Below are 57,671 nucleotides of genomic sequence, written 5' to 3'. Positions count from 1 at the left end.
GCCATCCTTTAAAAGAAATGGTTTTATATTTAGAAAAATCCGTGTTTTTGTCGTAATCGCTTTTAACTTGTGCATGAGCATTTGCAGTAAACATAAGGGTAGCAAATAGAATGCTAAGGGTTTTAAATAGTGTTTTCATAATTTCTTTTTTAATTATAATATAATTCGTTTTTAGTAAACGTTACATTAAAAGTACGAAATAATGAATTTTAAATTAGTAATTATTTTGCGTTTTTTATGTAGTTAAGTAATACGCACATATTTTAAGACTTAGGTATTAATATAGTTAAAACAAATTCTGACCATTTTGAGCTTTTATAATTAGAAGGGTTTTTTAAATTATATTTCATTTTAGATTAAAATAAATTTAGGAAACAAAAAGAACTGTTTTGAGAGTAATAGTTCTTTGAATACATACAATTTTACTTCATAAACAGTAAATTAATGCCATTCAGAACTTGAAAAACAGGTTGCACACCTTCTACATAGATAGAATATTGTGGTTCGCTGTTTATAATAAAATCGACATTAGATTTTGTGCTTATTTAAAAATTAATATGTCTCCTAACAATTTTTGTGCTGTGCTGCATATCTCTAAAGATGGACTTAAAAAGAAACGCTATAGACTAAGAAAAAAACTGGCTATTAAGAAAGGGGTTGGTTTAGAGGCGTATATTACTTCTTTATAAAACCTTATTAAAGATTTGGGTAATTTACCACTCATTGATTCTATTAGAATCCAGTTTTATAAAGATAAAGAGCAGAATAGTAAAACCCCATAGTCCAGAGCCACCATAACTAAAGAAGGGTAGTGGAATGCCTATAGTAGGAATTAAGCCCATAACCATGCCTATATTAATTAAAAAATGAAAGAATAGAATGGAGGCCACACTATAGCCATAAACCCTACTAAATTGTGATTTTTGTAACTCGGCTAGATGTAAGATCCGTAATAATAATAATACAAAAAGTATGACTACAAAGGTCGTTCCGGCAAATCCCCATTCTTCTCCAACTGTACTAAAAATATAATCTGTATGTTGTTCTGGAACGAATTTACCTGTTGTTCTTGTACCTTGTAAGAAGCCTTTTCCTGTTAAACCTCCAGAGCTAATAGCTTTTTCAGACTCGTAGAGATTGTATAAAATATCCCGGCGCATTTCAGCAATTTTAGCAGGGTCTTTTTCTATGCGTAACCAAAGACTAATTCTATCTTTTTGATGGGCTTGAAGAATATTATCATACAGAAATTCTACACCTGAGCTTAAAATTACACAAGCTAATATGGCAAATACAGTTTTTATAATAGCTGGTTTTTTACGCCGTGTGAAGTGATAGGTTAGAATAACAAGGCTTATAACAATACTTGTTGAAATATCATCAAATTTCAAAGAACTTATAGATATTGAAGCTAGTAAAACCCCTATAATTAAATATATTTTAGGTAAGCCCTCTCTGTAGAACACAAAGAAGAATGCTGCGTAAACCAATGCACTTCCAGTATCGTTTTGAAGTACGACCAAAACGGCAGGAATAGCAATAATTATTAAAGCTTTAACCTGATCTTTAAAGTATTTTAAATCGGTATTTAAATCGCTTAAAAACTTAGCTAGAGCTAATGCAGTAGCTGCTTTTGCAAATTCACTGGGCTGTAAAGTCATTCCTCCAATTCCGTACCAGGCTGTTGCTCCATTTACATTTTTTCCAAAAAAGAATAATCCCACCATGGATAGCATGGAGACTATGTAGATAACGCTAGAAAAGCGTTCGTAAAATTTAGATTCAATAGATAAAATAAGGATAATTAAACCAAAGGTTAAGAGAATAAATACAGACTGTTTACCGTAGGGCTGATTTAAATTAAAGTAATCAAAACTCTCACCAACATGAGAAGCCGATAATATATTTAGCCAGCCAAAACCTACCAAAAGTAAAAAGAGGATGATGGTAAGCCAGTCGAATTGAAAATATTTATTAGTATCTCTATACATTATCTATTTATGGTAAATGGTTTGCCAGAATATGGTTTAGCATACTCATCTTCTAAGCTTTTTTCTAATACAAGTTTTTCCATTTGTTTTAACGTAACTTCTCCTTTGATATACTTTTCTATCATTAAACTTGCTATTCTTCCAGCCCAACGCGAACCGTAATATCCATTTTCTACAAACACGGCTATAGCAATTGTAGGATTATCTTTTGGAGCAAAAGCAACAAAAATGGAATGATCTGTTAATTGGGTTCTTTTACCATCAATTATTGTAAAGTTTTCTGACGTTCCTGTTTTACCACAAATTTCAATATCTGGAACTTGTAAAAATCTTGCGGTTCCATGTTCGTATACATCATATAGTCCTTCAATAATAGGCTCGAAATGTCTAGGTTCTATAGTTGTATGGTTTTTGGTGGTATATTTTTTACTTATAGTATCTCCTTTTATGTCTTTTATAATATGAGGCGTGTAGTAGTAACCTCTATTGGCAATTGCAGCTGTTACATTTGCTAATTGAATAGGTGTAACTAAAACTTCACCTTGACCAATAGAATTAGAAATAATGGTTGTAGAGCCCCATTTAAAATCTGGATACCATTTATCATAATAGTCCGCATCTGGAATATTTCCTTTTTTCCCGATGGGTAAATCGTAGCCAAGGAAATTTCCTAAGCCAAAGCTTTTCATATGATCACTCCATACATTTACACCCTTGCGAGCGTCTGGATATTTATCGATACTTTTTCTAAAAGCATTTGCAAAATAAGAGTTACAAGACTTTGCTATTCCTAACACTAAATCGCGTCTTCCACCACCACAATGACAACCCATAGTTCCTCTTCTTCCATAGTGATAAACACCACTACAGGTAATGGTTGTTTCTGGCGATATGGCATTTTCTTGAAGCGCTTCTAAAGCTACAAGTACCTTAAATGGCGAGCCTGGTTCGTGCATGCGTAGCAAACCTCTATCTATTAACGGGCGACTTAAAGTATCGTTGTATAATTTCGTAAAATTTCTAGATCGTTTTCTTCCTACCAATAAATTGGGGTTATAGGTAGGAGCGGAGATTAAACTTAAAATTTCTCCTGTGGCAGGTTCTATGGCAACAATACCTCCACGTTTATTTTGCATCAGTTTTTCGCCGTATTCCTGAAGTTTAGAGTCAATAGAAATGGTAATATCTTTTCCCTGCTGTGGAATTGTATCGTAGATACCGTCTTTATAAGGACCCAGGTCTCTGTTAAAGCGGTCTTTCTGAATAAATTTAATTCCTTTTACACCTCTTAATTCTTCTTCGTAAGAGAGTTCAACTCCTTGCTTTCCCACTAAATCACCCATATTGTAGTATGGGTTGTTTTCTATTTGGTAGGGTGTAGCTTCGGCAATATACCCCAAAACATTGGCGCCAACTCCAGTTTGATAATCACGTAAGGAACGTTTTTGAATATAAAAACCTTCGTATTTTCTCATTTTTTCTTGAAGTACAGCGTAATCTTCCTTGGAAAGTTGAGCTACAAATACTGATGGTAATCTAGGGGAATAATGATAGGCCCTTTTGTAAATTTTTTTAAATTGTTCCTTATCTATTTTTAAAAGCGTACAAAACTCTAAAGTATCTAATGGTTTTACTTCACGAGGAATAACCATCACATCGTAAGAAGGCTGATTGGAAACCAAAAGCGTTCCATTTCTATCGTAAACAAACCCACGTTTAGGGTAGTCGTAAACCTTTCTAATGGCATTATCGTCGTACAAACTATGCTCTTCAGAATTATAAACCTGTAGATAGAAGAGTCTGCCTATAAAACTAAGGCCAACAAGAATAATTATTATAAAAAGTAAAAATTGTCGCATTACTTTCTCCTGTTAAAGATAATGGTTGTTAGAATACAAAGTATAATAGTAAATATACTAGAGAATAACGTGTTTTTAAGGATTAAAATTATCTCGTAGAAGTTAAATATTTCTAATGAAAACAGCACAAAATGATGAACCACCGTTAATATGGTAATATAGGTGAGTTTTGACCCAAATTCTACATTGCTAAACTTCATAGTTTGATGATCGTAAACTGCACCAAAAGAGAATTTTAGGATAAAGGGTCTTATATATGCAATGGTAACAGAAGCTGCAGCATGAACTCCTCCGGAATCTAAAAACATATCTATAGTTAAGCCTAATAAAAAACTTAAGAATAGAAATATTATTCGATTATTTTTTAAAGGAAATAATAGAATAAATAAAATGTATAGATATGGATTGATATAGCCTAAAAAATTAATATGGCTCAACACCAGCACTTGAAGTAAGGCAAGGATAATAAATCTAAAGCTATGTGTTAAAACTATACTATTCATGCGGATTGTTTAATAGAGCGTTGATTTCTTCCACATCTTTATTCTCAATTATATACACATGTTCTAAACTTGTCATATCTGTAAATAAACGCACTTGCATGGTATAATAGTTTTCTGAAGCATCTAGATGATAGCTTTCTACAGTACCAACAGGAATATTTTTAGGAAAAATAGCCGAACGTCCAGAAGTAATAATGGTATCTCCTTTTTGTATAGGTGCAATTTTTTGAATTTCGGTTAATTGTACAATATGTGGCGATTTTCCATTCCATATTAAAGAACCAAAATGATTAGATTTTTTTAATTGAGCACTAATTCTACTTGTAGTATTTAAAATAGAAATTACAGTTGCGTATTTTTTACTGGTATTATCTACTATGCCTACAATTCCTTTTGAAGAAATTACACCAAAATCTTGTTGAATACTGTCTCTTTTTCCCTTGTTAAGTAAAAGCATATTATTACTTAACGAATAGCTGTTTTTTATAACTATAGCAGGTGAGAATTTATATGAAATTCCCGAATACGTACTATCCGTAAAAGTTGTTTGAAGAGAATCTTTCTGATTAAACAAAACAGATCTTAATTGATTGTTTTCTTCTTGAAGCAATTCGTTTTGAGCTCTTAGATGAATATACTCATTAACGTTATTTACAGAACTATAAATACCTCCTGATAAAGAATTGGCCGAATTTATAAATTTACTTTTATGATACGAATGCGATTGAATAGTAAAAACAAAAGCAATTGAAAACAACAATAAGTAAAACAAAAAACTTTTGTTTCTTATGATGAAGTTTATTATTTGCTGCATGTGTTAGGCTATTTTATCAAGATGCTTTTGTATTTAGGTAAGTTTTTTAGAGTAATTCCTGTACCACGAACAACAGCACGTAATGGATCTTCTGCAATATATACAGGCAAATCTGTTTTTTGAGATAAACGCTTGTCTAAACCTCTTAACATAGAACCACCACCAGCTAAATAAATACCAGTATTATAAATGTCTGCTGCTAATTCAGGAGGAGTTTGTGATAAGGTTTCCATAACAGCATCTTCAATACGTAGAATAGATTTATCTAAAGCTTTTGCTATTTCTCGATAAGAGATGTTTACTTGTTTAGGTTTTCCAGTTAATAGATCACGACCTTGAACACTCATGTCTTCTGGTGGAAGTTCTAAATCTTCAGTAGCTGCTCCAATTTGAATTTTTATTTTTTCGGCAGTACGTTCTCCAACATATAAGTTATGTTGTGTACGCATATAATAGATAATATCGTTTGTAAAAACATCGCCGGCAATTTTAACAGATTTATCGCAAACAATACCACCTAAAGCTAAAACTGCAATTTCGGTAGTACCACCACCAATATCTACAATCATGTTACCTTTTGGTTGCATAATATCAACGCCAATACCAATAGCAGCAGCCATTGGTTCATGAATTAAATAAACCTCTTTTCCATTAACACGTTCGGCACTTTCCTTTACGGCACGCATTTCTACCTCTGTAATTCCAGATGGAATACAAATAACCATACGTAAAGCCGGAGTAAAGAATTTCTTTTTTAATGCAGGAATGTTTTTAATAAACATACTTATCATTTGCTCACTGGCATCAAAGTCTGCAATTACCCCATCCTTTAATGGTCTAATAGTTTTTATGTTTTCGTGGGTTTTTCCTTGCATCATGCTGGCTTCTTTACCAACAGCAATTATTTTACCAGAAACTCTATCTCGTGCTACTATAGAAGGGTTGTCTACTACCACTTTATCGTTATGTATAATAAGCGTGTTTGCAGTTCCTAAATCTATGGCAATTTCTTCCGTTAGGAAATCAAAAAATCCCATGTGCTTTAATCGTTTATTTGAGGGTTGTTAATCAAATCTTGTAAATGTAATAAAAGTTATGCAATAATTAACTTCGGTTTTCTTTTTGAAACTTGTTTTTTCGATGAGATGCTTATATTTAAATAAGTTGACCTCAGTTTATGGATAAAATATTAAGTTTCCTAAGGTATTTACTTTATAAGACTTTCACTTGAAATCCTCACTTAGGTGAGAAATTTAGTGTTTAAAATGTCTTGTTCCAGTAAATACCATAGCCAGGTTGTTTTCGTTACAATAATCAATACTCAATTGGTCTTTAATAGAACCACCTGGTTGAATAATTGCCGAAATACCCGCTTTATCTGCAATCTCTACACAGTCTGGAAAAGGAAAAAACGCATCGCTCGCCATTACAGCTCCTTTTAAATTGAAATTAAAAGACAAGGCTTTGTGTATGGATTGGTTTAAAGCGTCTACACGACTGGTTTGTCCGGTTCCACTGGCACATAATTGCTTGTTTTTTACTAAAACAATTGTGTTCGATTTTGTATGCTTACAAATTTTTGAAGCAAATATTAAGTCATCTAACTCGTTTTCTGTTGGTTTATTGTTAGTAGCATAAGATAAATCTGAAAGCTTATCTGTGATATTATCTTTGTCTTGAACTAAAATTCCGTTTAAGCATGTTCTAACAGAAGTTTTGGCTACTTCAACATCTTTTAAAACTAATAGAATACGATTCTTTTTACCTTTTAGTAATTCTTCTGCTTCTTTTGAAAATGCGGGTGCAATTACTACTTCACAAAATAAATTATGAATCTCTTGAGCCGTTGCTAAATCTATTTCGGTATTACTTATTAAAACTCCTCCAAAAGCAGAAACAGGGTCTCCAGCTAAAGCATCTAAATACGCTTGATGTATGGTGTCTCTTTGAGCAAAACCACAGGCGTTATTATGTTTTAAAATAGCAAAAGTTGGTGCTTCTCCTTTAAATTCGTTCATTAAATTAACGGCAGCATCTACATCCAATAGATTGTTATAGCTTAATTCCTTTCCGTGAAGTTTAGTGAAAATTTCATCGAAGTCTCCAAAGAAAAATCCTTTTTGATGTGGGTTTTCTCCATAACGTAACACTTGACCTTGAGTTTCGCTAATTTTTAAAGTGGTTAGTTTTTGATTTTTATTGAAGTAATTAAAAATAGCAGAATCGTAATGTGAAGATATATTAAACGCTTTCGCTGCAAAGGTTTTTCTATCGTTTTCAGAAGTTTCTCCGTTCTTAGTTTTAAGTAATTCTAAAAATTCGCTATAATCATCCACTGAAGATACACAAATAACATCGGCATAATTTTTAGCTGCTGCACGAATTAATGAAATGCCACCAATATCAATTTTTTCAATTATATCTTGATTGTCAGCTCCGGAAGCAACGGTTTTTTCAAAAGGATATAAATCTACAATCACGACATCAATTTGCGGAATTTCAAAATCTATAAGTTCTTTTGCATCACTTTCGTTGTTTTGTCTGTTTAAAATTCCACCAAATACTTTTGGGTGTAAAGTTTTTACACGTCCGCCAAGAATAGATGGGTAAGACGTAACATCTTCTACAGGAACTACCGGAATGCCTAAATCTTTAATAAATTTCTCTGTTCCTCCTGTTGAGTAGATTGTTACGTTTTGTTCGTGTAATTGTTTTACAATAGGTTCTAATCCGTCTTTACTGAAAACAGAAATTAAAGCCGATTTAATGGTTTTGTTGTTGCTCATTTTAGTTGTGTTGTGTGCATGGACATTCTTTGGAAAATTGATTTTTCTAAATCTGAGAATGCAAGTTGTTTTTAATGCGTACAAAAGTAGGGATTTCAATCAAAAAAAACCTAGATATAAGAGCTAAAAACAACAGTTTTTTCAACTTAAATAAAAAGTTATCAACAACTATAGAATGGTTGCAACTTTCTCACATACAAATTCTAATAGTCGTTCGTCTTCTTCGCTAAATGGATCTGGGGTATTCGAGTCTATATCTATCTGTCCAATATTTTCTCCATGAACAAAAATAGGAACTACAATCTCCGCTTTTACTGTTATACTACATGCAATATAATTATCTTGTGCGGCCACATCAGGAACTACAAAATTCTTGTTGCTTAGCGCTACTTGTCCGCAAATACCTTTCCCAAATGGGATAATGGTATGGTCTGTAGGTTCTCCAACATACGGTCCTAATTTTAATTCGTTTTTATCCCCATTTTTAAAATAAAAGCCCACCCAATTGTAATGTGGAATGTTCTTTTCTAGAAGTTCGCAAATGTTTTTTAAACGTTCATCAACCGATTTTTCTGTTAGAGAAATTATGGTTTCTATTTGTGGTTTTAAAGATGTAAAATTCATTGTTTAAAAATTTTTAGCAAAAGTATTTAAAAAGGCAGCAAAATCCTTTCTAATTTGTATAAGTTTAACGCTGGAATCAAACTCGTTTTTTTTGAAGGAACTCATTTTAAAATATAGAACAGTTATCAAATTTATTTTGACCTTTATTTTGGTTTATACTGTTTTGACTTTTTCGTATAAATTGTATTTGCAATTTGGTTCTAGCGGGACTTATTATCCAGATTATATGACAAATTTGGTGGGCAAACAAAGTAAAGAATTGTTAGAAGCTTTGGGGTATAATGCGCAGGTATTACCGCACCCAAAAGAAGATTCTATGAAGCTAATAATTAATAATAAATATGTTGCTCGGGTTATTGAAGGCTGTAACTCGGTAAGCGTTATTATTCTATTTACGTCTTTTATTATTGCCTTTGCTGGTAAGTTTAAAACTACGTTTTTCTATATTTTGGCAGGAAGTGTTTTAATATATATTGCTAATTTAGTTCGAGTAGTTATTCTAGCGGTAGGCTTGTATCATTATCCATGGAGAAAAGATATTTTACATACGGTTATTTTTCCCGCCATTATTTACGGAATGGTTTGTTTGCTTTGGCTGTTTTGGGTGAATAGGTTTTCTAATAGCGCGAAAAAGAATGAATAAGTTATTTAAGTACATATCATTTTTTGTTTTAGTTTGTTTATTAGTGCTAATCAGGGTTTTTGAAGAACAACTTTTCTACGATCCATATTTGACATTCTTTAAAAACGATTATTTATATATAGATTCCCCAAGACGGGAAGTGTTTAAATTAGCAGCCTATACAACGCTGCGTTATGTGTTAAATACCGTAATTTCTTTAGCCATCTTATTCGTACTGTTTAAAGATAAGAGTATTATTAAATTTTCAGTCCTTATTTATACCGTGGCTTATGTCGTGTTTATGTCCTTATTTCTCTATTTTGTAATAAACCCGAAACAAGAAGATTACTACCTGTTTTTTAATTCACGTAGATTTTTAATTCAGCCATTAATTGCTTTGCTGCTTATTCCTGCTTTTTATTACCACAAACAGCGTTTGTAGTGTTAATTAAATAGGCTCGTAATTTTTAAGTTTATTTTGAACAAGTGTTAAACCTGGTTTAAACTTCATATTTTCAATTGCTTTTTTTGTAGATTTGTCACTTATAAATAAAATGATAAAAGCCATTTTACATAAAATTCTATCATCAGCTTTAGCTTGCTTGGTGTTGTTTTCAACCATGTCTTTTACGGTTGAAAAACACTATTGTGGCGAAAATTTAATTGATGTTGCCATCTTTAGCAATGCCAGTAATTGTGGGATGGATATGGAAGCTATAACAGATAATTATAAAGAAAAAATATCTTGTTGTAAAGACGAAGTTGAGGTTCTAAAAGGACAAGACCAACTTAAAAAGGCTTCTTTTGAAGACTTGCAATTCGAGCAACAATTATTTCTTAGTACTTTTGTCTATTCTTATTTAAATCTTTTTGAAGGGTTAGCAGAACAGATTATCCCTTTTAAACATTATACTCCCCCTAAACTGATTGCCAATATACATCTGCGCGATCAGGTATTTATAATTTGATACATAGATTGTTTTTATTCTCTCGAGCTTTTCTGACTACAGATGGCAAGAGAATTTCTGACGATTTTCGTGACGGTTTTCGTCCTTGCGGAAATGTAAAATAATTTTTCATCAAATATAAATTTAATAATGACAAGTAAATATCACGTTGCAGGTGTTACCTGTAATAATTATAAAGAAGCAGTTATAGACAATTTCCTGAAGTTAAATAAACATTTTAAGACCGAATTAGGTTCATATACTATTCCAAAAACTAGGCTTATTGCAAACATCATCATGTTAACGGTAGCGATTAATACTGTTCAGTTATGAGAAAAATAGCCATATTATTAGCTTTTCTTCCTGTTTTATCTTTTTCTCAAGATAAAATTAAAGGAATGATTATGGAAGTAAACGAAGCAAATAAACATATTCCTGTAACAGGAGCTAACGTATATTGGTTAGATACAACTGTTGGAACCGTAACCGATTTTGATGGAAAATTCACCATTCCATATAAACCCGATTATAAAAAACTGGTTATTAGTTTTGTTGGATATAAAACGGATACAATAACTGTAAAAAACACCGATCATATTCATCATTTACTAGAACCTACCAGCAGTTTGGACGAGGTAGTTGTAAAATCCAGAAAGCAAACAACAGCTAAATCTTATTTATCGTCTCAGAACGTGATGAATATAAGTAGTGATGAGCTTTTAAAAGCAGCCTGCTGTAATCTTTCAGAGAGTTTTGAAACCAATCCATCTATAGACGTCAATTTTGCAGATGCTGTTTCTGGTACCAAACAAATTAAAATGTTAGGTTTAACAAGTCCGTATATTTTAATAACTACAGAAAACATTCCATCCATCCGTGGAGCTTCTCAGGCTTATGGGTTGAGTTTTATTCCTGGGACCTGGGTAGAAAGTATCCAAATTACTAAAGGTGGTGGGAGTGTTGTAAATGGTTACGAAAGTATTGCCGGACAAATTAATGCTGAATTGGTAAAGCCAAAAACGGATAGTCCGCTGTTTGTAAATGTCTATGCAGGCAGCAATGAAAGACTGGAACTAAATACACATTTAAATACCAAAGTTTCGGATAAATGGGATACAGGTTTGTACATTCATGGAAATACCCACAATAAAAAACACGATGTAAATAAGGATGGTTTTATGGATATGCCTATCTATAATCAGATTAATTTAATGAATCGTTGGCAATACACCAACCCAGAAAAAGGCCTGGTAAGTTTTATTAATGTGAAATACCTCAATGATGGGAAACAAACTGGACAACTAGATTTCGATCCAGACACCGATAAACTTACTACCAATGCATGGGGAAGTGAAATAGATACTCAGCGTTTTGAAGCAGCAGCTAAATTGGGCTACGTAAATACAAATATTCCTTATCAAAGTATGGGTTTACAGGCTGCTTTTAGTTGGCATGAGCAAGAATCCTATTTTGGATTAAATGTTTATGATATTGTCCACAATAGTTTGTATGCAAATGCTGTGTATAATACAATTATTAGCGATTCTAGACATAAGGTTAAAACCGGATTGAGTTATTCCTACGATCATTATAACGAATTGGTAAACACCACGGAATACGGGCGAACTGAGTCTTCACTTGGTGGTTTTTTTGAATATAATTACGATAATTTAGATAAACTAAATGTTACAGCAGGCGTGAGAGTAGATTATCACAATTTATTCGGTGTTTTTGTAACGCCAAGAGTACATGCCCGTTATACTCCTTGGGAGAAATCGGCTTTAAAAGCATCTGTTGGAAGAGGAAAACGCAGTGCTAATATTTTTACAGAAAACCAAAATATGTTTGCAACGTCCAGAGTTATAAATATTTTGAATTCTGGAGGAGATATTTATGGACTTGATCCAGAAATAGCATGGAATTATGGAATCTCTTTCTTACAAGGCTTTAATCTGTTTGGTAAAAAAGCAGATGTGGCTGTAGATTTTTATAGAACCGATTTTCAAAATCAAGTGGTGGTAGATTATGAAAATCCGCAAGCTGTTAATTTTTATAATTTAGAAGGAGATAGTTATGCAAATAGCTTTCAATTTGAATTTAATTATAATGTATTTACGCATTTCGATGTACGAATGGCTTATAAATTCTACGATGTAAAAACCGAATATATGTCTGGAAAATTAGAAAACCCGTTAACCCCTCAACATCGTTTGTTTGCAAATGCTTCTTACCAAACGCATGTTAAATCCAATGGAGCTAACTGGAAGTTTGATGCCACTTATAATTGGTTGAGCAAACAACGTTATTCCTCAACTTTAACGAATCCTATAGAATACCAGGTGGCAGAATATTCGCCAACAGTTGGAACACTAAATGCTCAAATAACAAAAGTGTTTTCTCCTAAATTTGAAATATATTTTGGAGGAGAAAATATTACAGATGTTAGACAAGAAAACCCTATTTTAGCAGCAGATGATCCTTTTGGTTCATATTTTGATACTACTTTTGTGTACGGACCAGTATTTGGAAGTACGTATTATGCAGGATTAAGATTTAAAATTCAATAATTAAACAAGAACAACCTAAATTAAATATTATGAAAAAACTAGGAATATTATTAGTCATGCTTATTGGCATGACAGCTTTTTCGCAAGACAAAAACGCAAGAGCCACCATGGAAGTAGATGGAGTTTGCAACATGTGTAAAGAGCGAATTGAAAAAGCTTGTATTAAAACTAAAGGTGTGAAATCGGCTGTGTGGAATGTTAGTACGCACGAGTTAAGTTTAATTTATGACGAACGTAAAACCGATTTAAAAACTATTGAAAACAATATTGCAGCTGTAGGACACGATACTAAAAATGTAGTAGCAACAGAAGAGGCATATAACAGTGTGCACGACTGCTGTAAGTATCGTGATGAAACAGTGGTAGATGATCATAAAGACGACTAGGCTTTTTAATAGGACTTATTATCCTATATTAACTCAATTAGATTGCTGATTAATAAAGGATTAAATTGTAAAAAAAGTTGAACAATATTAATATTGTTCAACTTTTTTTATTAGTATTAGTTTTAAAAGGCATGCGTTATAGATTAAAAATAAATTTAGCCCTGGTGTATTTAATATGATTATAAATATAATATGAAGCCATCCAGACACTCAATGTTTTCTTTCTCTAGGATTATTTTTGTTATAAAAAGATTAGATTTGTGGGAAACTAAAACCAAATCTAAATGAAAAACGTAAAAATACTTCTACTATTTTTAGTACTTCTTGTAGTTAGTTGTCAAAATGATGATATAAAAGGAGAGGTAGAAACTAGAGAGTTTGTCCCTACCGATGTACTAGTTGGAATTAGGAGCGGAGCAGGTATTAATCAAATATTCAACTTTATCAATGAGTTTGAACACACTGTTGAGAATTTGAATTCTATAACATTTACTTCAGATTTGCCTGCTACTAATTTACAATACGTTTTGGATTACCTCAATGATAAACCATACACTAACGACGGAGAAGATTGGTTTGTTACTGGTTATTTACACTATCAAACAAATCAAATTTCTGTATTTCCCAGGCTCTTTGAAATTAATAATACACAATATCAGGAAGATTGGCTTTCAACAATGATATTACTAAAATTAAAAAAGAAATATGATGCTGGACTAAGCGGAGGGATAATACATTTTAATGTCCCAGAAGGAGAAGAATTAGAATGGAAGAAAACTTTTGAATCTTATGATATTGTGGACTGGGCTGAGTTAAATTATATAGGAGGCGCACAACCTGCAACAAACTAAAACAATAGTGCTATATTTTAATTCTCTAATTAACTTTTTAATCTTAACGGTATTCTATCTGCCTGTGTTAGTTAATTATGAATTAGGGTTAGACCTTGGCATTATTTCTAGCTAAAACCTTGTTAGCAGTTTTTACAGAAATTTTCGAGTTTTTAAATTGTTTTTTAGTTTTGAGAATTGACGCTAAAATGCGTAACTTAGAAACACTTAAAAAAATTAAACAATATGGATAGAAAATTAATTTATTCGGGAAATTCTCAAGTTATAGTGTCGGGAATTAAAAATGCACTAGATGAGGCAGGAATTACTTATTTTGAAATAAATAAATCAGATTCCTCTTACCCTGGAATTCTTGGGGAAATTGATGTTTTTGTGAATACAGCCGACGCGCATAAAGCAAAAGCTCTTTTAAAAGACATGTTAGAATAATTTTTCTTTTTTTAATAAGAATTAATAGATATAAAAAAACGCCTCAAGAAATTGAGGCGTTTTTGTTATTATAAAATGTGTGTCAAGCTTTCTAATTACATCATGCCTGGCATACCGCCACCACCCATTGGAGGCATGGCAGGAGCATCTTCTTTAATATCTATTAACGCGCATTCTGTAGTTAAGATCATTCCAGCAACTGATGCAGCATTTTCTAATGCAATACGAGTTACTTTCTTAGGGTCGATAATTCCAGCTTTAAGCATGTCTACATAAGTTTCTGTTTTGGCATCAAATCCATAAGCAGCTTTACCATCCATTACTTTAGCAACAACAACACTTCCTTCTCCACCTGCATTTTCAACAATGGTACGTAAAGGAGCTTCTATAGCACGAGCAACAATTTGAATTCCAGTTACCTCGTCTAAAGTTTCTGTTGTAATTTTTTCTAAAACAGCTTTAGCTCTAACTAAAGCAACACCACCACCAGCAACAATGCCTTCTTCTACAGCAGCTCTTGTTGCATGTAAAGCATCGTCTACTCGGTCTTTTTTCTCTTTCATTTCAACTTCACTTGCAGCACCAACATAAAGTACAGCAACTCCACCAGCTAATTTAGCTAAACGTTCTTGAAGTTTTTCTTTGTCGTAATCGCTTGTAGTTGTTTCAATTTGCGTTTTAATCTGGCTAACTCTAGCTTTAATATCGTTAGCTTTTCCAGAACCATTAACAATTGTAGTGTTGTCTTTATCTATAGTTACAGTTTCAGCAGTACCAAGCATGCTCAAATCTGCATTTTCAAGAGAGAATCCTCTTTCTTCCGAAATAACTACACCTCCCGTTAAGATAGCAATATCTTCTAGCATAGCTTTTCGTCTGTCTCCAAATCCTGGAGCTTTTACTGCCGCTATTTTTAATCCACCTCTTAATTTATTTACTACTAAAGTAGCTAAGGCTTGTCCTTCTACGTCTTCAGCAATAATAACTAACGGACGACCAGATTGAGCAACTGGTTCTAATATTGGAAGGATTTCTTGTAAATTAGAAATCTTTTTATCGAATAATAAGATATACGGATTTTCTAAATCGGCAATCATTTTATCAGCATCTGTTACAAAATAAGGCGATAAGTAACCTCTATCAAACTGCATTCCTTCAACCACATCAACGTATGTTTCCATACCTTTTGCTTCTTCAACTGTAATTACACCTTCTTTACCAACTTTACCAAAAGCCTTAGCAATTAATTCGCCAATAGTATCATCGTTATTTGCAGAAATTGCAGCAACCTGTTTAATCATTTCTGATGAGTTGCCTACTTTTTTAGCTTGTTTTTCAAGGTCTTTTGTAATGGCTTCAACTGCTTTGTCTATACCACGTTTTAAATCCATTGGGTTTGCACCAGCAGCAACGTTTCTTAAACCTTCTTTTACAATTGCTTGTGCTAAAACGGTAGCAGTTGTAGTTCCGTCACCAGCTAAATCGTTAGTTCTTGACGCTACTTCTTTTACCATTTGAGCTCCCATATTTTCAAGCTCATTTTCTAACTCTACTTCTTTAGCAACAGTTACACCGTCTTTAGTTACTTGTGGTGCTCCAAAGCTTTTACCAATAATAACGTTTCTACCTTTTGGTCCTAAAGTAACTTTTACTGCATTTGCCAATGCATCGACACCACGTTTTAATCCGTCGCGAGCGTCTATATCAAATTTTATATCTTTTGCCATCGTTATAATTTTTTATTCCTGGCTGTGCAGGAAACTATTTGTTTTAATATTATTTTTTGAAAGTCGATTGTTGAGGTTCCTGCAAAAGCAGGAGTTATAATTATATAATTGCAAGAATATCGCTTTCACGCATCATTATATAATCTTTTCCTTCAAGTTTAAGTTCGGTTCCAGCGTATTTTCCATAAAGAACGGTATCGCCAACTTTTACAGTCATTGGTTCGTCTTTTGTGCCTTTACCCATAGCCATAACTTTACCTTGTTGCGGTTTCTCTTTGGCGTTATCAGGAATGATAATTCCAGAAGCTGTTTTAGTTTCTGCTTCTACTGGTTCTATAAGAACGCGGTCTGCTAAAGGTTTAATGTTTAAGCCCATAGTTATATTGTTTTTTATTTAGTTAATAAATTGTTTACTGCCATTGGAGAGTGCTAAAAATGTGCCATTATAGGTTGGCTGACAAATTTTCATTCAAAAAAAAATGCCAACTAAATTAGTTGGCATGTATTGTAAATTTTTGAAACAATTTTATTGGTCTGATCCTGGTTCAGTTTCAGTATTGTTTGTTGGAGCCGGAGCTGCAGGCGTTGTAGGAACAACTGGTTGAGTAGTTGCATCCATGTCTAATGCTTTAGAATCTACTGCGCCAGAACCTCTGTTAATAGCTACATTAGATAATAGAATTAGAACTAACATTAATGTTGCTAAAGCCCAAGTACTCTTGTCTAAAAAATCGGTTGTCTTTTTTACACCACCTAATTGCTGTGTTCCACCACCACCAAATGAAGAAGATAGTCCTCCACCTTTTGGATTCTGCACCATAATAACTACTACTAGTAAAAAGGCAACAACGACAATTAATGCTAAAAATATTGTAAACGTACTCATTGTTATTTGTTATTTTGTTCTTGTAATTTTTTTATTGCTTTAATTTGGTCTGCAAAGAAACCACTTTTTTCTGGATATTTCAAACTTAAAATGTTGTAAGATTGAATAGCTTTTTTATAATTTTTTTGTTCTAAGTAAATTCTGGCTAATGTCTCTGTCATTAAAGATTCGGGTTGAATCATCTGTTCTTCAGCAATATTCCCAGTGTTACTTGTTTTTTGCTTGGGTTTTAATTTAGGATTCTTAGAGATAAACCTATCTATTAAATCGAATTTTTTATCCCGGTTGCTTTCCGAGTTTTCTTCCAAAGTTTCTTCAATATTTACTTCTTTTTCAGAATTAGACTCTGGTCTTTCTATTTGTTTAAAACTTGCTATTTTTAACCATTCGTTAAAAGAGTGGGTTTCATTTTTATTAAAATCTAAGGGTTTTCCAAGTTGTAAAACGTCGTCTGGAGAAGTTGGATTTTCTGCAACATTTTTCTCTAAGTTTTCTTGAATATGTGTTGGTAATTCTTCATCTGAAGATTCAGGACCAAAATGAGCTAGCTTTTCTTTTTTTATTTTAGGTTCAAATAAATCCGGATCCCATATTCCAGTGGTATCCTCAATCTGCTTGTTTAGGCTGTCATCGATACTTACATTCTTATCCACCGAAATATCTTCTACTTCTACAGCAATATCTCTTAAATGAGCTGTATTTTGTTTTATATAAAGTGAAATTTTATTTTGAAGAAACTCTTCAGAAGTAATAAAATCGAATAATATACTTCTATCCGAAGTATATGCGGCCGTAGTTTTAAGTTCTTGATTGTATTTAAAGCTTTCTTTGTTTTTAAGTCCTTTAAGATATAATGCTCTAGCCGCTTGAAAATAAGGAAACTCTTTTGTAATGACCAATAAGGCTGAAGTGTTTTCAGAACTTATGTCTTGCGGATTCTGGAGGATGTCTATAAAAGCTGTTTGATTCATTTTACTACCACTTAGCTAAGGTTGCATTAAAGATATCTTGTGTAAGTCTTTCAAATATTTCTTCTATAAGGGCTGCTTTTTGAGCTCCAACAGGGTTAGCATCTCCGGCATAATCTTTAAAGAAAGAAAAACGCTGTTCTAAATCGTCTTCTTCATTTTTTCTATTATAAAAACGTACATTTACTGTAATGGTCAATTTGTTTTGAGCAGCAGTATTGTCTGCAGTTGCTGTAGTTGGAGAGACTCTGTATTCAATAATTTCTCCTTCGTACACCAAATCTCCTCCTGAATTAACTAGCTCTAAATTGGTTTGATTTAAAAGTAAATCTGCCAATTCATTTGTAAACTCTCTATCTAGTCCAGGTTCTACTAAAATAGCATTATTTTGAAAATAATTAACCTGAAAAGTTTTTGTGCTAGCGGGAATAGAAGCTCCAGTAAATGAATAGGCACCACACCCCAGAACGGTAATAGAAACAAGCACTAAAAGGGGTATTTTTAATAATTTCATAAGTCGTATTGCTTTATTTTTCTATATAAGGTGCGTTCGCTAATTCCCAATTCGGCAGCTGCTAGTTTGCGTTTGCCTTCATGGCGTTCCAACGATTTTTTTATAAGTTCCAATTCTTTGTCTTGTAAAGATAAAGTTTCTTCTTCTTCAATTTCTTCAGCAAAATGGTATTTATCTTGTGGTTCTGCTGAAGGCTCGAAACTGTCTTCTGATTTCTCTCCAATAGCTAAAATTTCTAAGTCTTCTATAGTAACATCTTCTTCGTCTTCTTCTCCATATATTTTTTGAATAAGTCCTTCTTGGTCCTTCTGAACATCTTTGCCACTTCCGCTTTTCATGAGTTCCATGGTTAGTTTCTTTAAGTCGTTGATATCGCTTTTCATATCGAATAAGACTTTATATAGAATTTCGCGCTCATTGCTGAAATCGCTTTCAGACTTAGAAGTATTAACAACGGCAGGTAAATTGCTGCCTTCGTTTGGCAAATATCCTTCCAGTGTGCTTGCATTAATAGTTCTATTTTGCTCTAGAACTGAAATCTGCTCGGCTATATTTCGTAATTGTCTAACGTTTCCACTCCATCTATATTTTAACAAGACAACTACGGCATCGTCTGTTAATTTAATAGTTGGCATTTTATACTTTAATGCAAAATCGCTTGCAAATTTTCTAAATAATAAGTGAATATCTTCTTTTCTTTCTCTTAATGGCGGTAAGTGAATTTCCACGGTGCTTAATCTGTAGTAAAGATCTTCACGAAACTTTTCTTTTTTAATGGCTTCGAACATATTTACGTTAGTAGCCGCTACAATGCGCACATTGGTTTTTTGCACTTGACTAGAGCCTACTTTAATAAACTCGCCATTTTCTAGAACTCGCAATAAGCGTACTTGTGTGGTAAGCGGTAATTCGCCAACTTCATCTAGAAAGATTGTTCCTCCATCGGCTACCTCAAAATATCCAGATCTTGTTTGTGTAGCACCTGTAAAAGCTCCTTTTTCGTGTCCAAAAAGCTCGGAATCGATAGTTCCTTCTGGGATAGCTCCACAGTTTACAGCTATGTATTTTCCGTGTTTTCTGTGTGATAATTGATGGATAATTTTGGGAATGCTCTCTTTTCCAACCCCAGACTCTCCAGTTACTAAAACTGAAATATCTGTTGGTGCCACTTGCATAGCTTTTTCTATGGAACGATTAAGCTTAGCATCGTTACCAATAATTCCAAATCGTTGTTTTGTTGCTTGAATGGATTCCATATTAATTCCCTGCAAAAGCAGAAATAATTTTTAATTAGTACTTTGTTATATAATCGTAGGTGAAACTATTTGGTTCAAATTGATTACCGATTGATAAAGAAGCATTGATTGTTGACCTAATTCTACCTACTTCCCTTTCGTATTCTATAATAAATTCAGCTACAGAGTTTAATTTATAAAATGCCCGCAATTGCAGGAATTCGCTAATTATTATCCGATAATCCAGTAGCTACCCCAATTAAAGTGGCGCTGGTGCAATCGTTTATTTTTACATTGACTAAATCGCCAATTTTATAATTTTCTTTTGGAAAAACGGCCACACTATTTTGCGACGTTCTTCCAGACCATTCAGCATCCGATTTTTTAGATTCCTTTTCAATTAAAACTTCAACCACCGTATTTAAATATGCTTCAGTTTTAATAGCACTATGTTCGCGTTGACGCTGAACAATTTCTGCTAACCTACGTTTTTTAACATCTTCTGGCACATCGTCTTCCAGCTTACGTCCTGCCATAGTTCCTGGTCTTTCAGAATAGGTGTACATAAAACCAAAATTGTATTTTACATAGTCCAATAAACTTAAAGTATCTTGATGGTCTTGCTCTGTTTCTGTTGGAAAACCAGCAATTAAATCTTGACTAATAGCACATTCTGGAAGGATTCTTTTAATATTATCTATTAAAGCGAAATATTCTTCTCTAGTATGCAAACGGTTCATTTCTTTTAAAATTCTGTTGCTTCCACTTTGAACAGGTAAATGAATATGCTTGCAAATATTGTTGTGTTTTGCCATGGTTTCTATCACGTCCAAAGTTAAATCCTGAGGATTTGAAGTAGAAAAACGAATACGCATTTTTGGATATGCTTTAGCACACATATCTAAAAGATTAGCAAAATGTATGGCTGTTGCTTTTTGTAAATCGCTTGCTTTATCAAAATCTTTTTTTAAGCCTCCTCCATACCAAAGGTAGCTGTCAACATTCTGTCCTAAAAGTGTAATTTCTTTAAAACCTCTAGTCCACAAATCGTCAATCTCTCCTAAAATACTTTGTGGGTCACGGCTTCTTTCTCGGCCTCTTGTAAACGGAACCACACAAAACGTGCACATATTATCGCACCCACGAGTAATGGAAACAAAAGCAGTTACTCCATTACTATTTAAGCGTACTGGAGAAATATCGCCATAAGTTTCTTCTTTAGAAAGAATCACATTAATAGCTTCTCTTCCGTCTTCAACTTCGGCAAGCAAATTAGGTAAGTCTTTATAGGCATCTGGACCAACAACTAAATCTACAATTTTCTCTTCTTCAAGAAATTTGCTTTTTAATCGTTCAGCCATACATCCTAAAACACCTACTTTCATGCCAGGATTGGTGCGTTTTACGGCATTGTATTTTTCTAAACGTTTTCTAATGGTTTGTTCGGCTTTATCCCGAATAGAACAGGTGTTTACTAAAACCAAATCTGCATCTTCAAGATTTTGTGTGGTATTGTATCCTTGATCTGAAAGAATGGAGGCTACAACTTCACTATCGCTAAAATTCATGGCGCAGCCGTAACTTTCAATATAAAGCTTACGTGAATTTTGTTCTTTATTTTCTAAAACTAGACTTTCGCCTTGTTTACTTTCGTCTATAACTTTATTCATAGTTCTTTTGAAAAATTATTTTTAGTCAATTTTTCTGCCCGTTGGAACAAGAAGCAGCAAAGATACAATTATTTTAAGGAAAGTGACAAAGTGACAGTGTGTTAAATTTATTGTAAGAAGTAAGAGAATTTAAGTACTTTTAAACCCTAAATAAATCAGCTATTAATGACCTACCACGAATTAGAAACCAGAATTAAAAATGCTCCGCAACTAGATTTTGGAAATCTTATTAATGATGTTATCGAATTATTTAAACATATTTGGTTAAAGGGGTTTATTGCTGTTTTAATGATTGTAGTTTTTGTTTTTGGAATTATTATGGTTTTTGGACTTATTGGACTAACACCACAAAATTTAACCTTCCAAGAGGACTTCGATCTTGCTAATTTTTACGACACTTATTTTCTGAGTGCTATTTACGGAATACCACAAACTATTTTAATTAATACGGTAACACTTGCTATTCTTGCAGCCTTTTATAGAATGTGCAGACAGTTTATGTTAGAAGAAAATATAGATGAAAATTATTTCTTTTTCTTTAATAAGGCCTATTTTTCTAAAGTATTTATGTTGGGAATTATTTATACCGCTATAGCCGTTGTTGCTCAACTTATGTTTTTTGTACCTTATTTATATGTGTTTATACCTTTGTCTTTTTTTGCTGTTATACTAGCTAATAATCCAGAATTAGAAGAATTAGCTATAATTAAGTTAAGTTTTCAGTTAGGTAATAAAAAATGGCTTTTAACTTTTATAACCATGTTTGTTGCCGGAGTAATTGGTATGTTGGGTTTAATTGCTTGTGGAATTGGAGTTGTGTTAACAATCTCTATAGTTTATTTACCTCCTCTTTTTATTTATAAAGAAGTGGTTGGATTTCATAAAAATGACAGGAATACAACTGTTGAAATTCATACTGAATCTAATTTGGAATAATAAAACTTACCATATTATAGATAGAATTATTATTCCTTCAGAAAATTTTATCACTCTTTATCTTTCTTAAATTCCAACTTATTTTATTTATAACGAAATCATTGGTATTACGACTGCTGTTGAATTAGTACGAGTTAATGCTTATTATTTTGTCAGCCGATTAAAGGTGTTTTTTAGAGGGTAAAATCAGAAAAATGTCGATAAAATGCACTTGAATAATTTATTAATTAGGTAGATATATTTTTTTTCACATACATTTGTAGCCTTAAAAAATGATAAATGGCGAAGAATTTAGTAATTGTTGAGTCACCTGCAAAGGCTAAAACCATAGAAAAGTTCCTTGGAAAAGACTTCAAGGTAGAATCTAGTTTTGGACATATTGCAGATTTACCTTCAAAAGAATTAGGAGTAGATGTAGATGGAGATTTTAAACCAAAATATGAAGTTTCCAAAGATAAAAAAGCAGTTGTTAAGAAACTTAAAGACTTAGCTAAGAAAGCCGATATGGTTTGGTTAGCAAGTGATGAAGATAGAGAGGGAGAAGCTATAGCCTGGCATTTAGCCGAATCTCTAAACTTGGAAGAAGAGAAAACGAAAAGAATAGTTTTTCACGAGATTACTAAAACGGCCATTAATAAAGCCATTGAAAACCCAAGAGGAATCGATTACGATTTGGTAGATGCGCAACAAGCACGTCGTGTTTTAGATAGAATTGTAGGTTACGAGCTTTCGCCTGTACTTTGGAGAAAAGTAAAAGGCGGACTTTCTGCTGGACGTGTGCAATCGGTTTCTGTAAGACTAATTGTAGAGCGAGAGCGCGAAATTCAAAATTTTGAGCCTGTAGGTTCATATAGAATAGATGCTGAATTTGCTAATGAAGCAGGACAGGCATTTAAAGCAAAATTACCAAAAAACTTTAGTGCTAAAGAAGAAGCACAAAGCTTTTTAGAGAAAAATGCAACAGCCAATTTTAAGGTTGCAGAATTAGAGAAAAAACCAGCTAAAAAATCCCCAGCTGCACCTTTTACAACTTCAACCTTACAACAAGAAGCAGCTAGAAAATTATATTTTTCGGTAAGTAAAACCATGACTTTAGCACAGCGTTTGTACGAAGCAGGTTTAATTACTTATATGAGAACAGATAGTGTCAATTTATCTGACGAAGCTAGAAAAGGCGCTCAAACCGAAATTGAAAATGCTTACGGTACAAAATTTAGTAAACCAAGAAATTATAAAGGAAAATCTAAAGGTGCTCAAGAGGCGCATGAGGCTATTAGACCTACAGATTTTTCGTTACACTCTGTAGATATAGATAGAGATCAAGCTAGATTATACGATTTAATCTGGAAACGTGCTATTGCTTCGCAAATGAGCGATGCTAAATTAGAAAGGACGAACGTAAAAATCAGTGCTTCAACCCACAAAGAAATTTTTACTGCAAATGGAGAGGTAATCACTTTTGAAGGATTTTTAAAAGTGTATTTGGAAGGCACAGACGACGAAGATACCGAGCAAGAAGGTATGTTACCGGCAATGAAATCTAACGAGGCGCTTCTTAATAATTATATTACAGCAACAGAGCGTTATACGCGAGCTCCATACAGATATACTGAGGCTTCTTTAGTAAAACAACTGGAAGAGTTAGGTATTGGTAGACCGTCTACTTATGCACCAACAATTTCTACTATTCAGAATAGAAATTATGTAGAAAAAGGGACTGTTGAAGGTGTTGAGCGCGATTATTCGCAGTTAACATTAAAAAACGGTCAAGTAAAAGATAAGATGCTTACCGAAAAAGTAGGTTCGGATAAGGGGAAATTAGTTCCAACAGATATTGGGATGATTGTTACGGACTTCTTGGTAAATCACTTTCAAAATATTCTAGACTATAACTTTACAGCTAAAGTTGAAGAAGACTTTGATGATATTGCAGAAGGAAAAGTCAATTGGACAAAGATGATGAAGGATTTCTACAAAGATTTTCATCCTATAGTAGTAGATGTTCAAGAAAATGCTGATAGAGAATCTGGAGAGCGCATTTTAGGAAAAGATCCAAAAACAGGAAAACAAGTAAGTGTACGTTTAGGAAAATTTGGACCAATGGTTCAAATTGGAACTGTTGACGATGAAGAGAAACCAACCTTTGCTAGTCTTTCTCCAGAACAACAATTAAATACTATTACTTATGAGGAAGCTATGGATTTATTTCAACTTCCAAAAAAACTGGGAACTTTTGAAAACGAAGAAGTAGTTGTAAATAATGGACGTTTTGGACCTTATGTAAAATTTGGCTCTCAATACGTGTCGTTACCAAAAGGAGTAGACCCGTTAAGTGTGGAATTAGACGATGCTATTGTTTTAATTAAGGAAAAACAAAAAGCAGACGCTCCTATATATATGTATAAAGATTTACCAGTTCAAAAAGGTAAAGGTCGTTTTGGTCCATATATCAAGTGGAACAATATGTTTATTAATGTAAACAAGAAGTACGATTGGGACAATCTATCAGACACAGATATTGTAACACTTATTGAAGAGAAAATTCAGAAAGAGATAGACAAGGTAATTCACCACTGGGAAGAAGAAGGGATAAAAGTAGAGAAGGCAAGATGGGGAAGGCACAATGTTATTAAAGGTAAAATTAAAATTGAATTACCTAAAACTGTGGATGTATCTAAAATGACTTTAAAGGAAGCTCAAACTCTTATAGAAGAAAAGGCTCCAAAGAAGAAGGCAACTAAGAAAAAGTCTACAGCCAAAAAAACAACTAAAAAGAAAAAATAATTAAAGCTATATATATAAGGTCTAATGAATTTTAATTTTCTTTCTCCTGTTTCCGATATGGTCCTAGCTCATAACGAGTTATTGTCTCAACAAACCTTAGGAAAAAAAATCAAGATTCATTCTAAGCAAGAAGGTATTCCAGAATTGGAAAATGTGGATATGGCTATAATTGGTGTTCTTGAAAACAGGAACGATATCAATTATATAGGAGAAGAATTTGATTTAGATGAGATTCGAAAATCACTTTATTCTTTATTTCCAGGAAGTTGGCACAAAACTATCGCCGACTTAGGAGATATTAATAAGGGAGAATCTGTAGAGGATACGTATTTTGCGTTAAAGACAACTATAAATATTTTAGTTCAAAAAAACATTATTCCTATTATAATAGGAGGGAGTCAAGATTTAACTTATGCTAACTATCGTGCTTATGATACTTTAGCGCCAATGGTTAATATAGTTAATGTAGATTCTAAATTCGATTTAGGAGATTCTGCTAAACCTATAAAGAACGATAGCTTTGTGGGTAAAATAATTTTAGACCAGCCTTATAACCTATTTAATTATGCAACTTTAGGCTACCAGACCTATTTCAACTCACAAGAGGAAATAGATTTAATGGATAAGCTCTATTTTGAATCTTATAGATTAGGTCAAGTTTCAAATGATATAACCTTGGCAGAACCCGTTTTAAGAGATGCTAATATTGTTAGTATTGATTTAACTGCCATAAAAGCTTCCGAATTGAGTTCTAGACAAAAATCTTCTCCCAACGGATTAGATGGAAAAGAGATTTGTGCCATCTCCAGATACGCCGGAATAAGTAATAAAGTTTCTTCAATAGGAATATATGAGTATAAGCCATCTTCAGATGATGCTATTACTTCTATGATGGTTGCGCAAATTATTTGGTACTTTATAGAAGGAGTAAATTGTAGAATTAAAGATGATGACTTTTTAAATGACGAAAGTTATCAGAAATTCATTACTTTGGTCGACGATCAAGAATTGGTGTTTTATAAAAGTATAAAAACACAACGTTGGTGGATTGAAATTCCTTTTTTAGAGGAAGTGAATACTAAACTAAAAAGACATACGTTATTACCATGCATGCATGGAGATTATTTAGATGCCTGTAATAATAAGTTGCCAGATCGGTGGTACAAGGCTTATCAAAAAAACTGTATATGACGACTGTGTTAAAATTCGCTCTTTTCATCGTTGAACCGCATTATTTTCACGATGAAGCGTGAATTTTTTTAAAAAAAAGTTGTTTTTTATAAAATATATAGATATGTTTACGCTCTTAAAATTTTTAAGACACAAAAATTAAATTATTAACCTCGAGTTTTCTATGGATATGAAGAAGTTTATTTTATTAACCGCAGTTTTAACATTTTTAGCTAGTTGTGGCTCTGGAGACAGAGGTCAGTTAGTGGGTGTTAAAGGAAAGAAGTGGCATCCTGAACAGCCTTTTGGTATGGAGTTAGTGCCTGGTGGAGCCTTTATAATGGGTAAAGCAGACGACGATTTAGCAGGTATTAATGATGCGCCTTCTAAAACAGTAACTGTTAGGTCATTCTATATGGACGCTACAGAAATTACAAATAGCGAATATCGTCAATTTGTAAATTGGGTAAGAGATTCTACAATTAGAACTAAATTAGCTATTCTTGCTGATGAAATTGGAGAAGTTCCTGGAAACGGAGGTATTGGAGAATACGCTTTTAAAGATTCAGATCCTGAAAACATGACTGTTTACGAAAAGTACATGTATGATAACTATAGTGGTCTAGGGCCAACTGGTTACGAAGGAAGAAAACTGAATCACGATGTTGAAATTTTATTTGACACGGCAGATTATCCAGATGAGTATTATGCTGAGGTAATGGATACTATGTATATTCCACTTGAGGAATCATATAATGGTCAAAGAACTTGGGATGTTACTAAATTTAAGTTTCAATACACTTATATGGACATCGAGAAAGCCGCTAAAAATAGATCTTTAAAAAGAAAAGATGTTATTATTAAGGAGGAAGTAGAGATTTATCCAGATACAACTGCTTGGATTAGAGATTTTGCATACTCTTATAATGAGCCAATGCACAACGATTACTTCTGGCATGATGCTTACGGAGATTATCCTGTAGTTGGAGTTTCTTGGACACAAGCAAAAGCTTTTTGTCAATGGAGAACTTTGTATCATAATTCTTATAGAAAAAGCAGAAAACAACATTTTGTAAACTCTTATAGATTACCTTCAGAAGCTGAATGGGAATATGCTGCAAGAGGAGGTCTTCAAGCTGCTACTTATCCTTGGGGTGGTCCATATACAAAAAACGACAGAGGTTGTTTTATGGCAAACTTTAAGCCTTTAAGAGGAGATTACGCTGCAGATCAAGCTTTATATACTGTTGAAGCTAAATCTTACGAGCCAAACGACTTTAACTTATACAATATGGCTGGAAACGTGTCAGAATGGGTAAGTGCATCTTACGATCCTGCTTCTTACGAATATGTTTCTACTATTAACCCTAGTGTTAACGATATTAATAACAAACGTAAAGTTGTTCGTGGAGGATCTTGGAAAGATGTAAAATACTATTTACAAGTAAGCTCTAGAGATTACGAATACGCAGATTCTGCGAGAAGTTATATTGGATTTAGAACTGTTCAAGATTATATGGGAACAGAAGTAACTCAAAATGCAGTAACTAATTAATAATAATAAATCAACCACAAATATTTAATCAATTAAATTTAAGTACAAACTTAAACACTTAACTAAAAAACTAAAAAACTAAAATTATGGCACAGTCAAGAGCATTTAAGAAATTTATGGTAATGTCTTACGGATTTGGAGCGTCCATTGTAATTATTGGAGCATTATTCAAAATCGTTCACTTTGAAATAGGACCGTTAACAGGTAACGTGATGTTAACTTTAGGTCTGGTAACAGAGGCTATTGTATTTGCAATTTCTGCTTTCGAGCCTGTTGATGATGATTTAGACTGGTCTTTAGTATATCCAGAATTAGCTGGTGCACAAGGAGTTTCTTCTAGCAAAAAACAAGAGCAACCACAAGACGCTGAAGGTTTACTTTCTAAAAAATTGGATAACTTATTAAAAGAGGCTAAAATAGATGGAGAATTAATGGCTAGCTTAGGAGATAGCATTAAAAACTTTGAAGGAGCTGCAAAAGGTATTAGCCCAACAGTTGACTCAATGGCTGCTACTAAAAAATATGGTGAAGAACTATCTTTAGCTGCTGCACAAATGGAGTCTCTTAATAGTTTATATAAAGTACAATTAGACAGTGTAAACCGTCAAGCTTCTATTAATGAAGAAGCAGTTGAGAATGCGACAAAATTAAAAGATCAAATGCAATCTTTAGCATCTAACCTATCATCATTAAACGGTGTATACGGTGGTATGCTATCTGCTATGAATAAGAACTAATTAGTATAGTACTAAAACTAAATTTTAACAATTAACTACAAAACTAATTAGAAATGGCAGGAGGAAAATTATCCGCAAGGCAGAAAATGATTAACTTGATGTATTTAGTGTTTATAGCCATGCTAGCACTTAATATGTCGAAAGAAGTACTATCGGCATTTGGTTTAATGAATGAAAAGTTAACCGAATCCAATCAGGCAGCTTCTGAAAGAAACGAAGCATTTATGCAAGGTTTAGCAGAAAAGGTTTCAGAACAACCAGCAAAATATCAGCCTTTAAAGGCACAAGCTGATCAGATTAGTACCTTATCTGATAACTTTAATAGTTATTTAGAAGAATTGAAAGGAAATATGACCGCAACCGTTAAAGATCCTAGAGATTATGAGGTTATGGACAAAGGAGATTATTTAGATAATAATTTCTTTCAAGCTGATAAATTGAAACCAGAAGGGCAAGAGTTTTTAAATCAAATCGCAACCTTTAGAGATGGGGTTGTAGAAGTATTATCTCAAAACCCTGATATGGCTGGTATTGCAGAAGACGTTAAAAATAAATTTGAAACTGAACCTGTAACAAATAGAGATGGTATTAAGGTAGATTGGTTAGATTACCATTATAAAGGGTTTCCATTAGTGGCATCTTTAACCAAAATGACTCAGTTACAAGCAGACGTAAAAACGACACAATCTGAAGTTTTATCTTCTATGTTAGCTGGAAAGTTAAAAGTTGAAGCTTCTTTAACAAACTTTGACGCGATTGTGGTACCTAGTAAAACAGCTTTCTTTTCAGGTGAAAACTTTACAGGTACAATTATCTTAGGAAAAAAGGATACCACCTTAAAAGCAGACAAAGTAGTTATTAATGGAGAAGAATTATCAGCAGATGCCATGCAAGCAGGTAAAACTCTATTAGATTTCCCAGCAGGTGCTGTTGGAGAAAGAGAGATTACTGGAGAATTTCAATTTAAAGAAGGAGATTCAATTATCTCTATTCCAGTAAAATCTACCTATGCTGTTGTTCCTAAACCAAATTCAGCAACTATTTCTGCTGATAAAATGAATGTTGTATACCGTGGGGTTGCTAACCCAATGACTATCTCATTCGCGGGTATCTCAGATAATAACGTATCTGCAAGTGCTCCAGGATTAAGCAAAACATCTGGTGTTGGTAAATACGTAATGAACCCTGGTACAGGAAGAGAAATATCAATTAATGTAACAGGTACTTTACCTGATGGATCTAAAGTTAGCGATAAAGCTACATTTAGAATTAAAGATATTCCAAAACCAACTGGAACTATTAGTGGACAAGATGGTATTGTAAAATTACCTCGTAACTCTGTAGAGATTGCTACTATTGGTGCTATGTTAGACGATTTTGATTTTGAATTACCAATTCAAGTTACATCGTTTAAATTTAAAGTACCAGGACAACCATCTGTTAACGTAAATGGAACTAAACTGAACAGTCAAGCGAAAAATGCTTTACGTAAAGCAAGACGTGGAGATAACGTTCAAATTTTTGATATCAAAGCACAAATTAGAGGAAATTCTTCTTATAAGTTAAAAGGAGTTTCAGCTGTAATTGTTGAGATAGCAAACTAATAGAAATTATCATCTCAAAAAGTGATAAGCCCTAATAATTAAATTTAAAAAGATGAATTATAAAAGTTTTTTATTAACCGTTTTAAGCATATCGTTTGTATCTGCTTCCTTTTCTCAGGCTAATATTTTAAATGCTAAAAGTCCTGAAGAGATTGGTGTTAGAACCGATGCTCAAAGAGAAGTAGATAACGACAAACCATTGGATTATGGGTATGTGGACGATAGAGATATTATGTTTTCTAAAATGACCTGGGAAAGAGTTGTATTAGACGAGCGTGTTAATTTTCCATTATATTATCCTGTAGATACCAATAATATTGGTAAAGACAGACGTTCTTTATTCGATGTACTTTGGAAAAACGTTAAAGATGGTAATATTGAAAACATTTATGATGATTCTTATTTTACAACCAAAAGAACATTAAAAGATATTCGATCAGCTATGTCTAAAGTAGATACTCTAGATATTGGTTACGAGCAATTTAATGCAGATGGGTATGTAGATCCAGAGTATATTATTAAACGTGATATTACTTCTTACGATATTAGTGCTTATTTAATTAAAGGTTTATGGTATTTCGATAAGCGTCAAGCAGAATTAAAATTTAGACTTCTTGGAATTGCACCAGCAGCACCAGATGTTAACTTTATAGATTCTGACGACGAAGCGAACAAAGAACCAATTCCTTTATTTTGGGTGTTTTTCCCAGATGCTAGAGAAATCCTGCATGATGCAAAATCGTTTAATAACGAAAACAGTGCGGTGCCTTTCTCTTACGATCACTTGTTAAATTCTAGACGTTTTAATGGTTATATTTATAAAGAGGAGAATGTGTACGGAGACCGTAAGGTGACCGAATATATTTCTGAAAATGCTTTAATGCAACTATTAGAATCTGATAGAATTAAAGAAAAAATTAGAAACTTTGAATTAGATATGTGGGCCTACTAGATAGAATCTCATAATATACTTAAAAAACGTTCACCAAAAGTGAACGTTTTTTTTATTCCATACAATCAAAGATTCATTTTAGCTTACTTTTGTAACTTATGAAACAAGTTGATTATATTATAGTAGGTTGTGGTCTAGCTGGAATTGCTTTTTGCGAGCAACTAATTGCTGCTAATAAAAGTTTTATTGTTTTCGATAATTCGTCACAACAGTCTTCTTTAGTGGCCGGAGGCTTATACAATCCTGTTGTTCTAAAACGCTTTACTTCTGTTTGGAAAAGTAAAGAGCAATTAGAGATAGCTCTGCCTATGTATCATAATATTGAAGACAAGCTCCAAATTAAAATTGATTATAAAGTCCCGGTTTATAGACGGTTTACTTCTCACGAAGAACAGAATAATTGGTTTGCTGCATCAGATAATCCTATGCTGTCAGAAATGCTTTCTTCAAAAATAATTAAAAACAACAATTCCTCGATTCTTGCTGACTTTGGTTTTGGTGAAGTTTTAGATACGGGAAGAATTGATACAAATGTTCTTGTTACTTCATATAAAGCATATTTAAGACAAGTAGACCGACTTATTGAAACTAGGTTTAATTATACTGACATAGAAATTAAAGAAAAAAGGATTACTTATCAAGACATTTCTGCTTCTCATCTGGTGTTCTCTGAAGGCTTTGGATTAAAACAAAATCCGTTTTTTAATTACCTTCCTTTAAAGGAGTCTAAAGGCGAACTACTAACTATACATGCACCCGATTTAAAAATCGATTATGTCTTAAAATCCAGTGTATTTGTTTTGCCATTAGGAGAGGATTTGTACCATATTGGTGCCACCTACAATTGGAAGGATAAAACCAATAGTATTACAAAAGAGGGGAGAGAAGAGCTCTTAAAAAAGCTGGAGACTTTTTTGAATTGTACTTTTAAAGTGGTGGATCAAGTAGCAGGAATAAGGCCAACAGTTAAAGATAGAAGGCCTTTAATAGGGAAACATCCGGAACATGCAAATATGTATGTTTTAAACGGGCTTGGTACTAGAGGCGTAATGATTGGACCTTATGTAGCCAAACAATTATTTAATTATATAGAAGACGGTAAGGAGATTGATAGCGAATGTGACATTAGTCGTTTTTATCCTTGACTAAACTTTCATCAAAATGCATAAAAAGGTTAATCCATATATTTCTGGACCATCTCATAATAATTGGGGCAAATACAACTAAAGTAGCAACTATAGCAATAAAGGCTGTAGTTAGGCTACTACCTAAAAAGAAAAAACTGATAACAAAAGCAGCTACGGCAAAAGCTATTCCTACGCCATAACTTACATACATAGAGCCAAAAAAGAAAGAAGGTTCTAAACGGTATTTTGTTTCGCATTTGGAGCAGTGATCCTTAATTTTTAAAACGTCTTTTAGCACATAAGGGTTTTTGTTGGAATACATGGATTCTTGGTGACATTTAGGACATGTTCCTGTAAAGATGCTATAAAGTTTATTACCTTTTTTTATCATTGCTAAAACTATTACTTTTGCAAAATTAGAATATTATTTAACAACAAGTGTAACAAGAGTCACAAAAATGCTAAACATTCACAATCTATCCATCTCTTTTCAAGGAGAGTATTTATTCGAAGACCTAACTTTTAAATTAAGTCCTGGAGATAGTGTTGGATTAATTGGAAAAAATGGTGCAGGAAAATCGACCATGCTAAAAATCCTATCCAAGGAAATGGAGCCAGACTCTGGTCAAATAGCTGCTGATAAAAACTTAAGCATAGGCTTTTTAAAACAAGACATCGATTTTGTCTTAGGTAGAACCGTTTTAGAGGAATCTTACGAAGCTTTTAAAGAGCTTAAAACTATTGAGGCTAAACTAGAAGATATTAATTATCAGTTAGCAAACCGTACCGACTATGAAAGTGAAGGCTATCATCAAATAATGGTTGACTTGAACGACCTGCAACATCAATACGAAATTCTTGGAGGCTATAACTATCAAGGTGAAACTGAAAAGATATTGCAAGGACTTGGTTTTAAAAGAAGCGATTTTGAGAAACTTACAGATACTTTTTCTGGAGGATGGCGTATGCGTATTGAATTGGCAAAACTACTTCTTCAGAATAATGATATTCTATTACTAGATGAGCCTACAAACCACTTGGATATTGAATCTATTATCTGGTTAGAAGGGTTTTTAAAAACCTATCCGGGAGCTGTTGTAATTGTATCTCACGATAAAATGTTTTTAGATAATGTTACTAATAGAACCATAGAAATTTCTTTAGGTAGAATCTACGATTACAACAAACCTTATTCTCAATTTCTAGTTCTTCGTAAAGAAATTAAAGAGCAGCAACTTGCTACTCAGAAGAATCAACAAAAGCAAATTGAACAAACCGAAAAGCTTATTGAAAAATTCCGAGCAAAAGCTTCAAAAGCAACAATGGCACAATCTTTAATAAAAAAGTTAGATAGAATTGATAGGATAGAGGTAGACGAAGATGATAATGCAGTAATGAAACTAAACTTTCCAGTATCTATTATTCCAGGAAAAGTAGTTATAGAAGCTGAAAATATCACTAAAAATTACGACCAAGTTCAGGTATTAAAAGATATTAGCCTAACTATTGAAAGAGATACTAAAACGGCTTTTGTTGGACAAAACGGACAAGGAAAATCTACTTTGGCAAAAATTATTGTTGGAGAATTAGAGCATGAGGGAGATTTAAAGCTTGGACATAACGTTCAAATTGGATATTTTGCTCAAAATCAAGCAGAGTATTTAGATGGTAATAAAACCGTTTTAGATACCATGATTGACGCTGCAAACGAAACCAACCGAAGTAAAGTAAGAGATATTCTTGGATCGTTTTTATTTAGAGGAGAAGAAGTAGATAAATACGTTCGTGTACTTTCTGGTGGAGAAAGAAACCGATTGGCTTTGGCAAAACTATTACTTCAACCACTTAATGTATTGGTAATGGATGAGCCTACAAACCACTTAGATATAAAATCTAAAAACGTATTAAAAGATGCGCTTAAAAAGTTTGAAGGAACGTTAATTTTGGTGTCTCACGACAGAGATTTTCTTCAGGGATTAACGAATACGGTTTACGAGTTTAAAGACCATAAAATAAAAGAGTATTTAGGAGATATTGATTTCTATTTACAACAACGTAATGTTGAAAATTTACGTGAAGTTGAAAAACGGGATGTTATAAAAGAAACACCTAAAGAAAGCAATAAACAATCTTATGAATCTCAAAAAAAGTTAAAATCTTTAAATAATAAGATGAGTAATCTGGAATCAAAAATTCAACAACTTGAGAAAGAGATTAAGAAAATGGATGCAGATTTAGCTGCAAATTACGATGAAACCGTTTCTAATCCGAGCTTTTTTGAATCTTACGAGTCTAAAAAGAAAAAATTAGAAACTCATATGGAAGATTGGGAAAATGTTCATGAAGCCATAGAGAATTTGTAATCTAAAATTTTCTTGTTTTTTTTATAAATCATGTAGTTCATCGATTAAATTTGTTTATAATCTATAAAACTTCTATTATTGTTAGACAATTCACTCAAATCTAACAACCATGAGAAACTTTACACTAGTAATTTTTTGTTTTTTGGTAACTAATTTTTCATTTTCAGAAGTACCTGACAGCGAGAGAGATGCGCTCTTAGCACTTTATAATGCTACAAATGGCGAACAATGGAATCACACTTGGAATACAAATGACTCTATTGAAACTTGGTACGGAGTTACAGTAGAAAATAATCAAGTTGTAGAGATTAATCTACATTTCAATAATCTTCAAGGTACGCTTCCACACGAAATAGGAAATTTAGTAAACTTGAGAAAAATGAATCTTGGGTTTAATCAAATAGAAGGGGAGTTGCCTTCTTCAATAGGTAGTCTATCTGCATTAGTTTCGTTAGAGTTATTTATGAATAAATTTGAAGGTCAATTACCTAGCGAAATAGGGGGATTAAAAAACTTACAAGTTTTAAAACTTTATAGTAACGGTTTAACTGGCGAGATTCCTACTTCCATTGGAAACTTGGTGAATTTAAAAGAATTGATGCTAGGAAGTAATTATTTGACTGGAACTATTCCAACACAAATAGAGAACATAAAACAACTGGAAATTTTAAGTTTAATAGACAATAAATTGGTTGGCGAAATTCCTTCAGAAATAGGTAAATTAACAGAGTTAAAAGAGTTGGTGTTAGCAAGTAACAAGCTAACTGGATCGGTTCCTTATCAAGTCACAGATTTGACTAAGCTAAGCACTTTTATGGTGAGCGATAATGATTTTGACCGTGAATATGTTTCTTTGGTAGACGGAACGGGAATTCACCCTAATAAATTTATTGAATTCAATGTAGAAACGGTTATTACAGACAATGATTAAACACTAATTAATTTATAAATTGATAGACTATCTGAAAAAGATGGTCTTTTTTTTATTTTTAAATTATGGAAGAACACCTATTTCAATGTCCTTATTGTTGGGAGACTGTTTCAATGTTATTAGATAGCTCGCAGTCTGAACAAGAGTATATTGAAGACTGTGAAGTTTGCTGTAATCCCATACAAGTTTTAATTAAATTCGAGAGTCAATTATTAGTTTGTTTTGAAGTGAAAAGTATAGAGCAATAATTTTTTTAAAAATATACTTGTTATATCTAAAAAGCATTGTATCTTTGCAGTCCAAATAAGTTATGTCGCCATTATGAAGCGAATGGGTTAAAAGCTAAAATAACTTTTGGATACTAAATCGCGGGATAGAGCAGTAGGTAGCTCGTCGGGCTCATAACCCGAAGGTCACTGGTTCGAGTCCAGTTCCCGCTACTAAATTGTAATCGTATTATAAACAGCGGTTTGGCTTTCGTCAAACCGTTTTTTTATGCATACGATTTTCGATTATCTTGCACAAGAAGTACAAAATGAATACGAAACGCTTTTATTTAGCTATAATTAATTCTCCTGCATGTTTTGCATAAACTTCAAAACAATAAACTCAGCCGGACGTACAATGGCCATCCCAATTTCAACAATTAGTTTATTTTCTAAAATATCGTTTTCAGTCATTGTTTCACCCATCCCAATTTTAATAAAGAAAGCTTCCTCTGGTTTTGCTCCTGATAATGCTCCCGACCGCCATTGAAGGGTTAGAAAGTTATTAATCATGGATTTTATTTTAATCCAAGTGTTCATTTTATTTGGCTCAAAAACAAATTGATAGGTTGCTTTTCTTACTGACTCTTCTACCATATTGAAGAAACGACGTGTAGAAATGTAGCGCCATTCGTGGTTATTTCCTGCCAACGTTCTTGCTCCCCAAACTACTGCTGTTCCACGCCCTGAAAATGTACGTATAGCATTGATGGATTTTCCAGAGAGGATATCTACATTTAATGTTTCTTGATCTTGGTTTGTTATGTTTAGGCTTGGTTTTGTGATAAAGTCTATATTAATGTTTGCTGGAGCTTTCCACACACCTCGGTTATTGTCAACCTTTGTATAGACTCCTGCTAATGCAGAAGAAGGAGGGAGAATAACTGGCAGAGTATTAATGGAATCCTTGAGCTTATGGAAAAGAGGGTTGTCGTCTATTTCAAAAGTGTCCAAGGTAGTTATTATCCCGTTTTTATTGACAGTTATATCCTTGTCTTCATAAAAATAATTCAATTGCATTTCAAGATAAGGATAATAAGCTGCTCCATACTTTAGTTCATTTACGGAACCTGCAAGGGTATTTCTAAAAACATCTATATCGTTGATGTTTGAGTTGTTATGCATATAAACATCGCAGATAGTAAACCTATCTTTTAGATGGCTGCATTGATTTAATGCCTGTTTAATTATAGAATAATAATCTGCTGATAGTGTTAGATTAATCGCATCCGGAAAAATAATTAGGGTAATCTCACCTTCATCACCAGCTTTCTCTAATCCATTTAGTAAGGCTTCCTGGTTAATTATTCCTTCTTCTTTATAATCTCCAACAGAGACAATATAACAAGACCCTCCGCCATTTAAATAAAAGGCTTGCAAGGAGTAAAACATTAAATAGTTACTAGGGTTGGTTATTTTAGAACTTATCTCTTCAGGCGACTTTTGAGAGTCTACATGTATTGTTATTCCCTTTTCTGGATATGCTGTTCCAAAATGTTGTATATATTCTTTTATTGAAGTTACCCTTTTAGGGACGTTCAATAAATCTCCGTCTTCTTCTAATCTAGCTTTTTCTGTATAACCTATAAAAACGGGAATTGCCGTTTCAACCGGAACAATGGAAGGTGGGAAATTTGAATGATCTTGAGTATAAATACCAGGAGTTGTATGTTTTGCCATAAAATAGTGCCTTTATTTATCTTAACTGATTGTATTTAATCAATTTAATTTAAAAATGAATTTCCTCGACATTTCGAGGTTATATTCTATAAATCTAATAAATAATTTGTGTAGAATGAATATATCTTACTGTTAGTTAGTGTGTTGTGTTGTGGGTGGAGTAATTCTGAGAAAAAATAATTACATATCTGTGAAGGAAAAATTCTTTAAAACTAAAACATCAGAAGTTACTCTGATGTATTAGTTATTATTCAATAAAAATTAAATCTTGTTGTGTTTTTTTTTTTTTTGAAGATTTCTAATTAGCTCTATTATCTAAATATTGCTGATTAAAAATAACTGCTAAAGCCCAAATACCAGGTTGCAGCTTTTTCTGCAGGATTATTAAGAATGTCTTTTTGCCATTCGTATCTGTAGTTAATTCTAAATACTGTTTTTGGGGTAGGTCTAAAACTAAGTGCAGGAGTTATTGCTATAATTTGATCTCCAATATTTGTGTTTGTTTCTGTAAATTTTCCCACGTTCCAATCGACATAATCAAATCTAACAGCTAGGTTGAAGGTAGCGTCCTCCCATTCAAAAATTTTGCGTTTATAAGCAGGTTGCACAATATCCATAAAAACTCCCTGTTGCTTATTTCCATATTGTTGAGTGTATGTATCTGGTGTTTGAACCCATACCCAGGCAGCTTCTCCAACAATATATGTTCCTGTAGCCCTGATGGTGGTGTTCCAATCTATTGCCAAAACATCAACTCTCGCTTTATCTTCAACTTCTTCATCATCGTCTTCAAACTTGTTATAAACACCTCCCATATATGATAGTCCGATTTCTCCAATATTTCGGTTTTTTATGGCTAATTTTCCCGAAAACATAGCTTTTCCGCTAAAATTATCTTCAAATATATCCTCTCCCTCTTTATAGGCAGGTAAATAGGTTTTATCCTGCTCATTAGAGATAATTTTACTGTTAAATCCATTTGTTAAATACGCTTCATAACCAAAAATCCAATTCCCAGAGTAGGTTTTTCCGTAAGCTCCAAAACCAGCATTAGACTGGGTTGCAGCCAGCATATTTACCGAAACATCTGGGCGCTCTACAAACTCCCATTTTGGACCGTCATGGTTTTCGTTAAAAGCACCTATAGGATTCATAACAATTCCTCCCCGAAAGTTGAATAAAGGATGAAAAGCCACATCTAAAGCAGCAAATTCAATTGCAACTTCCTTACCACCATCTTCGAATTCTATTTCAGTTAAAAATTTAATGCGATCAGAAATGGATGCTGCCATAAATATAGTTAACCTTCTGGCTTGGAAAGACAAGCCTTCAGTAATTCCTTCTTCTATTCTATACATGGTATTTGCTTCCAGATAACCTCCAAGAGTAACAGGAATTTTATCGAATCCTAATGTTGGTCTATTAAAAACGGCATCCATATTTAATTCTGCTTTCTCATTGTTCTTGTTGGTAATAAGCTCTTCATTTTCTTGAGAAAATGTGGAGCTAAAGCAGAATGTTCCAAGAATTATGAGATTAATTTTAAGATATTTCAATGTGAATGTTTTCATTTTTAATAAGTGTTTTGAATGTTTTTAAGTCTTGATCTGCTGGGCCTTCTAATAAACCACCTTTTGTGTCGAATTCACTTCCATGGCAAGGGCAGCTATATATTCCACCTCCCACATTAAGTTCACAGCCTCGATGTGTACATTTCATTAATGAAGCGGTGTATTGATTCTCACCAGTTTTATAAAGGCAAATGGGAAAATCCTGATTGGAAGTTTTAACCATTACAAAATTTCTATATGCTGTTGAGTTTTTTTTAGGAATCTCAAATTCTGAAAGAGGTACAATAATTTTATTGTTTTGAATGCTATTTGTGGCGTAATAAATACTTTCGCAAGATGTTAACAGTGCTGAAGCAAAAGGGAGACCTACGAAAGCAATTCCACAAGTTTTTATAAATTTTTTTCTATTCATTAGTGAAGTTGTTACAGAGATTCGATAAATTTTAAAAGTTGGCTTTTTTCATTTTGATCTAAGCCCTGATACATGTTTTTGGAATTCTCAGCTTCCCCTCCGTGATATAAAATAGCCTCTTCTATACTTCTTGCTCTTCCATCGTGAAGCAAATAATACTGACCACCTTGTGAATCTTTAGATAATCCAATTCCCCATAATGGAGCTGTTCTCCATTCGTTAGAATATGCGTAACCTTCTGTGTAGCCATCGTCGAGCTCGGGTCCCATATCGTGTAAAAGTAAATCTGTATATGGATGGAACTCCTTAAATGAAATAGCTTCTATTGGAGAGTATCCCGTTTCTAATGTTGGTTTGTGGCAACTTGCACATTGAATATTTTGAAATAAAGCTTTTCCGGCTATGACATCCGGATTATCTTGATCTCTAGGGATTGGCGCTTTTAGAGTTTTTAAGTAGAAAACAACATCACTAATAGTTTGCCTATCAATTTCCGGATTAAGTTTGTCTCCACTATAGGTATCATATGGTTCAAAATAAGATGTAATCCCAATATCTTGATTATAGGCATCTGCTGTTTGATGTAAGAGATCATAGACTCTTGCTTTTTTTCCAAAACGACTAATGTATTTTCCATCTAAAGTTATGGTTCCTGGACGATCGCTAACATAATCTGGGCGCGTGTTCCAATGTACACGTCCACTAATACCATCGCCATCTAAATCGTCTGGATCAGACATGTCAATAATATCCTGGTCGCTAACAGCGTCTAAGAACCCTAGACCTGTAACAATGGGAGCGACTAAACTTGAATGTGGCGCACCAGATGGTAGAATTTCAGGTTCGTAGCCTGGAATAGCTTTATTTTGTAGTTGTGGTCCACCCTGGTTTAAATAATTATTAACTCCTGGGAAGGATTGTCCAAAGCGTGTAAACTTAACAAAAGGATGTCCTTTACCATCTCCAGCATGGCAACTAACACAGCTAGTTCCGGTAAAAATAGGTCCTAATCCTGTTTCAACGGTAAATATTTGATCATTAAAGGCAACATCTCCTTCAATAAATCGCTTTATCTCCGCCATGGTTAAATCTTCTACTGGACCATCTAATAATTCGTAGTCTTCAGGCTCTGCAGGACCTAAGACCTCGCAAGAAAAAAGTAATGGAAAGAGTAATAGACTAGCTAATAAATAAATATTCATTCTCATTTTTAATAGTTTTAGACAAAACTAAACATTATATACAATTACACAAATATATTTTTAGTCTAGTCTAAAAATAAAATTAGAACAACCTTGTATGACGGTGTTGAAAGTGAGGGATTTAGAATGCAATTAGCAGTATGTGGTAGGTTTTTAATAAAAATTCTTTCTTAAAGAGGGGGTTTGAAATTATTTTTTTTAGAAAAAATATTTGACAGGGAGTAGCTCTAATTCGTATATTTAGTATCTGAATGTTTTAGTAAAATTGGTTTACGTTAATAAGAGATAAAACCTTTCTTATGGTAAAAGTTAGTTGCTTTTATAAGCGTGAAACCTTCAAATAACCTTAGAAATACTTTTATAAATACACTTCTATTTCTTTAACTTGAATTTTAGGCTTATTTCAAATTATAATGTAATTTGCACAAATTAATGAGTAAACTCAAGTTGTTAGTTATTAAGTATTTAAGTTTATAAATAGCTATGTTGATGTTTTGAGATGTAGCTTTTAATTTGGTAAAACCACTATTATGCGTATTCAATTTTATGTTATATCAACTATTTTATTGTTGATAACACTTGCTTTAAGCTTGTATGTAAGTCCAAACTGGTATGTGCTTTTTGGAATTGTATTAATATTTACTGTCTTAGGATATTATGATATTTTCCAAACTAAGCATACTATTATGCGAAATTACCCTGTGTTTGGACGACTGCGTTTTGTATTAGAAGAATTACGTCCTAAAATGTATCAGTACTTTATTGAATCTGATATTGATGGTCGTCCATTTAATAGAGTAGATCGCTCCACGGTTTATCAAAGAGCAAAAGACGTAAGGGATACAATTCCTTTTGGAACACAATTAGACGTCTACGATGAGGGCTATGAATGGATATGTCACTCAATAGCTCCAAAAGCGTTTGATACCTTAAATCATGATCCTCGAATAATGATTGGTAATAAAGATTGTGCACAGCCTTACTCTGCCAGTATTTTAAATATTTCTGCTATGAGTTTTGGTGCTCTTAGTGCTGCTGCCGTTGAGTCTCTGAATGGAGGTGCTAAAATTGGAAATTTTGCTCATAATACAGGAGAAGGTGGGTTGAGTGACTACCATTTAAAGCATGGCGGAGATTTGATATGGCAAATTGGAACAGCTTATTTTGGGTGTAGAACCGAAGATGGAAAGTTTAATCCAGAACTTTTTGCAGAAAAAGCGAAACATCCACATGTTAAAATGATAGAACTTAAAATTTCTCAAGGTGCTAAACCGGGGCATGGTGGTATTCTACCAGCCGAAAAAAACTCAGAAGAAATTGCTAGAATCCGACATATTAAACCTCATGTTAAAGTATCGTCACCTCCTTTTCATTCGGCTTTTGATACCCCAGTAGAAATGGTGAAGTTTATTAAAACTTTGAGAGATTTATCGGGTGGAAAACCAGTTGGATTTAAATTATGTATTGGTTATAAAAGTGAGTTTATATCCATATGTCAGGCCATGGTGGATTTAGATATATATCCAGATTATATTGCTGTAGATGGAGGGGAAGGAGGAACTGGTGCTGCGCCACCAGAGTTTAGTAATTATGTAGGAGCTCCTTTAATAGACGGTCTTGATTTTGTGCACAACATACTAAGAGGTATGGGTATTAGACAACATATTAAGATTATTGCTTCGGGTAAAATAAGCTCTGCTTTTCACGTAGCTCGTGCTATTGCTTTAGGTGCAGATGGATGTTATCAAGCTCGATCTATGATGTTGGCATTAGGTTGTATTCAAGCTTTACTATGTAATACAAATAAATGTCCTACAGGAATAACAACTCAGGATCCAAGTTTAACCGTTGGATTAGTTCCTGAAGATAAAAAAGTTCGAGTGGCTAAGTATCATGAAAAAACCTTGAAAAATTTCGTTGAACTCCTAGGGGCTACCGGTTTAGATGAATCGGATAATTTAACACGTTCTCATATTTATCGTCGTATTTCTTTTAATGATATGATTACTTACGAAGAACTTTTCCCATCTATCAAACCAGGATGCATGCTTAACGGTAATATTCCAGAGAAATATAAAATGGATTTTATGTTTGCTGATAAAACGCGCTGGGGAGTTCACCCATAAACAATTAGATAAAATAATATATTTTCTAATATAAAAATACCCTTCGAACTGATCCTAATTATGGGTTTTCGAGGGGTTTATTTTTTAAACACTAATATAAATTAGCTCTAATTGTAAATTGATATTCATCTATATTAAGAAATAGAAACCTACAACCTATTATTTTTAGTAATAAGCAGTTTCGTCCAGGTTTTTAAATAGGGATGTATATCCATGCGCTTGGTTAACAGAAGAGTGCTTTATGCAATATAAATAAACAAGCAGCTTAAACTGCCTGACTTATATTTGGTTTCCAATCCTTTTATAAAAAAGAGCTTGATTATCTTGGGAGGACCTATGTTTATCACTAAATTGTGATTTTTCAATTTATAAATTGCGAATTCTTAATTTTTAGATGATAAATACCAGATGTTTTGCCTTTTGGGCACTGTTACTCTTTACTTTTACTAATGCTATAGCTCAAGCTCAATCCACCGGTGAAATGGTTGTAAACTTGGAACTAATAAATCCGTCCTCCGAAATAAATAATGGAGTTGCAATTATTCAGGTAGAAGGAGGTACAGCACCATATGAGTACAAATGGAGTAATGTAAATACCTCCATAGATTCAGTAGAATCGGTTGGGTTGATTGAAGGTATGGAGCACTCTGTTGTTGTTAGTGATGCTTCAGGAAATACAATTACTAAGGAATTTACTATCCCGGCAAAATCAATTACCGAAATTTTTAATAGTAAAGTGCAGCCAGCTGTAGATGTGTTAGGAGCTGTTCTGTTTTGGGATGCTTTTGCTACTCTGGGTGTATACGACCCCGTTGTTTATGCCTCTCATAGAGATATTACGCTGCAAACAAGCGATGTGAAAACGAATGAGGAATACCAGGTAAAAAAATGGTTAGTAGCCGAAGGAGAACAAGTTAAACAAGGAGAGAAGCTTGCATTGCTAGAAAGTAATAATAACATAGAATTGCCTATTTATGCTCCAGCTGATGGTGTTTTAGAACAGGTATCAGAAAAAGGAAGTACAATTTCTAGAATGCCTGAAATAGGTTCTTATAAAGCTCCTGTATTAGGACTAATTGAATTCGATTCTCCTCAACCTCTCTTACATCCCAATGGAGATATTAAAAAGAATACCATTCCATTTATTGTTGTTTGGCTTATTCTTGGAAGTATATTTTTTACTCTGCGTCTAAAATTTGTAAATATTCGTGGTTTCCGACATTCCATAGATTTAGCAAGAGGGAAATACGACGATCCAAATGCACCTGGAACTATAACGCATTTTCAGGCTATGGCTACTGCTGTATCGGCTACAGTGGGATTAGGGAATATTGCAGGGGTTGCTGTTGCAATATCTTTAGGTGGTGCAGGAGCTACTTTTTGGATGTTTCTTGCAGGGTTCTTCGGAATGTCTTTAAAATTTGCCGAATGTACTTTGGGAGTAAAATACCGATTTATTGATAAAGAAGGACGCATCTTTGGTGGACCTATGAATTATTTACGTTATGGTTTAGAAAAAAGAAATCTAAAGCGTTTGGGGAAATTCTTAGCTATACTTTTTGCTGTTCTTGGAGTAGGAGCATCTTTTGGAGGTGGTAATATGTTGCAATCTAATCAAGCTTTTAAAATAGTATCAGAACAAATTCCAGTTTTACAAGGTCAGGGATTCTGGTTCGGAATTGGTTTTGCAGCTCTGGTAGGAGCAGTCATTATTGGGGGAATTAAAAGTATTGCTAATGTAACTGCAAAAGTAGTTCCTGTTATGGCTATTTTATATGTGCTAGGCTGTTTAGTGGTTATAGGTCATCATCTTGAATATCTTGGCGGTGCTTTGCTTGCTATTGTTGACGGAGCTTTCTCTGCTGAAGCTTTAAAAGGAGGGTTTATTGGAGTACTGATTATAGGTCTGCAACGGGCTGCTTTTTCTAGTGAAGCAGGAGTTGGTTCTGCTGCAATTGCCCATAGTGCTTCTAAAACTAATTATCCTATTGCAGATGGTTTTACTTCTTTAGTAGAGCCATTTATAGATACCATGCTGGTTTGTACCATGACTGCTTTAGTTTTAATATTTACAGGCAAACATGTAACCAGTAGTGGATTAGGAGGAGTGGAATTAACAGCTGACGCCTTTGGTAGCGTTGTTACTTGGTTTCCAGTAGTATTAGCCATAGCTGTATTTCTATTTGCTTTTTCCACCATGGTTTCCTGGTCTTACTATGGCATGCGTTCTTGGAGTTACCTTTTTGGAAGAAGTAAGAAACTTGAATTGGTTTATAAACTAATGTACTTAGGTTTTGTGGTGTTGGGTGCTTCTGTAAGTTTAGGGGCTGTATTAAGTTTTGCCGATATGATGATCTTAGCTATGTCTTTCCCAAATATTATAGGATTGTACATTATGGCTCCTGAAATAAATGCAGATATGAAGGTTTACTGGCAGAAACTAAAAGATGGCAAACTGTATATAAATCCTAAATTTCTTAAATCTAAAGAATAGACTTTCTTAAAAAGAAATACGCGATGGGGTGAATATTCATCATCATAAGAACTATGTAATTAGATGGTTTTATTTAACCGAAAAGAGAAGTAATTATTGTGTCTAGCTCTTGTAGAATTGTTTTATAAGGAAATATTAAAACCTTCTTTCAATTACTCTTTTAGGATGCAGCTCGTTATTCACAATTACCTCAAAATCAACAACGCCAATTACTAACTCTTCTTCAGTAATAACATCTACTTTCCACAGGCCTGGTTTTATATTATTTTTAAAGGTATAACCTCGGAATCCGGCATTTCTACCTCCAGTAATTTCATAACCAATATCTTCAATTATATCCCAATTGCCTGTGTTATTGTTATACCATTTCCAACGATGTAATATGGGTTTTTTAATTTCGGTTGGTGCAAATATGGAAGTGAAAATATAAATACTTTCATTGGGTTGATGAATATATTTAATTCTATGATCGCGCCAAAATACATACCAGTCATCGCGTTCATAACTAACTGTATAAGTATTGTTATTTTTTTCAACGTTATGAGCTACAATTCCGACATCTAACGCAAGTGGCACTGGTGGAATAAGATTGAAAAAATAGAATAAATTAATGGTTGCATACATGGTAATTATAATTCCAATCATTTTTGTAATACGGATTTCCGCACGTGTACTGGGACTTTTTATATAAATAATACTTATTAAAAGTAACGTAATTACTAAACTTATTAAGCCCGAAAAAATAAAAATAGTCGTATTCATTTCTTTGATGAAAACGGGAATCATAAAGGTGAAAAAAGTAAAGCTGATAAAAAAGTAAACTCCAAATTGTAAATACTTATTAGAAATTCGTTTTTTAAGTATTTCGTTGGCAAAAAGTAAAGCCAATAGAATAATAAAGAAAGTAATGGTTTTGGAAAGCGAGACACTTCTTGAAAAATAAATAACATAAGCACTAGAAAGTCCGCCAAAGAAAAACTGAATTGCAAGGGGTAAATATTCCTTATATCTATCAAGTATTGTGTTTTTCCATTTACCGTCATCTACTAGATTGTAGATGTATAATGTAATAGTTAAAAAGGTCATGTGTAAACATAATACGGTTAAATCATATACCCGATCTATCCGACCTAAGGTTAAGGAATCGAAAATAAAACCACCAATAAAAAAAATGATAGGTGCATATTTTTCATTCTTTCTTATGAATTTTAGAAATCTACTATTTCGAACTCTAACCAATGTTCTTTTCATACGTTTTTAGAAGATATTGTGTGGTAAATTATAAAAAAAGCTTGGAATTGATAGTGAACTATATTGTTTTTCGTTTTAAATAACTCTGGTTTTATTAAACTGCGTCTGGAATCACTGTTTTTATAAGAAGGACGTTACTTTACAAAATTTTCAGTCCATTCTCCATCTTCTTCAAAGAGGTTATAACCACCTTCAGAATCTGAGCATAAATACTGCCCCGTCCATTCTCCATCTAGATTAAATAGGTTGTAGTTGGTTTTTGCTCGAACAAAGTAGCCAATCCATTCGCCATCTATGTCATAAAATAAATAAATTCTTGAATTGGCATAAACAAGAATACCTAAAACCTCTGCTAATTCATTAAATAAATGTTTTCCTTCCCATGAAGCATATCTTGGGTCTAAATTTAATTGATATTTTGGGTTGATTTTTGAATTGTATTTTGGGTCTAATCCTGATGTATACCTAGGATCGATACTGGACGTATAATTAGGGTTTAGACTTGAATTATATTTAGGGTTTAAATTAGAATTATACTTAGGGTTTATTTGAGAATTGTATTTTGGACTTATGTTCGAATTATAATTTGGGTTTAGTTTAGATGTGTATTTTGGATTCTGGTTAAAAGGAATATTCTGAGCAAGTAAAGACATTATAGTAAATAACAATACAAAAGTTATATATCTGGTTTTCATGATTTTTTTGAAGGATTTGGAGTTAAAAGCGCAGTCAAATAAAAATAAACAAAAATTTGATAACACTTATAACAATTTACAACATTAATACAGAATGCGTCATATTAAAAGCAAGTGCAATATAGGAGTTGTTATTAAATTCAAATTCATCTATAATTTCCCAGCCCAACTTTTTGGTGTGTGCTTTTTCAGAAATAACATTCACTTTGTTTATAAATGTTATAGAAATAGGATGCTTTTTTAGGAATTCAACTCTCATTTCTTCAAAAATTAAATTTAATAATCCTTTTCCTCTATACTTTTTGTCAATGCAAACGGGGCCATATTGAAAGCTGTTCTCTGTGGTAATTTTTTGTCCATGAAAGGATAATTTAGGAAAGCGTGAGACCATAAAATTGAAAATCTCCCATTGCTCAAAATAGGTCCAACTTCCAGCAAAAGCATATGCAATAAGCTTATTCTTTTCGTTTAAGGAAATAAATACTCCATTTTGTTCTATTATTTCTTCAATTTGGTTAGCAGTAAATGGAGTTGTTACAAAACCTTCTTGTCGTTCTATCTTATTAAGGTTTTTGAATAGATATTTTTCTTGAAGACTGAGAATCCCATTTATATCTTCCTTTCTTCCAATTCTAGTTTGAATCATATTTTTTTATATGAGAGTTTATGTTGGCAATCGACAGGAATAATTGCGATATAGAAATTATTCTTTATTTAAATAAATAGACTGATATTAAAAAGTGTTTATGTTACACAAATGAATAGAAATTTAAGCAATTAAAACTTAAATTTAAGCATAAAAAAAGCATTGCTAATAAAAAATACAGGACGTAAAAGGTAATTAATATTATTTTAAGTTTAGTTTTCATTAAAGCTATATAAATATTTGAAAATAAACTTTTTAAAACACAAAAAGAAGTGTTATTCATCGGTGATATTTGTATTTTGACTAAATAAAATATTAATTTTCTGATAAATTTAAGAAAATAGGAAGTATTTCTATTTTTGTAATCTCAAAAAACAGCTCTTAAAATATATTTCATGAACAAAAATTACTTAACCAAAAATGGAATTAATTGGAATGGTTTAAAAACACTTGTGTTTTTAGTTCTTATTTTGCTTTTTAAAATTAATTCTGTAAACGCGCAATCTTGTACAATAAATGCTGGACTTGATCAATCTATTTGTGCATACGATTCTTTTCAGTTAGATGGTAATACGCCAGACTCTTACGCAGAGGGACCAATTTGGACTCAAATTTCCGGGCCTTCTGTAATAATTAGTGATCCTACAATTGACAACCCTGTTATTACAGGTTTCTCTGGTGGAAACACTTATGTGTTTGAATTATCAGCAGTTTGTTTTAATGGAGCAAGACCTGCTCAAACCGTAACTTTTACGGTGGAACCTATAACAATTGCAGATGCAGGATTAGATGTGTCTTCCTGCCCAGATAGTTCGGGCTCCTTAATTATTAGTGCTAATACGCCAGCTAATTCAGGTGAAGTTGGACAATGGTCCATTCTAGGAGATAATAGTGCAGGAGTTGTAATTAATCAGCCAAACTCTCCAACTTCAACTATATCATTACCTCAAGGATCTGCAGGGAGCACTACGCTTGCTTGGACAATTATTGGGGCCGAATATGCTCCAGGGCGTTTTTGCGAATCTATTTCAGAAATTACAGTAACTAATTATGGTGGGATTCAACCTGTATATGCCGGTGCGGACCAGGTTTTATCAAATTGTTATACCGTAAATGAAAGTACCACTTTAAATGGTTCTTTTGGAGGTAATAATATTAATGGTCAAGTTGGAACCTGGACTTTTGTTAGCGGGCCTTCAAACCCAAATATTGCAGATCCAAATAATAATTCTACTGGAGTTAGTGGTTTAGTAGAAGGAGTTTATGTTTTTAGATGGAGTGTAGCAGGACCTTGTGTTACGGGAACAGATACGGTTACAGTTACTGTGCCACCAGCAACTCAAGATGTTACTCAAGCCGTGATAACTAACGATAATCAACGTTTTTGTGATGCTTCAATCAGCGAAACAACTTTAATTGGTTCCACCCCAGATTTTACTAATGAATCTGTATTATGGGAACAAATATCTGGTCCTAGTGCTACAATAGTTAGTCCTACAAGTAGTACAACCCAGGTAACCGGTCTTTCTTCTCCTAACTCTTATCAATTTAGATACACAATAACAAATACAATAACAGGATGTTTAACTACAGCTACTGTTAATATTAGATATAGCGTAACCCCGGTGAGTATTGATGTAAATTCTGGGAGAGACATTATTGGTCTATGTGGAAGAACTTCTATTGAAGTGCCATATAGTAGTACAGGAGGGAATAGAACCGAGTTCAGTATTGTAAGTGGACCAGCAGATTCTGCCTTAACATTTCCTACAGATTATGTTAATTTAGGGGGCTCTAGCACAGGAACTGCTGTTATTGATGTTTTTGACGTTTCAGGAGTTTATGCTGTTAATTTTAGAAGAACCGCTTCTGGTAATTTACTATTAGGTTGTGATGTTGCTAATGCATCTCTTAATATTTTTGTTTCAACGCCAACATCTGGTTCTAATGCTGGATCTGATCAAACGTTTGTTTGTGGGCAGGTAGATGGAACTTTAGCTGGAAGTGCTATTCAATTAGGTGAGAAATCTGTATGGTCTCAAGTATCAGGACCAAATACAGCTACAATTGGAGATATTTATGCTCAGACAACCACTTTATCTGGACTTATTCCAGGCGAATATGTTTTTAGATACACAGTTTCTTCAGGAATAAGCTGTAGGCCTTATGCAACTTCAGATACAAGTATTTTTGTGTCACCTTTAAGTAATGAGCCTGCTATAGCTGGTGCAGATCAAATTATTTGTTACAATGGACCAGTACAATTGTCCGCTAATACACCTCGAGACAGTCAAACAGGAACATGGACAGCTTCAGACCCTGGCATTGTATTTTCAGATATAAACGATCCAAATGCCATTGCAACTGGGTTTTCTTCACCATCAACAGTATATACTTTAACTTGGTCTATTTTAAATGATTATGTAAACTGTGGACCAGCAGCAACAGATGATGTTACTATAACTACAACAGCAGACGAGTCGCCTTCTATAGCTAATGCTGGAGAAGATACTTGTTTTGCATCGGGAACTACAACCATTTCTAATATGGCTGGAAGTACACCTGATATAGACGAAACAGGAACATGGACACAAATATCAGGTCCGTCTGCTGTTAGTTTTACAGATCCGAATAGTCCAACCTCAGAAGTTACTGGTTTAGTAATTGGACAATATGAATTTCAATGGGAAATAGCTTATACTGCCCCAGCGCCAAATGGATGTGATGCCACTACGGATACTGTTGAAGTTGTTGTAGCCGATACGGGTGCAAATGTAGCAGCTGGACCAGATCAGGCCTTATGCTTAGATCCAGCACTTATGTCGTTTACAATGGATGCAACCGATCCTGAACCTTTTGGAGGCGTAGGAACTTGGAACTTAGTTTCTGGCTTGGGAGGTTATACGGTAGACGATATTAATAGCCCAACTGCAACATTTACAGATTTATTAGATGGAATCTATGTTTTTGAATGGGAGATAGCATACGGAAATTGCGTGGTTTCAGGAACTCCCGATCAAGTTGTTATTGAAGTAGGGATTCCTGCAACACCTGCAGTTATTCCAGGAGGAGACCAAGTTTTGTGTGCAGAAACTAATACAACTCTTGTTGCAGATCCTTTATTGAATCCAAATGCAGAAACGGGAGCTTGGACTGTTGTTTCAGGACCTAATTCTCCAACAATTGATAATCCAGGAAATAATTCAATAAATATTACTGGCTTAACTACGGGATCTTATGTTTTTAGATGGACAACAGTTAGTGGTTCGCCAATTTGTCCTAATAGCTCAGCCGATGTTACAGTAGATGTTTTTGCACCTGTAGAGCCAATTGGAGACCAAGAACTATGTGAAGTTTCAAGTGTTTTCTTAGAAGCAACAGCAGGTACAACTGGAACATGGACAATAGTATCTGTAGATGGTAATACAAACCCTGCTACCATTGCGCCTTATGCACCAAGTCAATCGCCTAGTAATAGTAATACGGCGAATGCTCCAGTAGATGCCGGAAGTGTTTATGTTTATGAGTTTACAACAGATTACTCCGGAGCAGGAGCAGCTTGTAATAATTCTGAACAAACAACAATAACAATTTCAGACGGTCCAAGTGAAGATGCCGATGCTGGACCAGACCAAACTATTTGTAATGCCGATACTACAACAGTTACGTTAACAGCAGGAAATGCAGCAATCCCAGCTGATGTTACATCCCAATGGAGATTATTGGCACAGCCTGGTGGCGCAACCATTGGTTTTACAACTCCAATAAATAACGTAACCACCGATGTAACCGGCTTAACTGTTCCTGGTATTTATGTTTTTGAGTTAAATTTTGAAAGTGAATTTTGTACGGACGATGCCGATATTGTAAGAGTTGAAGTTTTTGCAGCTCCTGGCCCTGTTAATGCAGGTCCAGATCAATCTATGGCTTGTCAATTAAATACACAGCTTAATGCAACAGCCCCAACAGTTGGGTTAGGACAATGGTCTTTTGCTAATCCTGGAGACGATCCTTCAGGTGGGGTAGTGGTTATTGATAGTCCAAACAATCCGCAAACTACTTTATCTAACATCCCAGACGATGTTGGGAATGATGGTATTGACGATGTTTATATTTTAACATGGACAGTATCCAATGGCGCATTTAGCTCCCCATCTTTGTGTGCACCTCAATCCGATTCGGTTGTCTTAACCTTTACAGGAGTGCCGCCATCTCAGGCTATTGCAGGTCCAGATCAAGAATACTGCGATTCTACTCAAGCTTTTCTAGCAGCTACTCCATTAAGTATAGGAACTGGAACATGGACAGTAACAAATTCGAGTTCTGCAGTGATTGCATCTCCTAATAACCCAAACAGTTTGGTTTTAGGTCTTACTCCAGGAGTTCATGAATTTACTTGGACTGCTACAGGTGGAGGATGTACAACGTCTGATAGTATGCAAATTGTTATCTATTCAGATCCAGTTACGGCTTATGCTGGTCCAGACCAATCGTTGCCTGAATATTCAACAGTAACTCTAGCGGCAGCACCTGCTACATCTGGAGAAGGAACCTGGACTCAGATTTCAGGACCAAATACGGCGAATTTTATCGACGTAAATAACCCAACTACATCAGTTGCAGGAACAACTGTTGGAACATATATCTTTCAATGGACTGTATCTAATGGATCCTGTAGTGTAGCAGCAGACCAAGTAACAATAACAATATTACCTGTTTCAGATTTAGAATTAACAAAAAGCGTTTCGCCTACAAATGTTAATATTGGAGATATAGTTACTTTTACAATATCTGTTTTTAATAATGACGCTAGTGCAACTAATTCGGACGCCACTGGTGTTACAGTTCAAGATGTAATGCCTGTAGGTTATTCGCTTGTACCTGGATCAGTTTCTAATGGTGGTACTTTCGACCTGGCTTCTCAAACGTTAACTTGGGCTAACCTAAGTATAAATAATGGGGACACATTAAACTTAACTTTTAATGCAACCATTAACGCAACCGGACCTTATGTTAACGTAGCTCAGGTTACTGCTAGCGCTAATTTAGACCCAGATAGTATTCCGGATAATGATGATGGAACCCAAAGTGAAGATGATGAAGATTCTGCTGAAGTTTCTTTCGAAGCAGCAGACTTATCACTTGAAAAAACAGTGTCTTCTACAGAAGTTAGCGTTGGAGATTCAGTAACTTTCACCTTAACTGTTTCTAATGCTGGTCCAGATTCTGCCACAAATGTTCAAGTTTTAGATCAGTTGCCAAGTGGTTATACGTATCAAAGTGATGATTCAGCTGGAACTTATAATTCAGCTTCAGGAATCTGGAACATTGGTACTGTTGAAGTAGGAACTCCTGCAGTCTTAAATATTACTGTAACGGTAAACCCTCCGAGAGGAGTAACAGATGAATATGTAAATATAGCTGAAGTGATTTCTAGTGATCAATTTGATCCAAACTCGACACCGAATAACGATGATGGTGATCAAAGTGAAGATGACGAAGATAACGCCGAAGTAATTCTTGAACTTGCAGACTTAGAAGTAACTAAATCTGTTTTACCAATTTCTGGTTCTGTTGGAGATACAGTTACTTTTAGCGTTTTGGTCGAAAATAATGGTCCTGGTAATGCAACTGGAGTAGGTATTGAAGATTTACTTCCTAGTGGCTTTGATTTAGTTCCAGGAACAATTTCTAATTCAGGTTTTTATTCTGTAGGAAATAATTCAATAGTTTGGAATGGTCTAGCTATTGGAAATGGGCTATCGGTAACATTAACATATAATGCTGTTGTAAATGCTTCTGGAAATTATACAAACACGGTTCAAGTTATTTCTAGTGATTTAGATGACCCAGATTCAACACCAAATAATGACGACGGCGATCAAAGTGAAGACGATGAAGACGCAGTAACCTTTGTAATTGAAGAATCAGATCTAGAACTTTCTAAAAATATTAGTGCTACAAGTAGTGCAACCCCTAATATAGGAGAAACAGTTACTTTTGAATTGACTTTAGTAAATAATGGCCCATCCAATGCTACTGGTGTTAATATTGCAGATATTTTACCAATAGGTTACATGCTTACAGGTGGAACTATTAGTGATGGAGGAACTTTAACAGGAAACCAAATAAATTGGACTGGCTTAACTTTAGCCAATGGAGCAAGTATCACATTAACCTATGATGTGGTAGTTAATGCCCCAACTGGATCAGTAGGTGAATATACTAACATTGCGCAAGTAACAGCATCCGACCAATTCGACCCAGATTCAACACCAAATAATGATGATGGCGATCAAAGTGAAGATGATGAAGATAACTTTACTTTAGCACCAGAGACGGCAGATTTATCCCTAAACAAAACAGTAAGTAATAACCAACCAAATGTTGGCGATGTTGTAACTTTTACTATAACATTGAGTAATGCTGGCACTGTGGAAGCAACTGGAGTTTCTGTACAAGATATGGTTCCAGTTGGTTATGGTAATATTACCAATATTAGTGGAACAGGAGTAGTAACAGGGAACCAGGTTGATTGGAATGGTTTAATCGTTCCTTTAGGAATAAATACGGTTACTCTAACATTTGACGCAACAGTTAATGCTCCAACTGGCGTAGCAAACGAATACCTAAATACAGCACAGGTAACAGCATCCAATCAATTTGACCCAGATTCTACACCAAATAATGATGATGGAAATCAAAGTGAAGATGACGAGGACAATGCAGACGTAACTATTCAACAAGCAGATTTAAGTCTTGTTAAAAGTGTAAATAATATCAACCCAGATGTTGGAGGTACAATAATATTTACATTGGTTGTTACTAACTCAGGACCTAACGTTGCAACAAACGTTGCGGTTGAAGATATTTTGCCATTAGGCTTGACATTAACCGTTGTAAATAACGGAGGAACACAAACAGGAAACACAGCTACTTGGACAGGGTTAACAGTTCCAGCAAATAATGGTACAGTTGTGCTTACTTATGAAGCTACAGTAAACGCTCCAACAGGCGCTCCAAATGAATATGTAAACACAGCTCAGGTAACAGCATCAGATCAATACGATCCAGATTCTACTCCAAACAATGATGATCCAAATGAAGATGATCAAGACACAATTACAATTGGACCAGGACAAGCAGATTTAAGTATTTCAAAAGGCTTGGTCTCAGGAAATGCGACTCCAAATGTTGGAGATGTTTTAGTGTTTGAATTAATTGTTTCTAATGCCGGACCAGATAATGCAACAGGTGTCGCAATAGAAGATATATTACCAATTGGTTATACCTTAGGAACCGTTAATGGCGGTGGAGTAGCAACAGGAAATACAGCAAATTGGTCAGGATTATTTATTCCTGCCAATGGAAATATAGTGTTAACCTACCAAGCAACAGTTAATGCTCCAACAGGTGCTGCAGACGAATACAGAAATATTGTTCAGGTTACAGATGCAGACCAGTTTGATCCGGATTCTACACCAAACAACGATGATGGAGATCAAAGTGAAGATGATGAGGATTTCTTTGAAGTATCTCTTCAAACAGCAGATTTATCATTAGATAAAACAGTAACAGATCTTAATGGCGGTTTGGTTAATGTTGGTGATGAATTGGTGTTTAACATTGCAATAGCAAATGACGGACCTTCAGAAGCAACTAATGTAAGTATTGCCGATGTTCTACCAATAGGATATACTTTAATTCCTGGTAGTATCGATAACGGTGGTGTTTACAACTTAGGAAATACAACTATTACCTGGAATTTAGCTAATGTGCCATTAACTGGTAGAACGGTTAGTTACCGAGTAACAGTAAATGCCCCAACTGGTACTGTAGACGAATACAAGAATACAGTACAAGTTACGGCTAGCGATCAGTTTGACCCAGATTCAACACCAAATAATGACGACGGCGATCAAAGTGAAGACGATGAAGATGCTGTAATTGTCGATCCAGCTCAGGCAGATTTAGAATTAACAAAAGGGATTAGCGCAACAAGTAGTGCCACTCCTAATATTGGAGATACAGTAACTTTTGAAGTGACTGTTGTAAATAATGGCCCAGCCGACGCTAGTGGTGTTAATATCGCAGATGTTTTACCAATAGGCTATACACTTACTGGTGGAACTATTAGTGATGGTGGAACTTTAACTGGAAACCAAATTAATTGGACTGGCTTAACTTTAACCAATGGAGCGAGTATCACATTAACGTATGATGTTGTTGTTAATGCACCTACAGGAGCTGCAGGAGAATACACCAACACTGCGCAAGTAACAGCATCCGATCAATTTGATCCAAACAGTACACCAAATAATGATGATGGTGATCAAAGTGAAAATGACGAAGACAACTTCACCGTACTCCCACAAACTTCAGATCTTTCTATTAATAAAACAGTAAGCAACTCTAGACCAAATGTGGGAGATATAGTAGCTTTTACTATAACGTTGAGTAATGCTGGTACTGTGGAAGCAACAGGGGTTTCTGTACAAGATCTGGTTCCAGTGGGTTATAGCAATATTACCAATATCAGTGGAACAGGAGTAGTAACAGGTAACCAGATTGATTGGAATGGTTTAATCGTTCCTTTAGGTGTAAATACAGTTACTCTAACATTTGACGCAACTGTAAATGCTCCAACTGGTGTTGCAAACGAATATTTAAATACGGCACAGGTAACAGCATCCGATCAATTTGATCCAGATTCGTCGCCAAATAATGATGATGGTGATCAAAGTGAAGATGACGAAGACAATGCAGATGTAACCATTCAACAAGCAGATTTAAGTCTTATTAAGAGTGTAAGTAACATAAAACCAAATGTTGGAGATACAGTAATATTTACTTTAGTTGTCACCAATTCAGGTCCAGATGTTGCAACCAATGTATCGGTAGAAGATATCTTACCATCAGGTTTTACTTTAACAGCTGTAAACAACGGAGGAATTCAAACAGGAAATACAGCCACTTGGACAGGATTAACAGTTCCAGCAAATAACGGTACAGTTGTACTTACTTATGAAGCTACAGTTAATACCCCAACAGGTGCAACAGATGAATTTACAAACGTAGCCCAAGTAACAGCTTCAGATCAATTCGATCCGGATTCTACTCCAAACAATGACGATGAGAATGAAGATGATCAGGACACAATTACAATTACTCCTGCAATAGCTGACTTAGAGTTAACTAAAACTGTAGTAAATAATAATACAAGTCCTTTTGTTGGATCTCAGATTTCTTTTGAAATTAGAGTAACTAACCAAGGTCCAGATAATGCAACCGGAGTTGAAATAGTAGATTTATTACCTTCTGGCTTTGAGTATGTATTGTATAGCTCTACTGTAGGGGTCTATAACGAAGTTACGGGATTATGGACCGTAGGAAATGTAGCTGCTGGAACCACAGAAATTTTATTAATTGATGTTATTGTTAATGAAACTGGAGACTATCTAAATATTGCTGAGGTTACTGCTTCAGATGTATTAGATATTGATTCAACTCCAAATAACGATGATGGCGATCAAAGTGAAGATGACGAAGACAATGTGCTTGTAACACCTATCGATTTAGTAGCCGATTTATCACTTACAAAAGAAGTAGTAAACGGAAATACAACACCATTAGTTGGGTCTCAAATCGCTTTCTTAATCTCGGTAACTAACGATGGTCCACAAGACGCAACAGGTGTAGAGATAGTGGATTTATTACCATCAGGATTTGATTATGTGTCTTTCAGTACATCATCTGGAACATATAATAATGTAACAGGAGTTTGGACTGC

The 57,671-nt window shown here is 34.0% G+C and carries 46 protein-coding genes and 1 tRNA gene (1 of these 47 running past the window's edge); 24 read left to right on the top strand and 23 right to left on the bottom strand.

What is annotated here, in order from left to right; genetic code table 11:
- On the bottom strand, window positions 1-139 hold the beginning of the coding sequence (locus tag OS188_RS01600) for a DUF4136 domain-containing protein (RefSeq protein ID WP_267147065.1). Its footprint begins 437 nt before the window's first position; the window shows 139 of its 576 coding nt (coding positions 1-139); it begins with the start codon at window positions 137-139; its stop codon lies beyond the left edge, outside the window.
- Window positions 140-557: 418 nt separating this feature from the next.
- Between OS188_RS01600 and OS188_RS01595 the strand changes: the two genes are divergently transcribed.
- The gene (locus OS188_RS01595) at window positions 558-689 is read left to right on the top strand and encodes a hypothetical protein (protein WP_267147064.1); all 132 of its coding nucleotides are present in this window, start codon (window positions 558-560) and stop codon (window positions 687-689) included.
- Between the two features lie 24 nt (window positions 690-713).
- Here the strand turns inward: OS188_RS01595 and rodA are convergent, their stop codons facing one another.
- From rodA to OS188_RS01560, 7 genes are all read right to left on the bottom strand, one after another.
- Entirely contained in the window at window positions 714-1,991 is a 1,278-nt protein-coding gene (gene rodA / locus OS188_RS01590; RefSeq protein ID WP_267147063.1) for a rod shape-determining protein RodA, read from the bottom strand.
- The gene (gene mrdA, locus OS188_RS01585) at window positions 1,991-3,850 is read right to left on the bottom strand and encodes a penicillin-binding protein 2 (RefSeq protein WP_267147062.1); all 1,860 of its coding nucleotides are present in this window, start codon (window positions 3,848-3,850) and stop codon (window positions 1,991-1,993) included. The genes rodA and mrdA overlap by 1 nt, the downstream gene beginning before the upstream one ends.
- Window positions 3,850-4,353 (bottom strand): rod shape-determining protein MreD, encoded by a 504-nt coding sequence (locus tag OS188_RS01580; RefSeq protein ID WP_267147061.1) that lies wholly within the window; start codon window positions 4,351-4,353, stop codon window positions 3,850-3,852. The genes mrdA and OS188_RS01580 overlap by 1 nt, the downstream gene beginning before the upstream one ends.
- Window positions 4,346-5,167 carry a rod shape-determining protein MreC gene (gene mreC / locus OS188_RS01575; RefSeq protein ID WP_267147060.1) on the bottom strand — a complete coding sequence of 274 codons (822 nt, stop codon included), beginning with the start codon at window positions 5,165-5,167 and terminating at the stop codon, window positions 4,346-4,348. Before mreC ends, OS188_RS01580 begins: the two co-directional genes overlap by 8 nt.
- A gap of 8 nt (window positions 5,168-5,175) precedes the next feature.
- Window positions 5,176-6,204 (bottom strand): rod shape-determining protein, encoded by a 1,029-nt coding sequence (locus OS188_RS01570; protein ID WP_267147059.1) that lies wholly within the window; start codon window positions 6,202-6,204, stop codon window positions 5,176-5,178.
- A 216-nt stretch (window positions 6,205-6,420) separates the two neighbouring features.
- A complete protein-coding gene (purH, locus tag OS188_RS01565; protein ID WP_267147058.1) occupies window positions 6,421-7,953 on the bottom strand; it encodes a bifunctional phosphoribosylaminoimidazolecarboxamide formyltransferase/IMP cyclohydrolase in 1,533 nt (510 codons plus the stop codon).
- 168 nt (window positions 7,954-8,121) lie between these two features.
- Window positions 8,122-8,577, bottom strand: coding sequence for an XrtF-associated fRMsr-like GAF protein (locus tag OS188_RS01560; RefSeq protein WP_267147057.1), 456 nt, complete (start codon window positions 8,575-8,577; stop codon window positions 8,122-8,124).
- A 91-nt stretch (window positions 8,578-8,668) separates the two neighbouring features.
- Between OS188_RS01560 and xrtF the strand changes: the two genes are divergently transcribed.
- The 8 genes from xrtF to OS188_RS01520 all read left to right on the top strand — a co-directional run bounded on the left by xrtF (window position 8,669) and on the right by OS188_RS01520 (window position 14,379).
- Entirely contained in the window at window positions 8,669-9,220 is a 552-nt protein-coding gene (gene xrtF, locus OS188_RS01555) for an exosortase family protein XrtF (RefSeq protein ID WP_267147056.1), read from the top strand.
- A complete protein-coding gene (locus OS188_RS01550; protein WP_267147055.1) occupies window positions 9,213-9,641 on the top strand; it encodes an exosortase F system-associated membrane protein in 429 nt (142 codons plus the stop codon). Before xrtF ends, OS188_RS01550 begins: the two co-directional genes overlap by 8 nt.
- A gap of 112 nt (window positions 9,642-9,753) precedes the next feature.
- Window positions 9,754-10,167 (top strand): HYC_CC_PP family protein, encoded by a 414-nt coding sequence (locus tag OS188_RS01545; RefSeq protein WP_267147054.1) that lies wholly within the window; start codon window positions 9,754-9,756, stop codon window positions 10,165-10,167.
- Window positions 10,168-10,296: 129 nt separating this feature from the next.
- Complete coding sequence (locus OS188_RS01540) at window positions 10,297-10,479, top strand: hypothetical protein (RefSeq protein ID WP_267147053.1); 183 nt, start codon at window positions 10,297-10,299, stop codon at window positions 10,477-10,479.
- Window positions 10,476-12,713, top strand: coding sequence for a TonB-dependent receptor (locus tag OS188_RS01535; RefSeq protein ID WP_267147052.1), 2,238 nt, complete (start codon window positions 10,476-10,478; stop codon window positions 12,711-12,713). The genes OS188_RS01540 and OS188_RS01535 overlap by 4 nt, the downstream gene beginning before the upstream one ends.
- A gap of 29 nt (window positions 12,714-12,742) precedes the next feature.
- Window positions 12,743-13,099 (top strand): heavy-metal-associated domain-containing protein, encoded by a 357-nt coding sequence (locus OS188_RS01530; RefSeq protein ID WP_267147051.1) that lies wholly within the window; start codon window positions 12,743-12,745, stop codon window positions 13,097-13,099.
- Between the two features lie 284 nt (window positions 13,100-13,383).
- Entirely contained in the window at window positions 13,384-13,950 is a 567-nt protein-coding gene (locus OS188_RS01525; protein WP_267147050.1) for a hypothetical protein, read from the top strand.
- Window positions 13,951-14,175: 225 nt separating this feature from the next.
- A complete protein-coding gene (locus OS188_RS01520) occupies window positions 14,176-14,379 on the top strand; it encodes a putative signal transducing protein (protein WP_267147049.1) in 204 nt (67 codons plus the stop codon).
- Between the two features lie 95 nt (window positions 14,380-14,474).
- Here OS188_RS01520 and groL read toward each other — a convergent pair whose 3' ends face one another.
- The 7 genes from groL to miaB all read right to left on the bottom strand — a co-directional run bounded on the left by groL (window position 14,475) and on the right by miaB (window position 21,379).
- Window positions 14,475-16,106 carry a chaperonin GroEL gene (gene groL, locus OS188_RS01515; RefSeq protein WP_267147048.1) on the bottom strand — a complete coding sequence of 544 codons (1,632 nt, stop codon included), beginning with the start codon at window positions 16,104-16,106 and terminating at the stop codon, window positions 14,475-14,477.
- A gap of 100 nt (window positions 16,107-16,206) precedes the next feature.
- Window positions 16,207-16,482, bottom strand: a complete 276-nt coding sequence (locus tag OS188_RS01510) for a co-chaperone GroES (RefSeq protein WP_267147047.1) — start codon at window positions 16,480-16,482, stop codon at window positions 16,207-16,209.
- A gap of 150 nt (window positions 16,483-16,632) precedes the next feature.
- On the bottom strand, window positions 16,633-16,992 hold the full coding sequence (gene secG, locus OS188_RS01505) for a preprotein translocase subunit SecG (protein WP_267147046.1): 360 nt from the start codon (window positions 16,990-16,992) through the stop codon (window positions 16,633-16,635).
- A 2-nt stretch (window positions 16,993-16,994) separates the two neighbouring features.
- Window positions 16,995-17,963, bottom strand: coding sequence for a DUF8458 domain-containing protein (locus tag OS188_RS01500; protein ID WP_267147045.1), 969 nt, complete (start codon window positions 17,961-17,963; stop codon window positions 16,995-16,997).
- Window positions 17,964-17,967: 4 nt separating this feature from the next.
- Window positions 17,968-18,474 carry an LptE family protein gene (locus OS188_RS01495; RefSeq protein WP_267147044.1) on the bottom strand — a complete coding sequence of 169 codons (507 nt, stop codon included), beginning with the start codon at window positions 18,472-18,474 and terminating at the stop codon, window positions 17,968-17,970.
- Complete coding sequence (locus OS188_RS01490) at window positions 18,471-19,730, bottom strand: sigma-54 interaction domain-containing protein (RefSeq protein WP_267147043.1); 1,260 nt, start codon at window positions 19,728-19,730, stop codon at window positions 18,471-18,473. Before OS188_RS01490 ends, OS188_RS01495 begins: the two co-directional genes overlap by 4 nt.
- A gap of 203 nt (window positions 19,731-19,933) precedes the next feature.
- Complete coding sequence (miaB, locus tag OS188_RS01485) at window positions 19,934-21,379, bottom strand: tRNA (N6-isopentenyl adenosine(37)-C2)-methylthiotransferase MiaB (protein WP_267147042.1); 1,446 nt, start codon at window positions 21,377-21,379, stop codon at window positions 19,934-19,936.
- Between the two features lie 165 nt (window positions 21,380-21,544).
- Here miaB and OS188_RS01480 point away from each other — a divergent pair, with 165 nt between their 5' ends.
- The 8 genes from OS188_RS01480 (at window position 21,545) to OS188_RS01445 (ending at window position 32,262) form a co-directional block, all read left to right on the top strand.
- Entirely contained in the window at window positions 21,545-22,315 is a 771-nt protein-coding gene (locus OS188_RS01480) for a hypothetical protein (protein ID WP_267147041.1), read from the top strand.
- 279 nt (window positions 22,316-22,594) lie between these two features.
- A complete protein-coding gene (gene topA / locus OS188_RS01475) occupies window positions 22,595-25,099 on the top strand; it encodes a type I DNA topoisomerase (RefSeq protein ID WP_267147040.1) in 2,505 nt (834 codons plus the stop codon).
- Between the two features lie 24 nt (window positions 25,100-25,123).
- A complete protein-coding gene (locus tag OS188_RS01470; RefSeq protein ID WP_267147039.1) occupies window positions 25,124-26,290 on the top strand; it encodes a formimidoylglutamase in 1,167 nt (388 codons plus the stop codon).
- Window positions 26,291-26,459: 169 nt separating this feature from the next.
- Window positions 26,460-27,824 carry a T9SS ring complex lipoprotein PorK/GldK gene (gene porK / locus OS188_RS01465; protein ID WP_524499584.1) on the top strand — a complete coding sequence of 455 codons (1,365 nt, stop codon included), beginning with the start codon at window positions 26,460-26,462 and terminating at the stop codon, window positions 27,822-27,824.
- Between the two features lie 86 nt (window positions 27,825-27,910).
- Entirely contained in the window at window positions 27,911-28,561 is a 651-nt protein-coding gene (gene porL, locus OS188_RS01460; protein WP_267147037.1) for a type IX secretion system motor protein PorL/GldL, read from the top strand.
- A gap of 53 nt (window positions 28,562-28,614) precedes the next feature.
- Complete coding sequence (porM, locus tag OS188_RS01455) at window positions 28,615-30,165, top strand: type IX secretion system motor protein PorM/GldM (RefSeq protein WP_267147036.1); 1,551 nt, start codon at window positions 28,615-28,617, stop codon at window positions 30,163-30,165.
- 52 nt (window positions 30,166-30,217) lie between these two features.
- Window positions 30,218-31,117, top strand: coding sequence for a type IX secretion system ring subunit PorN/GldN (porN, locus tag OS188_RS01450; protein WP_267147035.1), 900 nt, complete (start codon window positions 30,218-30,220; stop codon window positions 31,115-31,117).
- 98 nt (window positions 31,118-31,215) lie between these two features.
- Window positions 31,216-32,262 (top strand): NAD(P)/FAD-dependent oxidoreductase, encoded by a 1,047-nt coding sequence (locus OS188_RS01445; RefSeq protein WP_267147034.1) that lies wholly within the window; start codon window positions 31,216-31,218, stop codon window positions 32,260-32,262.
- Here OS188_RS01445 and OS188_RS01440 read toward each other — a convergent pair.
- Window positions 32,243-32,635: a DUF983 domain-containing protein gene (locus tag OS188_RS01440; RefSeq protein WP_267147033.1), complete on the bottom strand. Its 393-nt coding sequence runs from the start codon at window positions 32,633-32,635 to the stop codon at window positions 32,243-32,245. The genes OS188_RS01445 and OS188_RS01440 overlap by 20 nt on opposite strands.
- 67 nt (window positions 32,636-32,702) lie before the next feature.
- Here OS188_RS01440 and OS188_RS01435 point away from each other — a divergent pair, with 67 nt between their 5' ends.
- The 4 genes from OS188_RS01435 to OS188_RS01420 all read left to right on the top strand — a co-directional run bounded on the left by OS188_RS01435 (window position 32,703) and on the right by OS188_RS01420 (window position 35,978).
- Window positions 32,703-34,607 carry an ABC-F family ATP-binding cassette domain-containing protein gene (locus tag OS188_RS01435; RefSeq protein WP_267147032.1) on the top strand — a complete coding sequence of 635 codons (1,905 nt, stop codon included), beginning with the start codon at window positions 32,703-32,705 and terminating at the stop codon, window positions 34,605-34,607.
- Between the two features lie 109 nt (window positions 34,608-34,716).
- A complete protein-coding gene (locus tag OS188_RS01430; protein ID WP_267147031.1) occupies window positions 34,717-35,538 on the top strand; it encodes a leucine-rich repeat domain-containing protein in 822 nt (273 codons plus the stop codon).
- A gap of 65 nt (window positions 35,539-35,603) precedes the next feature.
- Window positions 35,604-35,786 carry a CPXCG motif-containing cysteine-rich protein gene (locus OS188_RS01425; protein ID WP_267147030.1) on the top strand — a complete coding sequence of 61 codons (183 nt, stop codon included), beginning with the start codon at window positions 35,604-35,606 and terminating at the stop codon, window positions 35,784-35,786.
- 119 nt (window positions 35,787-35,905) lie between these two features.
- Window positions 35,906-35,978: transfer RNA gene (locus OS188_RS01420), tRNA-Met, on the top strand.
- Between the two features lie 126 nt (window positions 35,979-36,104).
- Here the strand turns inward: OS188_RS01420 and OS188_RS01415 are convergent.
- The 4 genes from OS188_RS01415 to OS188_RS01400 all read right to left on the bottom strand — a co-directional run bounded on the left by OS188_RS01415 (window position 36,105) and on the right by OS188_RS01400 (window position 40,675).
- Complete coding sequence (locus tag OS188_RS01415; protein ID WP_267147029.1) at window positions 36,105-37,484, bottom strand: phage tail sheath family protein; 1,380 nt, start codon at window positions 37,482-37,484, stop codon at window positions 36,105-36,107.
- Between the two features lie 329 nt (window positions 37,485-37,813).
- Entirely contained in the window at window positions 37,814-39,055 is a 1,242-nt protein-coding gene (locus OS188_RS01410; protein ID WP_267147028.1) for a hypothetical protein, read from the bottom strand.
- Complete coding sequence (locus OS188_RS01405) at window positions 39,027-39,467, bottom strand: QcrA and Rieske domain-containing protein (RefSeq protein ID WP_267147027.1); 441 nt, start codon at window positions 39,465-39,467, stop codon at window positions 39,027-39,029. The genes OS188_RS01410 and OS188_RS01405 overlap by 29 nt, the downstream gene beginning before the upstream one ends.
- Window positions 39,468-39,478: 11 nt before the next feature.
- On the bottom strand, window positions 39,479-40,675 hold the full coding sequence (locus OS188_RS01400) for a di-heme oxidoredictase family protein (RefSeq protein ID WP_267147026.1): 1,197 nt from the start codon (window positions 40,673-40,675) through the stop codon (window positions 39,479-39,481).
- A 524-nt stretch (window positions 40,676-41,199) separates the two neighbouring features.
- Between OS188_RS01400 and OS188_RS01395 the strand changes: the two genes are divergently transcribed.
- Both OS188_RS01395 and OS188_RS01390 read left to right on the top strand, forming a co-directional pair.
- A complete protein-coding gene (locus tag OS188_RS01395) occupies window positions 41,200-42,795 on the top strand; it encodes an FMN-binding glutamate synthase family protein (protein WP_267147025.1) in 1,596 nt (531 codons plus the stop codon).
- Window positions 42,796-43,189: 394 nt separating this feature from the next.
- A complete protein-coding gene (locus OS188_RS01390; RefSeq protein WP_267147024.1) occupies window positions 43,190-45,289 on the top strand; it encodes an amino acid carrier protein in 2,100 nt (699 codons plus the stop codon).
- Window positions 45,290-45,424: 135 nt separating this feature from the next.
- On the opposite strand, the gene OS188_RS01385 is transcribed toward OS188_RS01390, so the two are convergent.
- The 3 genes from OS188_RS01385 to OS188_RS01375 all read right to left on the bottom strand — a co-directional run bounded on the left by OS188_RS01385 (window position 45,425) and on the right by OS188_RS01375 (window position 47,881).
- On the bottom strand, window positions 45,425-46,540 hold the full coding sequence (locus OS188_RS01385) for a DUF2914 domain-containing protein (RefSeq protein WP_267147023.1): 1,116 nt from the start codon (window positions 46,538-46,540) through the stop codon (window positions 45,425-45,427).
- 134 nt (window positions 46,541-46,674) lie between these two features.
- Window positions 46,675-47,235 carry a hypothetical protein gene (locus tag OS188_RS01380; protein ID WP_267147022.1) on the bottom strand — a complete coding sequence of 187 codons (561 nt, stop codon included), beginning with the start codon at window positions 47,233-47,235 and terminating at the stop codon, window positions 46,675-46,677.
- Between the two features lie 76 nt (window positions 47,236-47,311).
- On the bottom strand, window positions 47,312-47,881 hold the full coding sequence (locus OS188_RS01375; protein ID WP_267147021.1) for a GNAT family N-acetyltransferase: 570 nt from the start codon (window positions 47,879-47,881) through the stop codon (window positions 47,312-47,314).
- 395 nt (window positions 47,882-48,276) lie between these two features.
- On the opposite strand from OS188_RS01375, the gene OS188_RS01370 reads away from it, so the two are divergent.
- A partial coding sequence (locus tag OS188_RS01370) for a PKD domain-containing protein (RefSeq protein WP_267147020.1) occupies window positions 48,277-57,671 on the top strand: 9,395 nt, incomplete at its 3' end.

Source organism: Xanthomarina sp. F1114 (assembly GCF_026410255.1).
In the GTDB taxonomy this organism is placed as follows: domain Bacteria; phylum Bacteroidota; class Bacteroidia; order Flavobacteriales; family Flavobacteriaceae; genus Xanthomarina.
The sequence above is the reverse complement of the archived record's forward strand: the minus strand, read 5'-3'. Positions and strand labels throughout refer to the sequence as shown.

Excerpts from the sequence above, each read along its gene's own strand:
- OS188_RS01595 (WP_267147064.1), top strand. The coding sequence starts at position 558 with ATGTCTCCTAACAATTTTTGTGCTGTGCTGCATATCTCTAAAGATGGA.
- rodA (WP_267147063.1), bottom strand. The coding sequence starts at position 1,991 with ATGTATAGAGATACTAATAAATATTTTCAATTCGACTGGCTTACCATC.
- mrdA (WP_267147062.1), bottom strand. The coding sequence starts at position 3,850 with ATGCGACAATTTTTACTTTTTATAATAATTATTCTTGTTGGCCTTAGT.
- OS188_RS01580 (WP_267147061.1), bottom strand. The coding sequence starts at position 4,353 with ATGAATAGTATAGTTTTAACACATAGCTTTAGATTTATTATCCTTGCC.
- mreC (WP_267147060.1), bottom strand. The coding sequence starts at position 5,167 with ATGCAGCAAATAATAAACTTCATCATAAGAAACAAAAGTTTTTTGTTT.
- OS188_RS01570 (WP_267147059.1), bottom strand. The coding sequence starts at position 6,204 with ATGGGATTTTTTGATTTCCTAACGGAAGAAATTGCCATAGATTTAGGA.
- purH (WP_267147058.1), bottom strand. The coding sequence starts at position 7,953 with ATGAGCAACAACAAAACCATTAAATCGGCTTTAATTTCTGTTTTCAGT.
- OS188_RS01560 (WP_267147057.1), bottom strand. The coding sequence starts at position 8,577 with ATGAATTTTACATCTTTAAAACCACAAATAGAAACCATAATTTCTCTA.
- OS188_RS01550 (WP_267147055.1), top strand. The coding sequence starts at position 9,213 with ATGAATAAGTTATTTAAGTACATATCATTTTTTGTTTTAGTTTGTTTA.
- OS188_RS01545 (WP_267147054.1), top strand. The coding sequence starts at position 9,754 with ATGATAAAAGCCATTTTACATAAAATTCTATCATCAGCTTTAGCTTGC.
- OS188_RS01540 (WP_267147053.1), top strand. The coding sequence starts at position 10,297 with ATGACAAGTAAATATCACGTTGCAGGTGTTACCTGTAATAATTATAAA.
- OS188_RS01535 (WP_267147052.1), top strand. The coding sequence starts at position 10,476 with ATGAGAAAAATAGCCATATTATTAGCTTTTCTTCCTGTTTTATCTTTT.
- OS188_RS01530 (WP_267147051.1), top strand. The coding sequence starts at position 12,743 with ATGAAAAAACTAGGAATATTATTAGTCATGCTTATTGGCATGACAGCT.
- OS188_RS01525 (WP_267147050.1), top strand. The coding sequence starts at position 13,384 with ATGAAAAACGTAAAAATACTTCTACTATTTTTAGTACTTCTTGTAGTT.
- OS188_RS01520 (WP_267147049.1), top strand. The coding sequence starts at position 14,176 with ATGGATAGAAAATTAATTTATTCGGGAAATTCTCAAGTTATAGTGTCG.
- groL (WP_267147048.1), bottom strand. The coding sequence starts at position 16,106 with ATGGCAAAAGATATAAAATTTGATATAGACGCTCGCGACGGATTAAAA.
- OS188_RS01510 (WP_267147047.1), bottom strand. The coding sequence starts at position 16,482 with ATGGGCTTAAACATTAAACCTTTAGCAGACCGCGTTCTTATAGAACCA.
- secG (WP_267147046.1), bottom strand. The coding sequence starts at position 16,992 with ATGAGTACGTTTACAATATTTTTAGCATTAATTGTCGTTGTTGCCTTT.
- OS188_RS01500 (WP_267147045.1), bottom strand. The coding sequence starts at position 17,963 with ATGAATCAAACAGCTTTTATAGACATCCTCCAGAATCCGCAAGACATA.
- OS188_RS01495 (WP_267147044.1), bottom strand. The coding sequence starts at position 18,474 with ATGAAATTATTAAAAATACCCCTTTTAGTGCTTGTTTCTATTACCGTT.
- OS188_RS01490 (WP_267147043.1), bottom strand. The coding sequence starts at position 19,730 with ATGGAATCCATTCAAGCAACAAAACAACGATTTGGAATTATTGGTAAC.
- miaB (WP_267147042.1), bottom strand. The coding sequence starts at position 21,379 with ATGAATAAAGTTATAGACGAAAGTAAACAAGGCGAAAGTCTAGTTTTA.
- OS188_RS01480 (WP_267147041.1), top strand. The coding sequence starts at position 21,545 with ATGACCTACCACGAATTAGAAACCAGAATTAAAAATGCTCCGCAACTA.
- topA (WP_267147040.1), top strand. The coding sequence starts at position 22,595 with ATGGCGAAGAATTTAGTAATTGTTGAGTCACCTGCAAAGGCTAAAACC.
- OS188_RS01470 (WP_267147039.1), top strand. The coding sequence starts at position 25,124 with ATGAATTTTAATTTTCTTTCTCCTGTTTCCGATATGGTCCTAGCTCAT.
- porK (WP_524499584.1), top strand. The coding sequence starts at position 26,460 with ATGAAGAAGTTTATTTTATTAACCGCAGTTTTAACATTTTTAGCTAGT.
- porL (WP_267147037.1), top strand. The coding sequence starts at position 27,911 with ATGGCACAGTCAAGAGCATTTAAGAAATTTATGGTAATGTCTTACGGA.
- porM (WP_267147036.1), top strand. The coding sequence starts at position 28,615 with ATGGCAGGAGGAAAATTATCCGCAAGGCAGAAAATGATTAACTTGATG.
- porN (WP_267147035.1), top strand. The coding sequence starts at position 30,218 with ATGAATTATAAAAGTTTTTTATTAACCGTTTTAAGCATATCGTTTGTA.
- OS188_RS01445 (WP_267147034.1), top strand. The coding sequence starts at position 31,216 with ATGAAACAAGTTGATTATATTATAGTAGGTTGTGGTCTAGCTGGAATT.
- OS188_RS01440 (WP_267147033.1), bottom strand. The coding sequence starts at position 32,635 with ATGATAAAAAAAGGTAATAAACTTTATAGCATCTTTACAGGAACATGT.
- OS188_RS01435 (WP_267147032.1), top strand. The coding sequence starts at position 32,703 with ATGCTAAACATTCACAATCTATCCATCTCTTTTCAAGGAGAGTATTTA.
- OS188_RS01430 (WP_267147031.1), top strand. The coding sequence starts at position 34,717 with ATGAGAAACTTTACACTAGTAATTTTTTGTTTTTTGGTAACTAATTTT.
- OS188_RS01425 (WP_267147030.1), top strand. The coding sequence starts at position 35,604 with ATGGAAGAACACCTATTTCAATGTCCTTATTGTTGGGAGACTGTTTCA.
- OS188_RS01415 (WP_267147029.1), bottom strand. The coding sequence starts at position 37,484 with ATGGCAAAACATACAACTCCTGGTATTTATACTCAAGATCATTCAAAT.
- OS188_RS01410 (WP_267147028.1), bottom strand. The coding sequence starts at position 39,055 with ATGAAAACATTCACATTGAAATATCTTAAAATTAATCTCATAATTCTT.
- OS188_RS01405 (WP_267147027.1), bottom strand. The coding sequence starts at position 39,467 with ATGAATAGAAAAAAATTTATAAAAACTTGTGGAATTGCTTTCGTAGGT.
- OS188_RS01400 (WP_267147026.1), bottom strand. The coding sequence starts at position 40,675 with ATGAGAATGAATATTTATTTATTAGCTAGTCTATTACTCTTTCCATTA.
- OS188_RS01395 (WP_267147025.1), top strand. The coding sequence starts at position 41,200 with ATGCGTATTCAATTTTATGTTATATCAACTATTTTATTGTTGATAACA.
- OS188_RS01390 (WP_267147024.1), top strand. The coding sequence starts at position 43,190 with ATGATAAATACCAGATGTTTTGCCTTTTGGGCACTGTTACTCTTTACT.
- OS188_RS01385 (WP_267147023.1), bottom strand. The coding sequence starts at position 46,540 with ATGAAAAGAACATTGGTTAGAGTTCGAAATAGTAGATTTCTAAAATTC.
- OS188_RS01380 (WP_267147022.1), bottom strand. The coding sequence starts at position 47,235 with ATGAAAACCAGATATATAACTTTTGTATTGTTATTTACTATAATGTCT.
- OS188_RS01375 (WP_267147021.1), bottom strand. The coding sequence starts at position 47,881 with ATGATTCAAACTAGAATTGGAAGAAAGGAAGATATAAATGGGATTCTC.